Genomic DNA, 54,684 nt, shown 5'->3' with positions numbered 1-54,684 from the left:
CCGGAGCCGAGATCAAACCGGACGGTACGAAGGTGGCCAAGCTCACCGGCCGCATCCTCAGGGGCCCCGAGTTCCTGACCGTGTTCGACGGCCGCACCGGCGCGGCGCTCGACTCGGTTCCCTTCGCCGCCCCGCGCGCTCCGGACACCGACTCGCCCAGCGCCGAGCAGATGACCAAGCTCTGGGGCGATGGCTACGCCAACCGCTCCGACCGCTTCCTGGCGGGCACGGCCTATCTGGACGGCGAACATCCCAGCATCATCATGGGCCGCGGCTACTACGCCCGCACCACGATCAGCGCCTGGGACTTCAAGAACGGCAAGATCACCCAGCGCTGGCTGTTCGACAGTGCAGCGCCCGGCGTGCCCGAAGGCTTCGGCGGCCAGGGCAACCACCAGCTCTCGATCGGCGACGTCAACGGCGACGGCCGCGACGAGATCGTCTACGGCTCGATGGCGCTGGACGCCGACGGCAAGCCGCTGTGGACCGCCAAGCTCTATCACGGCGACGCTCTGCACCTGGGCGATCTGGATCCGGAACGTCCGGGCCTGGAGCGCTTCGGCGTCAACGAGAGCCCAAAGGCCAACGGCGGTATCGGCTCGGCAATGGTCGACGCCAAGACCGGCGAAGTTCTCTGGACCACCCCGACCGAAAGCGACACCGGCCGCGGCGTGGCCTTCGACATCGATCCCCGCTTCCCGGGCGCCGAAGCCTGGGCCAGCAACTCCAGCACGCTCTACACCGTCAAGGGCAAGCCGATCGAAGGCGTCAAGCATCCGCCGCAGATGAACTTCGGCGTCTGGTGGGACGGCGACGAACTGCGCGAGCTGCTCGACCGCAACAAGATCTTCAAGTGGGACTGGCTCAAGGGCGAGAGCAAGGTGCTGCTGAACGCCGAGGGCATGACTTCGAACAACGGCACCAAGGCCACCCCTACCCTGTCGGCCGACATCCTGGGCGACTGGCGCGAAGAGGTGATCCTGCGCTCGGAGGACAATACCTTCCTGCGCATCTACGTGACGCCCTACCCGACTGACCGCCGCCTGGTCACGCTGATGCACGATCCGGTCTATCGCGCCGGCATCGCCTGGCAGAACACCGCCTACAACCAGCCGCCGCACACCAGCTTCTACCTGGGCCACGGCATGAAGAACCCCGCGCGTCCGAACGTCGTCGCCGTGAAGGTGAAGCCATGAAAAACGTCCTGATCGGCCTGGCGACCGCCTTCGCCGTCGCCCTGCCCGCCCTCGCTCCCCCCGCCTTCGCCCAGGCGCCGGCCGCGCCGCCGCGCGAATGGATCGACAAGGACACCGGCCATCGCGTCGTGCGCCTGTCGGACGAGCCGGGCTCGAGCAGCCTCTACTTCAACTACAACGGCTACACGCCCCAGGGCGACAAGCTGGTCATCGCCACGCCCAAGGGCCTGAGCACGATCGAGCTGGCCACCCGCAAGCTGGCGCCGCTGGTCGAGGAGAACGGCAAGTTCCTGTTCGTCGGCCGCAAGACCCGCTCGGCCTACTACATCGTCACCGAGGGCCAAACCCGGGTGGTCAAGGCCGTCGACATCGACAGCAAGAAGGTCCGCGTCGTCGCCAGGTTCGACCGCGGCGACATCCAGACGATCAACGCCGACCAGACGCTCCTGGGCGGCGTGGTCGTGACCAAGCCCGAGATCGAGACCCGCCCCGACGGCATGCTCAAGCGCGACAACCGCTTCGACCAGGCCGACTACGCCGCCAATGGCCCGGACGGCAAGCCGCTGAGCTTCGCCGAGGCCAAGGAGGTGCGGCTGAACGAGCGGCTAGAGTCGAAGATCCCGATGGAGATGTTCGTCATCGACACCCGCACCGGCGAAAAGCGCGTGGTGCACGCGGCCACCGACTGGCTGAACCACCTGCAGTTCTCGCCGACCGACCCGAACCTGCTGATGTTCTGCCACGAGGGTCCCTGGCACAAGGTCGACCGGCTGTGGCTGCTGCGCACCGACCAGGCGAACGCCAAGCCGGTGAAGATCCACACGCGCACCATGAACATGGAGATCGCCGGCCACGAGTGGTTCAGCGCCGACGGCAAGACCGTCTGGTACGATCTGCAGACCCCGCGCGGCGAAGACTTCTGGGTCGCCGGCTACGAGATCGCGACCGGCAAGCGCACCTGGTACCATGTCGAGCGCAACGCCTGGTCGGTGCACTTCAACACCAGCCCGGACGGCAAGCTGTTCGCCGGCGACGGCGGCGACAGCGAGATGGTCGCCCACGCGCCGGATGGAAAGTGGCTGTACCTGATGCACCCGCGCGGCATTCCGGACGTCGCCGGCATCCACGCCGCCGACGCCGAACACCTGATCCGCCCCGGCGTCATCGACGCCGAGAAGCTGGTCAACATGAGCGGCCACGACTACCGGCTGGAGCCCAACGTCAACTTCACGCCCGACGGCAAGTGGCTGGTGTTCCGCTCCAACATGCACGGCGCCAACCACGTCTATGCGGTGGAGCTGGCGAAGGCGAAGTAGACATCGGGGGAATTAGCCCTCGTCCTTTGACAAGCTCGGGATGAGGGCTAGTTCCGGCCTTGCAGTAGATCCTCACCCTGAGCCTGTCGAAGGGCGGGGATTTCTCCCTTGAGCTCGGCTGCCGCCCTCTCCTCCCGCGCCCGCCACCTGGCCTTGAGCGTGTGGGAGGTCTCGCGAGACCCGTCGGGGCTCCACCCCGGCGGGCCGAGGAGATAGCCGAGAACCTCGCGCGGCGAACGGCTTCCGGCCAGGTCCTTCCCGATGCCGATCCACTCGTGGAAGACGTTGGTGAAGAGATTGAAGTTCGGCAGGTTCCGCACGATCCCGTAACGGCAGGGCTCGGCGTCGTCTTCGGCGATGAAGGTGCCGAACATCCGGTCCCAGATGATCAGGATCCCCGCATAGTTGGCGTCGAGGTAGCGCTGGTTGCGGGCGTGGTGCACCCGGTGGTGTGAAGGCGTGTTGAACACCGCCTCGAACCAGGCCGGCATGCGTCGCACCGCCTCGGTATGGATCCAGAACTGATAGACGAGGCTGATCCCCTTCTGGATCGCCACCATGGCCGGCGGAAAGCCCAGGAACGACAGCGGCAGCCACAGCAGCCAAGTCCCCGCCACGCCGCCCGTCCAGGTCTGCCGTAGAGCGGTCGTCAGGTTGTAGTGCGTGGAGCTGTGGTGGTTGACGTGGCTGGCCCACCAGAACCGCCGCTCGTGGCTGAGGCGATGGAACCAGTAATAGGTCAGGTCCTCGGCGAAAAAGAGCGCGACCCAGGCCCAGATCGCCGTCATCGGGATCGTAAGCAGCCGATGCTGGTAGATCCAAAGGCTGGCGGCGAACACCGCGCCGCCGGTCAGCAGCCCCGCGATCGTGCTGCCCAGTCCCATCATCAGCGAGGTCGCCGCGTCACGCGGTTCATAGTTGGCCCTGGCCTTGCCGAAACGGGCAAGCAGGACCTCCAGCACGATTGCGATTACGAAGAACGGGATCGCGAGCTGGACAGGATCGAAGGCGGGCTTCATGCGGCCGCCTCCAGCGGCGGCCAGCCGCGCTCGCCCAGGCGGATCCGCGGCGCGCCGTCGACGGAGGCCAGCCGCACTCGCCCCTCGACTGGACTGGCCGCCACGACCTCGCGCCAGGCCGCAGAGCGGGCCACGTAGCCGTCGCCCTTCCGCCAGAGCACCAGCGCCAGGTCGCCCGCATGGGCGACCACGGCAGCGCCGTCGCCGGCGATCCAGAGCGTCTCGGCCCGATGATCCGGAAACTCCTCGGCCAGCAGCGCTCGCGCCGCGACCTCGTCCAGCGGAGGCGACGGCCGGGCGATCCGCGCCCAGGCCGACAGTCCCACCAGCAGGGCCACGGCCAGCGCCGAGCCCAGAAATTGTATGAGCAGCGCGTTGTCCATCGCCGCCTCCTCCCCCGTTTTGGTCGAAGGTCTGGCCGACCAGCGATCACGTCAAGCGGCAGAACGGGGGTTTACGCGGCCGGATTCGCCGCTCAAGTTGCGAACCGCACGCATCACGCGGGGTAAGGGAAACGGGTATGTCTTTGATGTTCGAACCGCTGCGCAAATATGCGCAGTTCTCTGGACGGGCGCGTCGTTCGGAATACTGGCTCTTCGCGCTGTTCACCTTCGCCGTCAGCATCGCCATCACGATCCTGCGGATCGCCACGGGCGGCTTCGATAGCCTGGAGAATGGCAGCTTCGACGCGCTCAGCCTGGTGAACCTGGCCTTCTCGCTGGCGATGTTCATTCCCAGCCTCGCGGTCTCGTTCCGCCGCCTGCACGACACCGACCGCTCGGCCTGGTGGATCCTGATCGGCCTGATCCCGCTGATCGGCGCGATCGTGCTGCTGGTCTTCTACATCCTGCCCGGCACCACAGGCCCCAACAAGTTCGGCCCGGACCCGAAACAGACCCACACGGACGCCGCCGAAACCTTCGCCTGAGGCTTCGACGAGGCAAGCCAAAGCGCGCCGCCCTCGCAAGGAGAGCGGCGCGCTTTTTCTTTGGGCCTAGGCCTTAGAACTTGCGGGCGTAGCCCACCGACACGACGTTGGCGTCGTCGGCGTCGTTGTCGCGGAACTGCTGACGCGTGTAGTCGACGCGCACGCCGTTCTTGTCGTCGAACTTGTATTGGGCGCCGACGCCATAGTTGACGCTGTCGGCGTCGAACTTGTTCTCCACACCGGCCAGCTTCTGCTTGAACTGGGTGTTGCCGTAGCCGACGCGACCGATCAGGTCGATGTTCGGGGTCACCGGCAGGAAGCCGACGCCATAGACGGCGGCCGAGTGGGTCTGCTCGATGCTGGAGCGGACGCCGGCGCGGTCGATGTTGTCGTCCTTCACGCCGCCGGACAGTTCACCCTCGACGCCGAAGTGCGGGGTCAGCTTGGCGCCCAGGCGGCCCTGGATGGCGCCCGTGTCGGCGCCTTCGGCGCGCGAGCTGTTGTAACCGAGATTGCCGTAGATCTCCGGCGAGCTCGATTGAGCATGGGCCAGGACCGGAACAGCAGCGACCGACATGGCGGCCACGGCCGCAGACATGAGAACCTTCATTATTTTTACTCCTGGTACTGGGATTTCTTGTGCTCCCTCAGCCTCCTTTGGGTATTGGGGCAACGAGGCCCGTATTTGACCGCACCCTGACCTGTTTGGGGCCATTGCGTGACGTTTCAGACATTTGGACCGGTGATTATGGCCGCCCGCCGAAAGTTCCGCTGCGGCAGGTCGAATAGCCGCGGGCGATGCGGCGAAGACACGCCCTCCAGGGAGGTGACGGCGGCGCGGGGCGTGCTATTGATCGCGTCCAAACAGTGATCAGATCGGCGCGCCCATGTCGCGCGCCGGCCCATCGGGACCGCCGCCTTGCATCAAGCCGTCATCGCCGCCACGGGGCTCTACACCCCGCCGTTCAGCATCTCGAACGTAGAACTGGTCGACGCCTTCAACGCCTATGTCGAACGCTTCAACGCCGCCAACGCGGACGCCATCGCCGCCGGCGAAGTCACGGCGCTCGCCCCCTCCTCGCCGGAGTTCATCGAGAAAGCCTCGGGCATCAAGGCCCGCTACGTGATGAACAAGGACGGGATCATCGACCCCGAGGTCATGCGTCCGAATTTGCCCGAGCGCCCCAACGACCAGATCTCGATTCTGGCCGAGATGGCGGTGAAGGCCGCCGAACAGGCCATCGCCGCCTGGGGCAAGCCGGTCAGCGAGATCGGCGCGGTGATCTGCGCGGCCTCCAACATGCAGCGCGCCTATCCGGCCATGGCCATAGAGGTGCAGCAGGCCCTGGGCATCGAAGGTTTCGCCTTCGACATGAACGTGGCCTGCTCGTCGGCCACCTTCGGCATCAAGACCGCTGCCGACTTCATCGCCACCGGCAGCGCTAAGGCGGTGCTGATGGTCAATCCGGAGATCTGCTCGGGCCACCTGAACTTCAAGGACCGCGACAGCCACTTCATCTTCGGCGACGTGGCCACGGCCGTGATCCTGGAAGAGGCCTCGCAGGCGACGGGCGGCTGGGAGATCCTCGGCACGCGCCTGAAGACCCAGTTCTCCAACAACATCCGCAACAATTTCGGCTTCCTCAACAACGCCGCCCCGGAAGGCGTCGGCGCCAGGGACAAGCTGTTCGTGCAGGAAGGCCGCAAGGTGTTCCGCGAGGTGGTGCCGATGGTCAGCGAGATGATCGTCGAGCACGCAGGCGACATCGGCCTGGACGCCACGGCCCTGAAGCGCCTTTGGCTGCACCAGGCCAACATCAACATGAACGACCTGATCGCCCGCAAGGTGCTGGGCCGCGATCCCGAGGCCGGCGAGAACGTCATCATCCTCGACGAGTACGCCAACACCAGCTCGGCCGGCTCGATCATCGCCTTCCACAGCGCCAACGACGACTTCGCCGCTGGCGACACGGGCCTGATCTGCAGCTTCGGCGCCGGCTACTCGGCCGGCACGGTGTTCGTCAGGAAGCGCTAGCCGCGAGCCGCCCGGTCGGAGGCCATTCCCGAGAATGGCCTTCGCACCGCTTCATCCGGGCGAGGCCGAGGCTCGCATGCGCTCCAGCACCACGGCCACCGGCGCGCCGGCGCCCTGGGCCAACGTCCAGCCGTCGCGCGTCCGGCCGATGGCGTAGCAGCGGCGTGAGCCGCGCTCCTCGTCCAGGCACAGCTTTCCGCCGGCGACGGCGTAGCGCCCCTTCGACCAGCCGAAGTCGTGCCGCTCGAACCAGGTCCCGTCGGCCCTGAGCGCTATGCCGTCCATTCCCACGGGAAGGTTCGGGAACACCACAATGCGGTCGGCGAAAGCCGCCTTGGCCACGGCGTCGGGCGCCGCCTGCGAGACCGGCCCCGGATGCGCGGCCTTCCATTCCATGGCCCGCAGGATGCGGCGCCCCACGGCCGGATGGTCGTAGAAGATCACCTCCTCCAGGCGCCCGGGCGTGGCGGAGCGATACTCGACCGTCTTCACCAGCGCCTTGGCCAGGCCGTCCGGCTCGTCGAAGTGGACGAGGCTGTAGCGGTCGGCGTCGCTCTCGATGATGCGGATCAGGCTGTTTGTCACCGGCGTCGCCAGAAGCAGCAGCACGGCCAGCACCGCGCTCAGCACCGGCAGACCGGCAGGATCGGACAGCCCCCTGATCCCCTCGCCGCCCAGCAATCGAGACGCCGGCGCGAACAGCCTGTCGACGAGGAAGAAGGCCAGGATCGCCAGCAGGCTCGTCACGCCCACGATCCACAAGGCGTGCTGATGGGCGTAGTGGCCCATCTCGTGTCCGACGACGCCACGCACCTCGGCGATGTCCGCGCCCTTCTTGAACATCGTGTCGCTCATCGCCACCCGAGCCGAGCCGAACAGGCCCGAGACGTTGGCCGTGTAGGCGTTCGACTGCTTGGACCCGTCGTAGATGAAGATCTTGTCGGACGGCACGCCGACCTGACGCGCCATGGCGACGACCTCGTCACGAACCGGACCGGCCGGCGCGGGCGCATACTTGTTGAAGATCGGCTCGATGTAGGGCGGCCCAAGCAGCATGCCGATGGCGATGAAGATCGCGGTCAGTCCGCCGCCCCACAGCCACCAGGTGCGCGGCGCCTTGCGGATCAGGGCGTAGAGGAAGGCAAAGAACAGGCCGCCGATCAGGCCGGTGAGGACCAGCAGGATCGTGCTCTCCGTCAACCAGCCGATGAAGCTCTGGCTGGTCAGGCCGTACTGCCTGGGCCGCCACCAGTCGCTGTAGATGCTCCAGGGCAGCGACAGCACGGCGTCGAAGACGATGTAGAGCCCGCCGATCCAGTAGCTGACCAGCAGCGGTCGGTTTCGGCGTCCCTCGAACCTGCGCCGCAGCACCACGAGCACGCCGCTGCGCACGATCAGGAACGCGACCAGCAAGGCGACCAGCGCCCCCCACAACAGCAGCCAGTGCCCGCCGTGCGTATAGGCGAGCGCCTTGGCGTGCGCCTCTGGCGAAATCTGCGCCAGGTAGGCCGCCGTGGCCGCGGCCGGATCGAAGGTCTGAGCCATCCGTGCTTCCCCCGAAAAGCAAACCGTCGGCAGCAAGCCAGAGCGAACGGTCCGCGTCAGGTTAAATCGCCGTCAGGTCGTGTTCTGAGGCCGACGCAAGCGCCTTGACCCTGGCGGCGCCGGCGCAGCGGTATAGAACTGGACCGATGACCTTTGCTTCGAGGCCCGCCATGCGATTCCCCGCTCGCCGTGACATCCTGCTCGGCCTGGGAGCCGGCAGCGCGCTGACCCTGGCCGGCTGCGGCGGCAAGGACGCGGCCGGCGGCCAGGGCGGCGCGGCCCGCGTGGAAGCGACCAAGACCCTGCGTATTGGCCTGGAAGGCACCTATCCGCCGTTCAACTTCCAGGGTCCCGACGGCCAGTTGACCGGCTTCGACGTCGAGTTCGGCAGGGCCCTGGCCGACCAGATGAAGGTGAAGCCGCAGTTCGTCGCCGCGCCGTTCGCCGGCCTGCTGGGCGCACTGGAATCGGGCCGCACCGATGTCGTCATCAACCAGATCACCATCACGCCCGAACGGGCGGCCAAATATGATTTTTCCAAGCCCTACACGGTCTCGGGCATCCTGATCATCGTTCCCAAGGGCAAGGCGGGTATCGCCGGTCCGGCCGACCTCGCCGGCAAGAAGGTCGGCGTCGGCCTGGGCACCCACTACGAGCAGTGGCTGCGCCAGAACCAGCCCAAGGCCGAGGTCCGCACCTACGACGACGACCCGACCAAGTACCAGGACCTGCGGGCCGGCCGCATCGACGCGGTGCTGAACGACCGTCTGGTCGCCGCCGATTTCCTCAAGACCGCGCCAGACCTGATCGCCGCCGGCCCGCCCTTCGCCCCGCAGAGCCAGGGCGTGGTGATGAAGCGCGATCCGGCGCTGAAGGTGCTGGTCGACGAGGCCATCGACGCCCTGCGCGCCGACGGACGCCTGGCCGCCATTTCGCAGAAGTGGTTCGGCCTGGACGTGACGCGCTAGGCCATGACCGCCGCCGAGCTCATCGCCCAATCGGCGCCGCTGCTGCTGAAGGGGGCCGTCTACACCGTCCTGCTCAGTGTGATCGGCATGAGCCTGGGCCTGCTTCTGGGCTTTGGCCTGGCCTTGATGCGCCTATCGCGCTCGCCGCTCCTGCGCTGGCCGGCGGCGATCTATGTCTCGGCGTTCCGAGGCACGCCGCTCCTGGTGCAGCTGTTCCTGATCTATTACGGCCTGCCCCAGTTCGGCGTCGAGCTGCCGCCGCTGGCGGCGGCCGGCATCGGCTTTTCCCTGAACGTGGCCGCATACGCCGGCGAGATCCTGCGCAGCGCCATCGCCGCGGTCGACAAGGGCCAATGGGAAGCCGCCGCCGTGCTGGGCCTGACGCGCGGCCAGGCCATGCGCCGGATCATCCTGCCCCAGGCCGCCCGCACCGCCGTGGCGCCGCTGTCCAACAGCTTCATCAGCCTGGTGAAGGACACCTCGCTGGCCGCGACCATCCAGGTGCCCGAACTGTTCCGCCAGGCCCAGCTGATCACCGCCCGGACGTACGAGATCTTCGCCATGTATCTCAGCGCCGCGGCCATCTACTGGATCGTCTCCAGCCTGCTGGCTTTGGGCCAGGGCTGGCTGGAACGCCGCGCGGAGGCCCGCCGATGAGCGCCATCGAGGCCAAGGGCCTATCCAAGCGCTTTGGCGACACGGCGGTGCTGAACGGCGTCGACCTGACGGTCGCGCCCGGCGAGGTGGTGGCCGTCATCGGTCCAAGCGGCTCGGGCAAGAGCACCCTGCTGCGCTGCCTGGCGGGCCTGGAGGCGCTGAACGGCGGGACCCTGTCGATCGCCGGCGTCGCGTCCGGCGGCAAGGTCCCCCTGGCCCGCGCCCTGCAGGGCCGGGTCGGGTTCGTGTTCCAGAACTTCAACCTGTTCCCGCACAAGACCGCGGTGGAGAACGTCGCCGAGGCGCCGATCGTCGTGCGCGGCGATCCGCCCGCCAAGGCCCGGGAACGGGCCCTGGAGCTGCTGACCAAGGTGGGGCTGGCCCATCGCGCCGACGCCTATCCCGGCGCCCTCTCCGGCGGCCAGCAGCAGCGCTGCGCCATCGCCCGGGCCCTGGCCATGGATCCGGAGGTCATTCTGTTCGACGAACCGACCTCGGCGCTCGATCCCGAACTCGTGGGCGAGGTGCTGGCGGTCATTCGCGACCTGGCGGCCGAGAAGCGCACCATGGTCATCGTCACCCACCAGATGGACTTCGCCCGCGAGGTCGCCGACCGGACGATCTTCATGGACGAGGGCGCGATCCTGGAGGAAGGCCCGTCGGCGACCCTGTTCGCCGAACCCCGCGAAGAACGAACACAAAGGTTTCTCAGCAAATTGCGAAGCTTGCAGCCATAATTTAGCCTCTGGCGCCCCGCACCCCTCCCGGGCTACGCCGCGTGTGTCTAGAGGCGAGGATTCGTGAAACCCTATATCGACCTGAAAGGCGCTTCGGGCGCCGTCTATCGCTACAAGCTGGCCGAGGATCGCGACCCGCGCACCACGATCGCCGGCAACTACCTCTATGTGAACGCCGAAGGCGTCGTGGTGTTCGCCGGCGAGGCCAACAATCTGCACGACTCGACCCGCGGCTTCGCCGAGGCGGCCGAGAAACACAGCGCCGAGCACCTCTACATCCGCCTGAACGTCTCTGGCGCCGCGCGCGCCGACGAACTGGCCGACCTGCTGGCCGAGCTGTCGCCGGTGGGCAACCCCGCGCAAGCGGAAGACTGATCGCGTCAGGCCTCGGCGAAGAACTCGCCGAGCCTTGCGACCACTTCGGCTTGCGGCGACAGGATCGCTTGCAGGTGGTCGCCCGACGTCGACAGGAACGGCAGGTCGTTGGCCGCCGCGAAGGCCTGGGACGGTGCGTGATAGGGATCCGCCGTCCCGTCCCACAACAGCACCGGAACGCCTGCGCCCAGCACCGCCTGCGCCGCGCCGTCCAGCACGTTCAGCGCCTCGAAGCAGGCTTGCATGGCCGGCAGGACCTCCGGCGTCACCCAGCTGACCAGCACCGGCGCGACCTGCTGGCTGAAACCCCAGAAGATGTCGAACCGGATCGGCCCGGCCGGTCCCTTGGGCACGCCGCCTGACAGGTCCCAGCCGCCGATCGTCAGCGAGGCTAAGCGTTGGGGGTAGTGCTTGGCCACGCCCACCGCCATCCAGCCGCCCATCGAGTAGCCGACCATGTGCGCCTTTTCCGCGCCCAAAGCATCGAGCACGGCCACGATGTCGCCCGCCCGCTGGTCCTGGGCGTAGAGGTCTGGATCGGCCGGCTTGTCGCTGAGGCCATGGCCCAGGGAGTCGATGCAGGCCACGGTGAAGCGCTTGCTCAGGGCGGCGACGAAGCCGTTGGCGCGCCAGCTTTCGGCGTCCATGAACAGGCCGTGCTGCAGCACCACCAGCGGTCCCTGCCCCTCCACCGTATAGTGGATCTTCTGGCCGCGATGGGTGGCGAAGGGCATGGGCGAGTCTCCGGTAAGCGAGGCCGTTAGTCAGTCCGGTCCACAAATTCGCGCAAGGCGAACGGGACGAGAACACCTTGCCTTGGCTATCCTTCCGCCGATGCGTCCCGAGTCGCTCTTTCCCCTGTTCGCCGCGATCTCGACCCTCAAGGGGGTCGGGCCCCGCGTCGCGCCCCTGGTCGAGAAGCTGGCCGGGCCGATCGTGCGCGACGTGCTGTTCACGCCGCCGCAAAGCCTGATCCGCCGCACAGCGACCACGGCCGCCTTGGCCCAGGACGGCCAGGTCCAGACCTTCGTCGTCACCATCGACGCGCACCTGCCGCCGCAGCGCTCGGGCCAGCCCTGGCGGATCCGCGGCTGGGACGAGACGGGCTTCGTCACCTTGGTCTGGTTCAAGGGCCACGGCCCGCACCTGGAGCGCCAGCATCCGGCCGGAACGCGACGGGCCGTCAGCGGCAAGGTCGAGCGCTTCGGCTCCGAGATCCAGGTCGCCCATCCCGACTACATGCTCGAGGCCGAGCGGATCGACGAGATCCCGCCGATCGAGCCGGTCTATCCGGCCACGGCGGGCCTGCCCTCGCGCACCTTCCGCAGGTTCGCCCAAGAGGCCCTGTCGCGCGCCCAGGACCTGCCCGAATGGCAGGATGCGGCCTGGATGGCCCGCGAGGGCCTGCCGCCCTGGCGTGAGGCCTTCGAGCGCCTGCACGGGCCCGAAGGCGAGATCGACATGTCGCCGATGTCGGCGGCGCGCCGGCGGCTGGCCTATGACGAGCTACTGGCCCACCAGTTGGCCCTGGCCCAGCGCAAGGCCGGCAAGCGCGCCCAGCCTGGGCCGCGCATCGTCTCCGGCCCCTTGGCCGAGGCGGCCGAGAAGGCCCTGCCCTTCCGCCTGACCGGCGCCCAGGTGCGGGCCCTGTCGGAGGTGCGCGGGGACCTGGCCCATGGCGAGCGGATGAGCCGCCTGCTGCAAGGCGACGTCGGCTCGGGCAAGACGGTGGTGGCCATGCTGGCCATGGCCGACGCGGCCGGCGCCGGCTTCCAGTCGGCCCTTATGGCCCCGACCGAAATCCTGGCCCGCCAGCACTACGAGACCCTGGCCCCGCCGCTCGAGGCGCAAGGCCTCGCCGTCGTGCTGCTGACCGGCCGCGACAAGGGCGGCGCCCGCGCCGCCAAGCTGCAGAAGCTGGCCGACGGCTCGGCGGCCGTGGCGGTGGGCACCCACGCCCTGTTCCAGGACGACGTGGCCTTCCAGAACCTGGCCCTGACCATCATCGACGAGCAGCACCGGTTCGGCGTCAACGAGCGCCGGCGGCTGCAGGAGAAGGGCGAAGGGGTGCACCTCCTGGCCATGTCGGCCACCCCGATCCCGCGGACGCTGGAACTGACCGTGTTCGGCGACCTGGACGTCTCGCGTATCGACGAGAAGCCGCCGGGCCGCACGCCCGTGGCCACGCGCGCCGCGCCGACGCCGCGCGTGCCCGAGATCGTCGATCGCCTGCGCTCGGCCATCGAGGGCGGCGCGCAGGCGTTCTGGATCTGCCCGCTGGTCTCGGAGTCCGAGAAGGTCGACCTGCGCGCCGCCGAGGACCGTGCCGCCGACCTGCGGAAGATCCTGGGGCCGCGTGTTGGTTTGGTGCATGGCCAGATGCCCGCCGCCGAGAAGGACGCCGTCATGCAGGCCTTCGTCGACGGCGAGGTCGGGGTGCTGGTGGCCACCACGGTGGTCGAGGTGGGCGTCAACGTGCCCAACGCCAGCATCATGGTCATCGAGCACGCCGACCGCTTCGGCCTGGCGCAGCTGCACCAGCTTCGCGGGAGAGTGGGTCGCGGGATGCGCGAAAGCTCCTGCGTGCTGCTCTACGACCCGCCGCTGTCGGAAGTCGCCCAGCAGCGGCTGGACATCCTGCGGCGCTCCGACGACGGCTTCGAGATCGCCGAGAAGGACCTGGAACTGCGCGGCGGCGGCGATCCGCTGGGCCTCAAGCAGAGCGGCTTCCCGGCCTACCGCCTGGCCGACCCGGTGGCCCATCGCGACCTGATCGCGGTGGCCGCCGACGACGCCCGCCTGATCCTGGCCCGGGATCCGGCCCTGACCTCGCCGCGTGGCGAGGCGGTTCGGACGTTGCAGGCGCTGTTCGACTGGAAGCCGGCGTCCGGGCTGAACGACGCGGGGTGAGGCTTCGGCCGAGATGCTCCCCCTGAAGGGGGAGCTGTCGCGGAGCGACTGAGGGGGAAGAAGTTGCTGGCTTCGGGGCCGCACTGACCCCTCCTCCGCCCCATCGGGCCACCTCCCCCTTCAGGGGCTGGAACACGCAAACGAAAAACGGCGGGCCCTTTGGGACCCGCCGTTCTCGTTTCAGCTTGCGTCGCCGGCGGTTAGGCCGAGGCGGCGCCGCCCTTCTTTTCCGCGTAGATCAGCAGCGGCTGGGCCCGGCCTTCGACGACCTCGGCGTTGACCACCACTTCCTCGACGCCCTCGTAGTTGGGCAGTTCGAACATGGTCTCCAGCAGGATGCCTTCCATGATCGAGCGCAGGCCGCGGGCGCCGGTCTTGCGGGCGATGGCCTTCTTGGCGACCTGGTGCAGGGCGTCCTCGGTGAAGGTCAGGCCGATGTTCTCCATCTCGAACAGGCGCTGGTACTGCTTGACGAAGGCGTTCTTCGGCTCGGTCAGGATCTTCACCAGGGCGGCCTCGTCGAGGTCTTCCAGGGTGGCGATCACCGGCAGACGGCCGATGAATTCCGGGATCAGGCCGAAGCGCTGCAGGTCGTCGGGCTCGACGCCGCGCAGGATCTCGCCGGTGCGACGGTCTTCCGGATCGGCGACCTTGGCGCCGAAGCCGATCGACTTGGCCGAGCCGCGCGCCGAGATGATCCGCTCGAGACCGGCGAAGGCGCCGCCGCAGATGAACAGGATGTTCGTCGTGTCGACCTGCAGGAACTCCTGCTGCGGATGCTTGCGCCCGCCCTGCGGCGGCACGGAGGCGACGGTGCCTTCCATGATCTTCAGCAGGGCCTGCTGCACGCCTTCGCCCGACACGTCGCGGGTGATCGACGGGTTGTCGGACTTGCGGCTGATCTTGTCGATTTCGTCGATGTAGACGATGCCGCGCTGGGCGCGCTCGACGTTGTAGTCGGCGGCTTGCAGCAGCTTGAGCACGATGTTCTCGACGTCTTCACCCACGTAACCGGCTTCGGTCAGGGTGGTGGCGTCGGCCATCGTGAACGGCACGTCGATGATTCGAGCCAGCGTCTGGGCCAGGAGGGTCTTACCCGTACCGGTCGGACCGACCAGCAGGATGTTCGACTTGGCCAGCTCCACGTCGTTGTTCTTCGAGGCGTGGTTCAGGCGCTTGTAGTGGTTGTGCACCGCGACCGCGAGCACCTTCTTGGCGTGACCTTGGCCGATCACGTAGTCGTCCAAGACTTCGCAGATCTCGCGCGGCGTCGGAACGCCGTCCTTGGACTTCACGAAGGCGATCTTGTGCTCTTCACGGATGATATCCATGCAAAGCTCGACGCATTCATCGCAGATGAACACGGTGGGTCCGGCGATGAGCTTGCGCACTTCATGTTGGCTCTTTCCGCAGAAAGAACAATACAGGGTGCTCTTGGCGTCGCCGCTGGCGGCTTTCGTCATGGTCGCTTCTCACGCTAGGGCGGATACGGCGAAAGCCGCTACCGCCGACTCCCAACGCGTATCCCGCCACCGAAGCAACAGGATACCCAACGGGAGTTGTCTAATCCTTGACATTCCCCGATCCGAACGCGCGGCACAAGCCTTGGAGCCCGTTTCCGGCGCCAAGTTCGTGGATGTTTCGGTTCTGACCATGGGATTCCATCCCTAGATGGGACGACTGTAGGCCAAAGCAAGCGATCAGTGGGCTGCGGAACATCGCCGCAGGCTCTAATCTTTCTGCAAGCGACCGGAATCGTGCTGCAAGCGGCGCCGCAAAAAGGAGTTCGCCCGGTGGGCGGAGACGAGATGTCCGAGATTCACGAGGCGTCGGAAGACGCTCACGCCCCGACGCACACCGAAGCCAGCCCGCCGCTGGTGGCCTTCGACTTCGACGGCACGCTGACGGTGCGCGACAGCTTCACCGCCTTCCTGAAGTGGCGGGTCAGCGGCGGCCGCTGGACAATGGGCATGATCCGCCTGGCGCCGGCCGCCCTCTCCTACCTGTTCCACCGCGATCGCGGCCGCATCAAGGCCGCGGCGATCCGCGAGTTCCTCAAGGGCGTGCCGCAGGAGCGGCTGGAGGCCCAGGCGCGCACCTTCGCCGAGACCCACGCCCAGAGCCTGTTCCGCCCCGACGCCCTGGCGGTGTGGCGGCGCTGGCGCGCGCAGGGCGCCCGGATGGTGATCGTCACCGCTTCACCCGACACGGTGGTCGCCCCGTTCGCCCGCGGCATCGGCGCCGACCTGCTGATCGGCACCAAGCTGGCCTACGACCTGAACGGCAAGGTGACCGGCGGGCTTTCGGGCCCCAACTGCCGAGGACCTGAGAAGGTGGTGCGCCTGCGCGAGACCTTCGGCGAGCGCGTGAAGCTGGCCGCCGCCTATGGCGACACCTCGGGCGACACCGAGATGCTGGCCATCGCCCAGGAGCGCGGCTACCGCATCTTCAAGGGCAAGCCGGTCTAGAACCGAGATCCTCCCCCTGAAGGGGAAGGGTTTTATTCGACGCTGGCGCCAGCCGACGCCAGACCCGGCGCCTGGGTGCTGACCGACAGGCTGCCGATCGCCGAATAGGCCTGGTCGAAGACGGCGCGCTGGTCGTCGTCCAGCGCCTTGTAGAGCCGCGTCATCGCCTTGACCCGACGTTGTTCCACGACCAGCTGCTCGCGCTGAAGGGCTAGGCCCGCACGGGCCTGGGCCAGGGGCGTCTCGTCCTCCGGCGCAGCCACGGCCAGCACCACGCCGGCCGGGCGGGCGCTGGAAGCCAGGATGAAGTCGCGCCAGCGGTCCTGCTGGGACGGCGTCAGGGCCAGGTTCTGGCGCAGCGTCGCCAGCCCCGCCGTCACGCCGTCCTGCAGCAGGCGATCGGAGACGATCTGCTGCACCTGCTCGGGGCTGACGCCGACACGCATGGTGGCGATGCCGTGGCGGGGCGCGGGATCAGAGAAGCCCTGGGCGTTGGCGGCCGCGCCGGCCAGGCTCAGGAAGGCCGCGAGGGCCGAAAGCAGCGAAAGGCGGCGGCGGGCGGTCATGGCCAGGCTCCGAGGCTCGAGGATCGTCATGCGATCCTTGTCGCCGCCCGGCCCGGCCGATCTGGGGCCTGTTTGTTTCGCCTGCTCGCCCGACGTGGCGAAAGCGGGACCATTGAGACAGCAAAGAAAAAGCCGCCGACCTTAAGGTCGGCGGCTTCGTCTCGCGAGCTCAGCGACGCTTACGCGCCGGCTTCCGAGGTTTCACGGTTCTCGTTGATCTGGTCGATCAGGCCCCAGGCCTTGGCTTCCTCGGCGCTCATGAAGTTGTCGCGATCCAGGTCGCGCTCGACCTCTTCATAGGTCCGGCCGCAGTGCTTGACGTAGATCTCGTTCAGGCGACGCTTGGTCTTCGAGATGTCCTCGGCGTGACGCATGATGTCCGAGGCCTGGCCGCGGAAACCGCCCGACGGCTGGTGGACCATGATGCGGGCGTTCGGCAGGGCGATGCGCTGACCGGGCGCGCCGGCGCACAGCAGCAGGCTGCCCATCGAAGCCGCCATGCCCATGCACACCGTCGTCACCGGGCTCTTGATGTATTGCATGGTGTCGTAGATCGCCAGGCCCGACGTCACCACGCCGCCCGGCGAGTTGATATACATGGCGATTTCCTTCTTGGGGTTCTCGGACTCCAGGAAGAGCAACTGGGCGCAGATCAGCGAGGCCATGCCGTCCTCGACCGGACCGGTGAGGAAGATGATCCGCTCCTTCAGAAGGCGCGAGAAGATGTCGAAGGCGCGCTCGCCGCGGCTGGTCTGCTCGACCACCATCGGAACCAGGTTCATCGCCGTCTCGACCGGATCGTACATCATGTGGGGTTCGCCCTTCTCGAAATGTCTTTGCGGGCGCGAATCAGCGTCGCGCCAGCGCACCTGACGCATATCGCGTGGCGCTTAACAGGTTGCAAGGCGCCGCCCCCCAACGAAAATGCGCAAAGGAAAGGCGCGGACCTTGCGATCCGCGCCTCCCGTTCGTTTCCCGAAGGAACGACAGCTTAGCCGCCGTAGCCTTCCGGCAGGTCGTCTTCTTCAAGGAGCTCTTCCTTGGAGACTTCCTTTTCCTCGACCTTGGCCTTGGCGAAGATCAGGTCGACGACCTTGTCTTCGTAGATCGGGGCGCGCAGCGAGGCCTGCAGGTCGGCGCGCTGGCGGTACATGTCGAACACCTGCTGGGCTTGGGCGCCGTACTGGCGGGCTTCGCGGACGATCGCTTCGTTCAGTTCCTGGTCGGTGACGACGACGTCGTTCTTGCGGCCGATCTCGGCGAGCACCAGACCCAGGCGCACGCGGCGCTCGGCGATCTTCTTGTATTCGTCCTGCAGCTGCTCTTCGGTCTTGTCGGCGTCTTCCGGCGGCAGGCCGCCTTGGGTCTTGTCGGCCTGGACCTGTTGCCAGATGCCGGCGAACTCGGCTTCCACCATGCGCGGCGGCAGGGCGAAGTCGTGCTTGCTGTCCAGCACGTCCAGCAGGGCGCGCTTGAGCTTGAAGCGCGAGCTGTTGGTGTAGCGGCCTTCCAGGTTCGACTTCAGCAGGTCCTTCAGGGCGGCCAGATCGGCCAGGCCCAGGCGCTTGGCCAGTTCGTCGTCGGCTTCGGCGTCGACCGGAGCGCGGACTTCCTTCACGGTGGTGGCGAACTCGGCGTCCTTACCGGCCAGTTCGGCGGCCTGGTACTCTTCCGGGAACTTCACCTTCACGGTGACCACGTCTTCCGGCTTGGCGCCGACCAGTTGCTCTTCGAAGCCCGGGATGAACTGGCCCGAACCGAGCACCAGCTCGGCGTCGTTGGCGGTGCCGCCGGCGAAGGCGACGCCGTCGATGGTGCCGACGAAGTCGATCAGCAGTTGGTCGCCGTCCTTGGCCTTCAGGCTCTTGCCCTTGCGCGGCTCATAGGTGCGGGCCTGCTTGGCCAGCTCGGCCAGGGCCTCTTCGACTTCCGAATCCTCGATCTTGTAGACCGGCTTGACCAGCTCGATGGTCGACGGATCGATCGGCTCGAATTCCGGCATGATCTCGACGGCCAGTTCGAAGGCCAGATCCTCGCCGCCGGCGATGACCTTGTCCATGTCGGACGTCGGCTTCAGATCGGGCTGGCCGGCCGGACGCAGCTTGTTGTCGTCCAGGATCTTCTGGGTGGTCTCGTTGAGCGCCTGCTCGATGACTTCACCCATCAGGCCCTTGCCATACAGGCGACGCACGTGCGCGGCCGGCACCTTGCCCGGGCGGAAGCCCTTGACGTTCATCTGCGGGGCGACTTCGGCGATACGAGCCTCGAGACGCGTGGCCAGCTCACTCGCGGGCACCGTAACGCCGTAAACCCGGCTGAGGCCTTCGCCCGACTTTTCAACGATCTGCATCGACATTCTTAGCTTCTCGGATCCGGGCGCCCGCGCCCGTCGTCCGCCCCAGGGGTCAAAAAATCATAGCCGCCCACGTCACCGGGGCGGCGAAAGAGCGCCCTTATGTCACGACACTTCGCGTCGATCAAAGGGTATGGCGTCGCCGCGCGCAAAACGCTGCGCGCGGCGACATGGTGCGGATGAGAGGACTCGAACCTCCACGCCTCTCGGCGCTGGAACCTAAATCCAGTGCGTCTACCAGTTCCGCCACATCCGCGTGGGGGCGAGCCTTAGCCGTCGTCGCAAGAGATTTGAAGTGGCCGCGAAGATTTTTCGTAGACTTGAGGAACCGCGCTCGGGCGACGTCGTTTTCTCCGTGTCCCGTCGAGCGTAACGCCACGGGACATTGACCGGCCCGAGCCTTGCCCCCCCGACTGACGCTCGGGCCGGTTTTCCCTCTCCCTACGGATCAGGCTCGGCGCGCCATTCGGTCACGCTTGAACTTTGGTGGATTCGCACGCAACCATTGCCCATCAGCGACGGTTAACTGCGCCATGGCGTAGGAGAACAGCGTATGCGGACGATCGAGGTCAACCAGACCGACGGCGGTTGGGAAGTCACCTGCGACCATCAGGTGGTGTTCACCGATTCCCTCGAGCAGCGATCGTTCCAGGCCGCCCTCGACTACGGCAGCCGGCTGTTCGACGAGGGTGTCCGCGCCGAGATCGTGCTGCACCGCCTGGAAGCCTGAGCAGCCCCCTCCTCGCCTGTCCGCCCCGCGAGCGCGACGCTGCGTCCCCTTGCGGCCGCGCGGCGTCACCTTTAAAGCCAAGCCTGCATCAAGAGTTGGGCTCGCCCAACGCCAACCTGCTTCCCGAGCAAGGTGGCGCCCCGTCGGGGGGATGCGGCCGCGACGGCAACGAAACGGGTGAGCCCTAGAGCCGTCGCGAGTCTTGGTTTTTCGACGGACGGACGCTGCCCATGCCCATCAAGATTCCCGACGACCTGCCGGCCCGCGCCTCGCTGGAAGCCGAAGGCCTGTCGCTGATGGCCGACACCGACGCCGCCCGCCAGGACATCCGGCCGCTGCGCATCGGCCTGCTGAACCTGATGCCCGACAAGCCCAGCACCGAGCGCCAGTTCGCGCGCCTGCTGGGCGCCAGCCCCCTGCAGATCGAACTGTCGCTGATCCAGCTGTCCAGTCACTCGCCCAAGACCACCTCGGCCGAGCACATGCTGGCTTTCTATCGCACCTGGGAAGAGGTGCGGCACGAGCGCTTCGACGGCCTGATCGTCACCGGCGCGCCGGTCGAGACCCTGCCGTTCGAGGAGGTCAGCTACTGGGACGAGCTGTCGCGCATCTTCGACTGGAGCGAAACCCACGTGCATGCGGGCCTTGCCGTCTGCTGGGGCGCCCAGGCGGGCGTGAAGCACTTCCACGGCGTGCCCAAGCACGTGCTGGCCGACAAGCGCTCGGGCGTGTTCCCCCACGCCAATCTGGCCCCGGCCTCGCCCTACCTGCGAGGCCTGGCCGACGAGATCGACATTCCGGTGTCGCGCTGGACCGAGGTGCGCCCGGAAGACCTGCCGGCCGACGGCGGCCTGCGGGTGCTGCTCGATTCGGAGGAGTCGGGCCTGTGCCTGCTGGAGGACGCCCGCCGCCGCTGGCTCTACATGTTCAACCACCCGGAGTACGAGACCGGCACCCTGGCGGCCGAGTATGCCCGCGACCGGCTGATCGATCCCGCCACGCCGCCGCCGGCGCACTACTTTCCGGGCAATGATCCCAGCCGCCCGCCGCGCAACCGCTGGCGCAGCCACGCCCACCTGCTGATCGGCAACTGGCTGAACGAGGTCTACCAGACCACGCCGTTCGAACTGGAGACGATCGGAGCGGCGTAAGGACACCTCTCCCTATGGGAGAGGTTTTTCACGGGTGTCCCACAACCGCTTCAGCACCGCCGGCGCCAGCCCCGGCAAATCCTCGGCGATCAGTCCCGGGCCATGCAGCCCAGCGCATTCGGCATGGATCCAGGCGCCGGCGCAGGCGGCGTCGAAGCTGTCCATGCCTTGCGCCGCGAGCCCTGCGATGAAGCCCGCCAACACGTCGCCCGAACCGGCGGTGGCCAGCCAGGGGGAGCCGTTGAGGTTCACCGCCGTGCGGCCGTCCGGCGCGGCGATCACCGTATCGGGCCCTTTAAGCAGCACGATCGCCCCGGCCTGGCGCGCAGCCTCCCGCGCAGCGGCGATGCGTTCGGGCGAAGCCTTCAGCAGACCCGGAAACAGCCGCTCGAACTCGCCCGCATGCGGGGTCAGCACGTCGTCGCGATCGAGACGCGCGAAAAGCTCGTCGGGCGCGTGGGCGAAGCTGGTCAGGGCGTCGGCGTCGACCACCAGGGCAGCCCCGGTGCCGGCCAGGGCGGTCAGGTTGCGGGCTGTCGCCTCCCCCACGCCCGCGGCGGGACCGATCACGGCGGCGGCCGCCCGCTCGGCCAGAACGGCAAGATCGGCTTCGGTTTCGAAAGGAGCCAACATCACCGCTTCCAGGTGGGCGGCGTTGACCGCCAACGCTCCCGGCGGCGACAGCAGAGTGACGACGCCCGCCCCGATCCTCAGACCCGCCCGCGCCGCCAGTCGCGCCGCGCCCGTGCTCCAGGCCTCGCCGCTGACCACCACCATCCGGCCGCGCGCGTGCTTGTGCGCATTGTTCAACGGCCAGGGGAACCGCGCCCCCCACAGGGCCGGATCGTTCTCGACCAGCGCGCCCGCGCCGGTCTCTGAAAGGCCGATATCGACCACGTCGACCTCGCCGCAGGCCGCGCGGCCTTGGGCCAGCACATGGGCCGGCTTGCGACGGTGGAAGGTGACGGTCAGCGTCGCGGCGAAGGCCGCGCCGCCCAGCGGAGCGCCGGTGTCGCCATGCACGCCGCTGGGCGTATCGACGGCGACGATGCGCGAGGCCAGCCCTTCGGCCGCGCGCGCTAGGTCCTCGGCGGCGCCTTCCAGCGGTCGCGACAGGCCCGCACCAAACAGGGCGTCGACATAGAGCTCAGCCGGCGAGACGGCCGGGTTCAGCGGATGGACCTCGCCGCGCCAGCGCTCGGCCGCCCAGCGGCAGGAGGCGGAGGCCGGCGGCGCCAAGGCCTCGACCCGCACCGGCCAGCCACGCCGCTTGAGGTGGCGGGCGATGACGTAGCCGTCGCCGCCGTTGTCGCCGGGGCCGCACCAGATCACCACCGGGCGGCGCGACCAGCGCGCGCGGATCGCCTCGGCCGCCCCCTTGCCGGCCCGCTCCATCAGCGTGGTCGCCGGCGTTCCAGCCGCCACCGCCGCCGCATCGGCCGCCTTCATCTCGTCGACGGTCATGATCTGGCGAGGCGACACGTATGGCTCCATCAAAGAACGCCGGTGGAGGCTTCCCTGCCTTTCTCGACCAGCCGCAGGCGGTTGTCGACGACTTCGAAGACGGTGACACTCGTGTGGTCGGGCCGGAAGGCCATCACCGCTTCGGTTCCCTCCGCAGCCGCCACCGCGGCGTTGAGCGCGACGAAATGACTGAAGACGGCGCATCCCTCGCATCGCGCCAAGGCCCCGGCGACTTCCCCCGTCCAGACCAGGTAGTCGCGGTCACCCCTGATATCGGCCCAGTCGCCGGCGAAGGCCTGCTTCAGCCAGGCCGGACGGTTTTCGGGCGGCAAGGCGGCCGGCGTCGGGATCTCGCCCACGGCCAGCTCGATCTCGACCGGCACGCCCAGCATCTGCGCCAGCGGCGCGGCGGTCTCACGGCAGCGTCGCAGCGGCGAGGAGACCACCCGCGTCGGCCGTTCCCCCTCCGGCAGGGCGGCAAGAATGGCGGCCACCGCCCTCGCCTGCTCCTGGCCCGTCTCGTCGAGCCCCGGATCGTCGTCGTGACCGCCCCAGGTGGCGGCCGGCTTGCCGTGGCGAATGACGTGGACGCGGCCCATCAGGCGGCGTCCGGCGTGAAGAGGTTGCGGATCCCGTCGGGGTGAGGCCCGACCGTCCCGGTGCGCCCGACGCCCTCGCGGCTTTCCAAATCCGCCAGGGTCGCCGGATCGTCCGGCGTGTTGGCCACGAACCGCGCGCCGTCCTGCGAGCGCCCGATGACGATGCCCATGCGCGGCCCCTGGCGGGCGTGGACGACGGTATAGGTCTCGATGGTCGCGCGGCCCTCCGGCGCCTCGACGATCGGCGGATGCGGCAGGGCGTCGATCTCCTTCTGGATCACGGCCGGATCCTCGCGCCGCCATTCGCCCTCCACCGGACGCGTTGAATAGACGCCGACCGACTGCTTGGTCAGGAACCAGCCGTTGGCGGTCGACAGACCGTAGGCGCCGGGCCGCGCGCGCAGCCGCTCGATCAGCCGCGCCACGGCGTGGAGACTGTAGTTGTTTCCCGGCCCGCCGAAATACGGCAGCCCGCCGGTGACGGTGAGACCGCGCGGATCGTCCAGCGCCAGGCCCAGCTCCTCGGCGGCGACCTGCACCGCCGATGGGAAGCAGGAATAGAGGTCGATCAGATCGAGATCTGCCAGGCCGACGCCCGCCATCTCCAACGCCCGCTTGCCGGTGAGACGGATGGCGGGGCTGGAATGGAAATCCTGTCGCTGTAGCGGGTACCAGAGGTCGGCGGCGTCGGCGCAGCCATGCAGGAAAACCCAGCGGTCCTGCGGCACGCCCAGTTCACGGGCCATGCCGACGCTGGCGACCAGCACGGCGGCCGACTGGTCGACCTCCATGATGGCGTTCAGGTACTTGGGGTACGGGTAGCCGACCATGCGGTTGCGCTCGGTCACCGTGACCAGTTCCTCAGCACTGCGCTCGACGGGGAACCAGGCCTCTGGATCGGCGGCGGCCACCTTGGTGAACGGCGAGAACAGCGCGCCCAGCCGCGCCTGGTGGTCGGCAAGGCTGCGTCCGTCGCGGGCTCGCAGGGCGTTCTCGAACAGCGGGTAGGTGTTGACCGGATAGCCCAGGCCGTGGACGGCCTCCTGCTTCGTCACCCCGGGACGCGGATCGCCGATGCGCGCGGGTTTGCTGTCGATGTCGTCGGCCCAGCCATCGAAGCCCAGGCCGTTCTTCATCCGCTTCATCAGCGAGCCGAGAAACTCGGCGCCCGCGACCAGCCCCAGCCGCGACTCGCCGCGGGCGATGCCCTCGGCCAGGATGTTGATCGCCTGCTGGGGGCTGTTGCCTCCGGTCTCGGTGTAGACCGACCAGGCCGGCGCCGCGTCGATCGCCCGCGCCAGGCTGGCCGGCGGATCCGACAGGCGGGGAAGCGGCAGTTTCGAAAGACCGCCCGGAGCGTCGATGCTGAACGCTACGACCGCCAGAGCGTCCAATTGCGCAAGAACCGGCCCCTGCAGCCCCGCGTCAGCGACAGCCCGTTTCGCCGCAATCTTCAGCAATTCCAGCGGCGAAGGCGAATTTTCAGCAGGACCGCGAAATGTGAACTGGCCCGCACCGATCAAAACCGGTGTCTCGTCGCGCATGTTCACCCCCGTTCAAACGATCGTTTTTGCAATCCTAGGCGGCTATCAGGGCGCGACAAGGCCGTTTCCGGCCGCAATTCCGAAATGCATATTTTTCGATCAAACGTCGCTCAAGATTCACTCATATGCCTGAATGCACGTTCGAACCGCGACAATCGCGGGAACCCCGGCTTGTAGCGCTCCGGGCGGCGTGATCCTTGCCGCTCAAAGTCAGAGGCCATGCGCCATCGGGCGCGGAAGAGACCGATGAAAAAGATCGAAGCCGTCATCAAGCCGTTCAAGCTGGATGAGGTCAAAGAGGCGCTCCAGGACATGGGCGTCCAAGGGATGACCGTTCTGGAAGCCAAGGGCTACGGACGCCAGAAGGGCCACACCGAGCTCTATCGCGGCGCCGAGTACGTCGTGGACTTCCTGCCCAAGATCAAGGTCGAGGTTGTCGTCGAGGACAGCCAGCTCGAGCCCGCGCTCGAGGCGATCACCAACGCCGCCCGCACGGGCCGCATCGGCGACGGCAAGATCTTCGTCTCGGAGATCACCGAAGTCGTCCGCATCCGGACCGGCGAAACCGGTCCGTCCGCCGTCTAGCCCACGGCCTCCTCCTCTCAGACTTTCTCGCTCAAAGGGGATATCAATGAGCACCGCCAAGGAAATCCTGGACCTGATCAAGGAAAAGGACGTGAAGTACGTCGACGTCCGCTTCACGGACGTTCGCGGCAAGCTGCAGCACGTCACCTTCGACATCGACCTGGTCGACGACGAATTCCTGAACGACGGCACCATGTTCGACGGCTCGTCGATCGCCGGCTGGAAGGCCATCAACGAGTCGGACATGAAGCTGCGTCCGGACCTGACCTCGGCCATCATCGACCCGTTCTACCAGCAGACCACCCTGGCGCTGTTCTGCGACGTCGTGAACCCGGACGACGGCACCCCCTACAACCGTGACCCGCGCTCGATCGCCAAGGCCGCGCTGAACTACGTCAAGTCGGCCGGCGTGGGCGACACCGTCTACTTCGGCCCGGAAGCCGAGTTCTTCATCTTCGACGACGTGCGCTGGTCGACCGCGCCGCACGACACCGGCTACTCGTACGACTCCACCGAACTGCCGGTGAACTCGGGCAAGGCCTATCCGGAAGGCAACATGGGCCACCGCCCGGGCCCCAAGGGCGGCTACTTCCCGGTGAACCCGGTCGACTCGGCCCAGGACCTGCGCGGCGAAATGCTGGCCGTCATGGGCGAGCTCGGCATGAAGCCGGAAAAGCACCACCACGAAGTGGCCCCGGCCCAGCACGAACTCGGCCTGAAGTTCGACACCATGGTCACCATGGCCGATCGCATGCAGCTCTATAAGTACGTGATCCACAACGTGGCCCACGCTTACGGCAAGACCGCCACCTTCATGGCCAAGCCGATGTTCGGCGACAACGGCTCGGGCATGCACGTGCACCAGTCGATCTGGCAGGACGGCAAGCCGCTGTTCGCCGGCGACAAGTACGCCGGCCTGAGCCAAGAATGCCTGTGGTACATCGGCGGCATCATCAAGCACGCCAAGGCCATCAACGCCTTCTCGAACTCGACCACCAACAGCTACAAGCGCCTGGTGCCGGGCTACGAAGCCCCGGTGAAGCTGGCCTACAGCTCGCGCAACCGTTCGGCCTCGATCCGCATCCCGCACGTCGACTCGCCCAAGGCCAAGCGCATCGAAGCCCGCTTCCCGGATCCGATGGGCAACCCCTACCTGACCTTCGTCGCTCTGCTGATGGCCGGCCTGGACGGCATCATCAACAAGATCGATCCGGGCGCGGCCGCCGACAAGAACCTCTACGACCTGCCGCCCCGCGAGCAGAAGAAGATCCCGGAAGTCTGCGGCAGCCTGCGCGAAGCCCTGGAAAGCCTGGACAAGGACCGCGCCTTCCTGAAGGCCGGCGGCGTCATGGACGACGACTTCATCGACAGCTACATCGAGCTGAAGATGGAAGAAGTGATGCGTCTGCAACTGCACCCGCACCCGGTCGAATTCGAGATGTATTACAAGTGCTAAGCCTTACGGCCTAAAGCACTTTGGGATCGGCCCGGGGCGCAAGCTCCGGGCCTTTTCTTTTGGAGAACCGCCGATGATCCGCACCAGCTGCCACTGCGGCGCCGTGGGCTTCGAGATCGACGCCGCGCCGGCGGAAGTGACCGAGTGCAACTGCACGATCTGCCGCCGCTACGGAGTGCTGTGGGCCTACTATCCGCTGGGCGCCGTGCGCCGCGCCGAGAGCGGGCCGACCGACACCTACGAGTGGGACGACCGCTCGATCGCCTTCCACCGCTGTCGGACCTGCGGCTGCGTCACCCACTGGAGCTCGAACGATCCAGGACGCGACAAGATCGGGATCAACGCCCGGCTGATGGAGCCGCAAGTGCTGGCGGCAGCGCGGGTGCGGCGCCTGGACGGGGCGGTGACAGAGCGTTACGTGGACTGAGGAGCATCTGGCTCCCCAGTCCCGTTGTTCAGATCAGGCGTCGGCCAGATCACGCGTCGGCTTGGGCGATCCCGTCACGGAACTCGTCGGCGGGAACGAACGAAGCGCCCTCCTCGTCCAGCACCCACGCGCCCTTGAAGGCGGCATGGGCCGGATCGAGATCCTCGTCGAGCAGGTCGCCCTCGTAGAGGCTGACATTGGTGTAGTCGAAATCCAGCGACAGCTGGCTGGCGAGATCGAGCATCTCGTCCGCCATCCGGCGGGCGTAACCCAGGGCTTCGCTCTCGTTGGAGAACTCGTCCGTCAGGGTGTTCACCTCCGCTGAATCGCTGCCTTGGGTCGCGCTGGTGGTGACGATGGTAAAGGCGGGCATTGGTCATCTCTCGAAGGTGTTGAACCACCCTCCTAATCCCATTCGCCAGGAAGAGCGGCCATATTTTGAGAGACCTTTCGCCGCGGGCGACCGCCGGCAAGACCCGTCCCGGCCTCACGCGCCCCCGCGGGCGTCCTTTCTTGCGGTGCGATAGGTCTTCTGGGCCTTGCCCAGGCGACGACGTTCGGCGTCCTTGAACGCCCGGGCCGCCTTGTCCTCGACCGCAGCCAGCTCCTGGGCGAGCTTGCGGAAGTGCTCCCAGCGCTTGGGGTCCAGGTCCCCGCTCAGTATGGCGCCCTGCACCGCGCAGCCGGGTTCGTTGGCATGGCCGCAGTCGCCGAACTTGCAGGCTTGCGCCAGGCGCTCGATGTCGTCGAACACCTGGTTCACGCCCTCGTCGGCCTCCACCAGCCCCACCTCCCGGACGCCGGGCGTGTCGATGATCAGTCCGCCGCCGGGCAGCATGGCCAGCTCGCGATGGCTGGTGGTGTGGCGGCCACGGTCGTCGGCCTCGCGGATCGCCTGGGTGGCCATTCGCCGCTCGCCCAGCAGGGTGTTGACCAGGGTGGACTTGCCAACACCGGACGAGCCGATCAGGACACAGGTTTCGCCGGCCGCCAGGTGGGCCAGCAAGGCGTCAAGGCCCCGCCCCTCGCGGGCGGAGACGGTCACGACCGGACAACCGACCGCCAGGGCCTCGACCTCGGCGGCGAGAGAGTCGGCCTCGGCGCAGATGTCCGACTTCGTCAGCACGACCACCGGGCGCGCGCCGCTCTGCCAGGCGGCGGCCAGGTAGCGCTCGATCCTGCGCGGATTGAGGTCTCCGTTCATCGAGGTGACGATGAAGGCCAGATCGACATTGGCCGCGACCACCTGAGGGGTCTGCACGCTGTCGGCGGCCCGGCGAACCAGGGCGGTGCGGCGCGGCAGGACGGCCTGAATGACAGCAGTGCGTTCGGCCAGGTTCATCGACAACGCCACCCAGTCGCCGACCGCCGGATGGCCAGCCTCCTGGGCTTCGTGGCGCAGACGGCCGGAAAGCTTGGCGCGCACCTCGCCCTCGGCCGTAGCCACCAGATAGCCGTTGCGCTGCTGGACGACCACGCGACCAGCCGCATAGCCGGCGCGCTCGTGAGGCTTGAAAGCCTCGGCCAGCAGGTCAGACCATCCGTATTGCTCGATCAAGTTGGGTTCCATAGGCCAGCGATCCGTCGCCGCACCGCCTAGCAGCAAAACGGCACGCGCCGGAAGCCGGATCGCGACGGGTCGGAGAATACGACCGTTCGAGCTGGAGACCTACAGCCCCACCCCGCCCACCGGCGTGGTCTCGAAGCGGTGGCCGAAGCCGGCGATGATCGGCCTGGCCTTTGCGATGGCGGCCTGCACCGAAGGCAGCTTCAGCGAGGCGGCGTGGCTTTCCTTGTCGGTCCAGACCTCGGTGATCCAGATCGCGTCGGCGTCGGTCGGGTCGAGCGCCAGAATGTAGGACAGGCAGCCCGGCATGGCCTCGGTTCCCTCCTTCAGGATCGCGACCAGGTCGTCGCGCTTGCCGGGGGCGGCCTTCATCTGGCCGATCAGTCCGTACATCGTCTTGTCTCCAGCAACGGCGAGCGACGGCGCGATCGCCGCCGCCACGCCGCCGATCATGGCCTGCCTGCGGTCCATTCCTGTCAGGAGGCCTTGCACTCGCCCTCGTGGGCGACGCTGACACCCTGGCCCGCCGCGCTGCAGGCGTTGCCGTAGGTCTTGCCGTCGCAGCCGCAGACGGGGCGGTAGTCCATGGTGCAGACCTGCGGGCGCGGACGGCAGATCCCCGAGGCGTCGGCGACCGTCTTGCAGGCGCCGACCGGCATCACGCAGGACAGGCCCTCGCCACACTGGAAGCCGGCGATGCCGCCGCACATGCCGCCTTCGGCCACGGGCGCACGCGACATCGGCGGCGGCGAGCCCGTGGAAGGCCCGGCGGGCTGGCCCGCGCAGGCGCTGATCAGAAGGGCGGCCACAAGGCCGAGCCAGGGACGCAAGCTCATGAGGTTCCTCCCGCGCGGATTCGACCGCAGGTCGCGATCCTCGCACGAAGCACGCGCGACAGACAAACGCCGCAATCGGGGAAAAATGGGGCGCCGTGCTGCTTGATCGGGGGTCTGAATTGGTCTGTCCTCGCGGCCTCTTCGAGAGTCGGGGAATATTGATGACACGATGGGGTACGACGGCCGCGGCCGTCAGTCTGCTTGCGCTGGGCCTTTCGGCCTGCGCTACGACCGGAACGACAGCCAAGCCGCAGGCGTCCGCCAAGCCCGCCGAAAAGGCTGAGGCCAAGCCGCTGCCCAAGGGCCTTGATGGCGAGGCCTCGTCGGGCTTCCCGTCGACCTACGCGCCCCTGCCCTCGCGCCCGACCGCCTTCGTCGGCGCCACGGTGCTGACCGCGACGGGCCAGCAGATCGACAACGGCGTGGTCGTCGTGCAGGACGGCAAGATCGTCGCCGTCGGCGGCCCCGAGACCGCCATCCCGGCCGGCGTGACCACCATCGACGCCAAGGGCAAGTGGATCACCCCCGGCATCATCGACTCCCACAGCCACCTGGGCGTCTATCCCTCGCCCGGCGTGTCGGCCAAGTCGGACGGCAACGAGGCCACCGATCCCAACACCGCCCAGGTCTGGGCCGAGCACTCGGTGTGGCCGCAGGATCCGGGCTTCAACCGCGCCCGCGCCGGCGGGGTGACCACCCTTCAGATCCTTCCCGGCAGCGCCAACCTGTTCGGCGGCCGCTCGGTGACGCTGAAGAACGTGCCCTCGACCACCATGCAGGGCATGAAGTTCCCGGGCGCGCCCTACGGCCTGAAGATGGCCTGCGGCGAGAACCCCAAGCGCGTCTATGGCTCCAAGAACCGCACGCCCTCGACGGCGATGGGCAACGTCTTCGGCTATCGCAAGGCCTGGATCGACGCGGCCGACTACGCTCGCAAGTGGGACGACTACCGCGCTAAGAAGGAAAAGGGCGAGAAGGCCGACGCGCCCAAGCGCGACCTGCAGCTGGAAACCCTGGCCGGCGTGCTCAAGGGCGATATCCTGGTGCAGAACCACTGCTATCGCGGCGACGAGATGGCCGTGATGATCGATGTGGCCAAGGAATTCGGCTACAAGATCACCATGTTCCACCACGCGGTGGAGAGCTACAAGGTCGCCCCCTTGCTGGCCAAGGAAGGCATCTGCTCGGCCACCTGGGCCTCGTGGACCGGCTTCAAGATGGAAAGCCTGGACGGCGTCGACTCCAACGCCGCCATGGTCTGGAAGGCCGGCGCCTGCGTCGTGATCCACTCCGACGACCCGATCATGACCCAGCGCCTCAACCAGGAGGCCGCCGTCGCCATGACGGCGGGCAACAAGATCGGCTACGGCATCACCCGCGCCGAGGCCATCAAGTGGATCACGGCCAATCCGGCGAAGGCCATGGGCATCGCCGACAAGACCGGCAGCCTGGAAGCGGGCAAGGCCGGCGACATCGTGGTCTGGAGCAGCGATCCGTTCAGCGTCTACGCCAAGGCCGAGCAGGTCTATATCGACGGCGCCCTGACCTACGACCGCAACGACAAGCGCTATCAGCCCAAGTCCGACTTCGAGCTCGGCCAACCCGGCCAGGGAGCGTTCAACTGATGATCCGGTCCATTCTTCTCGCCGGCGCGGCCCTGACCGCCGTCATCGCCGCTCCCGCCGCCGCCCAGACCTTCGCCATCGTCAACGCCCGCATCGAGCCGGTGTCGAGCGCGGCGATCCCGTCGGGCGCGATCCTTGTCCAGAACGGCAAGATCGCCGCCGTCGGCGCCAATGTCGCCGTGCCGGCCGGCGTGACCACCATCGACGCCAAGGGCGGGGTCGTGACCCCGGGCCTGGTGGCGCCGTCGTCCAACATCAGCGCCTCGGAGATCGGCGGCGTGCGCGAAACGCGCGACGACGGCACAGGCAACGCTCTGTCGGCGGGCTTCGACATCGCCTACGGCGTCAACCCGGCCTCGCCGATGATCGGCCTGGCCCGCGACGGCGGCGTCACCGCCTCGGCCGTCACCCCGGTGCTGTCGGGAGTCGGCGGCGGCAGCCACGAGCACGCCGACGACGGCGTGGTCGAGGAGATGACCGCCGGCAAGGACGGCGGCGGCGATCCCCCGCTGTTCGGCGGCCAGGCCGCCTTCGTGCGGCTGAAGGCCGGCGAGGCCGACATCGTCTCGAAGTCGAAGACCGCCGTGACCCTGTCGCTGGGCGAGGCCGGGGCCCGCGCGGCCGGCGGCTCGCGCGGCGCCTCGATCGTGCTGGTCAAATCGGCCCTGCAGGACGCTCGCGCCTTCGCGAAGAACCGCGCCGCCTTCGAACAGGGCGCCACGCGCGACTACGGCCTCTCGCGTCTCGACCTCGAGGCCCTGGTTCCGGTCGTGCAGGGCAAGACCCCGCTCTTGATCCGCGCCCACCGCGCCTCCGACATCCGCCTGGCCCTCAAGCTGGCGGCCGAGGAGAAGGTCAGGATCGTACTGGAAGGCGCCGAGGAAGGCTGGCTGGTGGCCGGCGAGATCGCCAAGGCCGGCGTGCCGGTGATCGTCGACACCCAGGCCGACCTGCCCGACAGCTTCGAGACCCTGGGCTCGCGGCTCGACAACGCCGCCCGCCTGAACGCGGCCGGCGTGACCGTCGCCATCAACGGCGCGCGCGACTTCAACAACCTGCGGCAGGAGCGCCTGAACGCGGGCCTGGCCGTCGCCAATGGCCTGCCCTACCCAGCCGCCCTGGCGGCGATCACCCTGACCCCGGCCAGGATCTGGGGCATGGCCGACCAGATCGGCTCGCTGGACGTCGGCAAGACCGCCGACCTCGTGCTGTGGACAGGCGACCCGCTGGAAACCACCACCTGGGCCGAAAAGGTGTTCATCGGCGGCGTCGAGCAGCCCGCCGACAGCCGCCAGAGCCAGCTGCGCGACCGCTACGCGGCGGGCGACAACGGCCTGCCCCCGGCCTACCGATAAGACGACCGGACGGCCCGCTTCCCACCGGAGGCGGGCCGTCGCTTTTCGAGGGAAGAGATGGAAGCCGCCACCATCGTCATCCGTCCCTATCGGACCGACGATGCGCCCCACATGGCGCAGCTCTACTACGAGGCCGTTCACGGGCTCGGGAGACGCGCATACTCCGCAGCCCAGGCGGCCGCCTGGGCCCCCGCACCACTTAAGCCGCTCGACGTGCTGAACCGCGCCGCCGACGGCCGCACGACCTTCGTCGCCGTCGACGCCAGCGACAATGCCATCGCCTATGTCGACCTGGAGGCCGACGGCCATGTCGACCACCTCTATTGCCATCCCGATTTCGCCGGCCAGGGCGTGGCTTCCCGCCTGCTGGAGACGGTGATCCAGCAAGCCGTGGAGCAAGGCCTCGCCGCCCTCTACGTCGAAGCCAGCGAGCTGGCCCGGCCGGTGTTCGAGCGCCATGGCTTCACCGTGACGGCGCGGCGCGACTTCGAGGTGCGCGGCGTTCCGATCCACTACTACGCCATGCGACGCGAACTGGCCTGAGCCGCCGGCGCCTCATCGCCCAGCTAGACCTAGGTCTAGCCGGCGCCTCCCTATGCCTTCGCGCGGCAAACCGATGGATGGATACCGCTCCAGCCGCCTCGCGCCGAAAGTGCTGACGTCGCCCGGCGGCCCCATCCGGCGCCACGGGTAAGCTTTCGACGCAAGGAGACGGCAATGTCGGACATCATCATCACGGACAAGCAACTGTCGGCCTCGGCCTATACGGCGATCATCAACGCGCCGATCGAGACGATCGACATCGCCGACTGGCTGTTCACCCTGCCGGAGGCCGAATACCAGCGCTGCTGCGCGCCCGACCACATCTCGGCCGGCGCCACCTTCACCGACGACGGTCGGCGCATGTCGATCAATGTCGAGATGATCGGCCAGACCCTGATGGTGCAGCACTATGTGGCCGAGGTCGCCAGCCCGACCCTGTGCAGGATGGTGTCGACTTCGGACGCCTTCACGCCCAACGGCCGCACGCGCGTGCAGGTGATCTGGACCCTGAGCGCCCGGAAGATCGACGAAGCGACCTGCGAATACACCAACAGCGTGGTCGCCCACCCCACCCAGGAATTCCTCGACTTCATCGACAAGCATGGCATGCCGTTCGAGGACGCCGCCGACGCCCGTCAGCGCGACGGCGGCGACCACAACAGCCGCGAAACCCCGCTGTTCGCCGCCAGCATCGAACGCCGCGCCCTGGCCCGCATGGCGGCCAAGGCGGCCTGAGAGCAAACAGCGCCCAAGACGAAAACCTCGCCCTTCGACAAACTCAGGGTGAGGTTTTCGAACGACCAGGCAACGGTCCTCATCCTGAGCCTGTCGAAGGACGAGGACCGCGCACGGAGCCTGAAAGCCCCTCAGGGCCAGACGTTGTTGGACGTCACGCTGTCGCCGCCCGTCGGGACCTGGCAGTCGTTGAAGCTGATCGCCACCGACTGGCCCCAGTTGGTCGAGTCCGCCTGGACCTGGAAGTGCAGGTGCGGTCCCGAGGTGCGCCCCGTATTGCCCGAGGTGGCGATCGGCTGGCCGCGCTGGACGACGTCGCCGACGTTCACCAGCACGCCGTTCTGCTGGATGTGGAAGTACCAGCTGGTGAAGCCGCCCGGATGACGGATGCGCACGGCGTTGCCCCAGTTCTGCAAGCTGCCGCCCGGGAACGGCGTGTTGCTGGGCGTGGTGGGGGCGTTGGGATTGTAGGTCGTGCTCTGGCTTTCCTGTAGCCACTCGACCGTGCCGCCACGCACCGCCCGGATTTGCGTGCCTGCCGGCATCGAGAAGTCGAAGGCGAAGGCCTGGCTGCCGTTGTGCGAGCCGCCGGGATTGTTGTTGCCTTGGCCGACATTGCGCGTGTCGCCCGCCTTCCACGGATAGCGATAGGCGCCGACGGCGCTGTCCTGCTGTTCGATGAATTCCATGCGCAGGCCGCGACCGAAATAGGCGGCGTCCTCGGTCTTGAAGTCGACCGGGCAGCGGCGGTGGCTCCACCACTGGGTTCCCGTTCCCGGCCTCCAGACGGCGGCATAGGCGTCGCCATCGACCGACAGCGCCGCCAGCCGCAGGCCCTGGTTGAAATAGGTCTGGTCCTGGGTCTCGACCTGGGCGCCGGTCATGCCCGAGCGCCACCACTGCGCGCCGCTCCCCGGACGCCAGACCGCGGTGTAGCGGCCGCCGTCGACTTCCAGCAGGGTGATGCGCAGGCCGTTGTCGAAATGGGTCTGATCCTGCGCCTTCATCTGATCGACGGTCATGCCGGTGCGCCACCACTGGGCGCCCGAGCCGGGCCGCCACACGGCGGTGAACCGGCCGCCGTCCAGCTCCAGGGCCGTCAGGCGAAGGCCCTGGTTGAAGTAGGTGGTGTCCTGGGCCTTCAGCTCGTCCAGCGTCATGCCTGAGCGCCACCATTGGGCCCCGGTCCCCGGCCGCCAGACGGCGGCGAAACGACCATCCTTCACCGACAGCGAATGGATGCGCAGGCCGTTGTCGAAGTGGGTTTTGTCCTGAGCCTTGAACTGGTCCAGACTCATTCCCGAACGCCACCACTGGGCGCCGCTGCCGGGACGCCAGGCGGCCGCATAGCCGGTGTCGGCCAAGGCCAAGCCGGGCGCAGTCACGGCCAACAGGCCGGCGCACAGCGCCGGCGCAAGGATCGCACGCATCAAACCCTCCCATTCGGGCGCGTCTCTACGGAGCGCCGCTCGAAAGCCGGATACCGATGAAAGCTTGGAACCGTGCGCCGATCGCCGGTCAGGCCCGACGCCGCGCACGACAAGCTTAGGCGCGCCGGCCTCCTCCAGGAAGGGCGTATGGGCCTTGCCGGACAGGCAAGGCCCACGAGGCGTCAGGTCGCCCAGGTGATCTTCACGATCGAGGGGCGATCGCTGTTGTAGGAAACCGTGTGCTGCTCGCGGCGGCTGGCGGTGATGGCCAGCTTGTAGGTGTCGCCGGTCTGGTCGGTGAAGGCCAGGTTGATGCTGCCCGAGAAGATCCCCGACGGCCCCTGGGCGTCGACCTGCACCTGATAGCTGTAGATGCCGGCGTTCGACACCAGCCGGATGCCGTAGACCTTGCCCTCGCTGTTGCCGATGATGCACGAGCTGAGGTCGGTGCTGCCGTTGATCGAGACGGCCGAGCCCACCGGCAGAAGCCCGTTGGCCGTGCCGCTGGTGTCGCCGCAGTCGGTGGTGGTGAATTCGGCGGTCCCCGCCTGCGCAGTGGCAGTCGTCATGACGCTTCTCCCTCTTCCGATGGACCGGCCGCCGCTCGGGCCGGTGGAAAGGAGCATTCACTCAACCGCAGGCGATATCAACGAAAATACACGTGAAGATTGTCACATTCGTGCATGCACACTGAAGCTGCAACCCGATCCACAAGCAGCGCTTTCCTTGGGGGCGAGCTCGGGTCATACGGGGCGAGACACCCGAATCGCCGCAAAATCATCCGATGTCTTCCAAAGACCCCAACTCGCTGTTCTCGCTGTTCGACGACGACGCCCTGGCGCCGCCGAGCGCCCCGCCCTTGCCCGCCCGCGAACCGCATCCGCAGCCCAAGCCTCAGCCGCCGCCGCCTCCGCCTCCCGGCAAGGTCGAGGCCGCGCCGGCCGCTGCTCCCTCGTCGGGCGGCTACGACGCCAGTTCGATCGAGGTGCTCGAAGGGCTCGAGCCCGTGCGCATGCGTCCGGGCATGTATATCGGCGGCACCGACGAACGGGCCTTGCACCACCTGTTCGCCGAAGTGCTCGACAACTCGATGGACGAAGCCGTGGCCGGCTTCGCCAAGTCGATCGAGGTCAAGCTCGACGCCGACGGCTACCTGTCGGTCAAGGACGACGGCCGCGGCATGCCCGTAGACCCGCACCCCAAGCATCCGGGCAAGTCGGCGCTGGAAGTGATCATGACCGTCCTGCACGCGGGCGGTAAGTTCAGCGGCAAGGCCTACGAGACCTCGGGCGGCCTGCACGGCGTCGGCGCCAGCGTCGTCAACGCCCTGTCGGAACTGGTAGAGGTGACGGTCTGGCGCGACGGCTTCGAGCACCGCCAGAGCTTCGCCCGCGGCAAGCCGCTGGGCCCGGTCGAGAAGATCCAGCCCAGCCGCAAGCGCGGCACCATGGTGCGCTTTAAGCCCGACGAGCAGATCTTCGGCGAGGGCTGCGCCTTCAAGCCGGCGCGCCTGTACCGGATGACCCGGTCCAAGGCCTATCTGTTCCGCGGCGTGCAGATCAAATGGTCTTGCGCCCCCGAGCGCATCCACGACCAGACCCCGCCCGAGGCGGTGTTCCACTTCCCCAACGGCCTGGCCGACTTCCTGGCCGAGCGCACCAAGGGGCTGGAGACGGTCACCCCGACCAGCTTCTCGGGCCGCATAGAGCGCGAGGGCGAGGCCGGCGCGGTCGAATGGGCGGTGACCTGGACGCCGCGCGGCTTCGGCGAGCACGACGGCTTCATGCAGTCGTACTGCAATACCGTGCCGACCCCCGAGGGCGGCACGCACGAAAGCGGCTTCCGCGCCGCCCTGACGCGGGGCCTGAAGGCCTATGCCGATCTGAAGGGCGAGAAGCGCGGCACGATCATCACCGCCGACGACGTGGTGGCCCAGGCCGGCGCGCTGATCTCGGTGTTCATCAAGAACCCCGAGTTCCAGGGCCAGACCAAGGAAAAGCTGTCGACGACCGAGGCCCAGCGCTTCGTCGAGAACGCCCTGCGCGACCCGTTCGACCACTGGCTGACCGGCAGCCCCAAGGCCGCCCAGGCCCTGCTGGAGTTCGTGATCGACCGGGCCGAAGAGCGCCTGAAGCGCCGCAAGGACAAGGAAGTCTCTCGCGCGTCGGCAACCCGCAAGCTGCGCCTGCCGGGCAAGCTGGCCGACTGCGCCGGCGGCGCGGTCGACGGCGCGGAACTCTTCATCGTCGAAGGCGACTCGGCCGGCGGGTCGGCCAAGCAGGCCCGTAACCGCAAGAACCAGGCGATCCTGCCCCTGCGCGGCAAGATCCTGAACGTGGCCTCGGCCTCGGGCGAGAAGTTCACGGCCAACAAGGAACTGTCCGACCTGATGCTGGCCCTCGGGGCCCAGGGCGGCAACAAGTACCGTGAAGAAGATCTGCGCTACGAGCGGATCATCATCATGACCGACGCCGACGTCGACGGCGCCCACATCGCCTCGCTGCTGATCACCTTCTTCTACCGGACCATGCCGGACCTGATCCGCGCAGGCCGCCTGTACCTGGCCCTGCCGCCGCTCTACCGCATCAGCCACGGCGGCAAGACCGAGTACGCGCGCGACGACGCCCACAAGGACGAGCTCCTGGCCACCATGTTCAAGGGCAAGAAGCCCGAGATCGGCCGCTTCAAGGGCCTGGGCGAGATGATGGCCGCCCAGCTGAAGGAAACCACGATGGACCCGGCAGTCCGCACCCTGGCGCGCGTGACCCTGCCGCGCCACGAGGAGACCGTCGAGGACCTGGTCGAAACCCTGATGGGCCGTAAACCCGAGTTGCGCTTCAAGTTCATCCAGGACAACGCGGCCTTCGCTGCCGACGACCTGGATCTGTAGCCGCTTCGCGGCCCCCTCAGTCGCTCCGCGACAGCTCCCCCAAAGGGGGAGCATTTGCTCGAAAAGATCCTCCCCCTCTGGGGGAGGTGCCCCGGAGGGCCGGAGGGGGGCGGCGTCAGCCGATCAGCGCCCGAGCCGCCGCCCGCGCCGCCTCGGTGACTTCCGCGCCCGACAGCATGCGGGCGATCTCTTCCTCGCGCTCGGCGGGCGACAGCGGCTCGACCTTGGTGCGGGTCGAGGTGTCGTCGCCCGACTTGGAGATCCGCCAGTGGGCGTCGCCGCGCGCGGCGACCTGGGCCGAGTGGGTCACCACCAGCACCTGGGCGTTGGCCGCCAGGCGCTTCAGGCGCAGGCCGACGGCGTCGGCCACGGCCCCTCCGACACCCTGGTCGACCTCGTCGAAGATCATCAGCGGCTGGGGACCGCCGCCCTTCCCCGCCAGCGCCGCCTTCAGGGCCAGGGCGAAGCGGGCCAGTTCGCCGCCCGAGGCGATGGCCTCCATCGGGCCGAACGGCGCGCCGGGATTGGTCGAGATTTCGAAGGCGATGCGATCCAGGCCCGACGGACCGGCCTTCTCCTCGTCCAGAGGCTCCAGGGCGACGCGGAAACGGGCCTTCTCCAGCTTCAGCGGGCCAAGCTCGGCCTCGACGGCCTTGGCCAGCCGGTCGCCGGCGGCGCGGCGCTCGGTCGACAGCGCCTGGGCGGCGTAGAGATAGGCCTCGCGGGCCTCGGCGGCCTGCGCTTCCGCGGCGACCAAGGCCTCGGCCGAGGTCTCGACGGCCTGCAGGCGGGCGGCGAACTCGGCGCGGACGGCCGGCAGGTCCTCGACCAGCACGTTCAGCTTGCGGGCCATGCCGCGCAGGGCGAACAGGCGCTCCTCGGCCTTCTCCAGGCGGTCGGGCTCGAACTCGAAGCTGTCGGCGGCCGCGTCGATGGCGGCGCTGGCCTCCTGGGCCTCGACCAGCGCCCGGTCGACAGCGTCGCAGGCGGCGGCCAGGCGGGTCATGGCCGGACCGTCCGCCGGCGCGCCGGCGTTGGCGGCCCTATCCCGCGCTCGCTCAAGAGCGCGGAAGGCCTGGGCCAGCTTGCCCGACAGATTGTCTCCACCCAGGGCGTCCTGGGCCGACGCGATGTCGGCCAGCGCCTTCTCGGCCGAGCCCAGCAGGGCCCGTTCCTCGGCCAGGGCGGTCTCCTCGCCGTCGCGCGGATCGAGCCGGTCGAGTTCGGACAGGCGGAGCGTCAGTTCCTCGGTCTCGGCCGCGGCGCGGTCGGAAAGGGCCTTCAGCTCGGCGGCGGTCTCGCGGGCGGCGCGCCAGCCGCTCCAGGCGGACGAAACGGCGCCGACGCTGACCTGGCCGTAGGCGTCCAGCAGAGTGCGGTGGGTGCGCGGATCCAGCAGGCCGACCGTCTCGTGCTGACCGTGCACCTCAAGCAGCAGCGCGCCCAGATCCTTCAGCACGCCGACGCTGGTGGCCTGGTCGTTGACGAAGGCCCGGCTGCGGCCATCGGGCGACAACTGGCGGCGCAGGACGAGGTCCTCGTCGCGGGCGTAGTCCAGGCCCTTGTCGTCGAGATAGGCAAAGGCGGGGTGATCGGGCGCCAGGGCGAAGATGGCGGTGGCGCTGGCTTGGCCGGCGGCTCCGCGGCGCACCAGGCCGGCGTCGGCGCGCGCGCCGGTGGCCAGGCCCAGGGCGTCGAGAATGATCGACTTGCCCGCCCCGGTCTCGCCGGTCAGCGCGGTCAGGCCCGGCCCGATGGCCAGGTCGAGGCTCTCGATGAGCACCACGTCGCGGATGGAGAGACCGATCAGCATGGCCGGAAGGATCACCGGGAATCGGGCTTTTTCAAAGAGGAAGCGGTAGGCGTTTGAGAACAAAAGAAAAACGGGCCGTTTTGCAACGGCCCGCTTTCGCTTACATCCCGAGAACGCCCATCAGGCCGCCCTTTTTCTTCTTCTCGCCAGGAGGGGCCAGCGCGCCACCCTTCTCGCGATTGAGGGTGCGGTCGATCAGGTTGCGCTTGTTGCCGGCCTTCAGCGGCTCGACGGCCGGCTTCAGGCCCGCGTCGTTCAGCAGCTTGTAGGCGTCGGCGTACCAGCGGTCGCCCGGGAAGTTGTAACCCAGCACCGCGCCGTTACGCTTGGCTTCCTCGGTCAGGCCCAGGGTCATGTAGGCCTCGACCAGGCGGTAGAGCGCCTCGGGCGTGTGCGAGGTGGTCTGGTGACGGTCGACCACGGTCTTGAAGCGGCCGATGGCGGCCAGGGTCTTGCCGTCCCGCAGGTACCAGCGACCGATGGCCAGCTCCTTGCCGGCCAGCTGGTCGTTGACCATGTCGATCTTCAGGCGGGCGTCCTGGGCGTATTCGCTGTTCGGGTAGCGCTGGACGACGTCACGCAGCGCGGCGAGCGCCTGCTCGGTGGCGGCCTGGTCGCGATACACGTCGACGATCTGCTCGAAGTAGCAGATGGCCTTCAGGTAATAGGCGTACGAGGCCGACGGGTTGCCCGGATAGAGCGAGATGAAGCGGTCGGCGTCGCCGATGGCGTCGGCGTACTGGTTGCCCTGATAGTGGGCGTAGCCGGTCATCAGGATCGAGCGGCGCGACCATTCCGAATAGGGGTGCTGGCGCTCGACTTCGCGGAAGTAGTCGACGGCCTCGTTCCAGTTGCCGCGGTCCAGGCGATTGGCGCCGGTGGAATACAGCAACTCGACCGGACGCTCCTCATAGGCCAGCGTCGGCTTCTTGGGCTTGCCCGCGCAGGCGGTCACCGACAGAGCGGCGAGCACGGCCACGATGGAGACGGCCGAACGTCCCGAGATTTTGCGAAGCACGGACTCTCTCACCCTCGAAGCAACCTTGCGCGCCCCCGCGCCGAACCAAGGCTTCTACACCACGTCGATGCGGGCGCAAACGAAAGCCGAGCGGCGGGAGCGATCCCCCGTTTTGATCAGACCGCTTCGGCCAGCTCCGGCGCATAAGCGCGCCAGCGCCAAGCGCGCGGTTGCTCCATCAACGCACGAACAGCGGCGTTATTGAGGCCGTGTCCGGCGAGAATTCCTTCGAACCTGCCAAGGATCGGAGCGCCGACGACATAAAGGTCGCCGACGGCGTCCAGGGCCTTGTGGCGCACGAATTCGTCCGAGCGGCGCAGGCCCTCGGGGTTGAGCACGCGGTCGCCGTCGATGACCACGGCGTTCTCCATCGAGCCGCCGCGGGCCAGGCCGATGTCGCGCAGGGCCTCGACCTCGCGCAGGAAGCCGAAGGTGCGGCAGTTCGACAGCTCCTTGCGGAAGCTTTCCTCGTCAATCTCGAGATCGACGCGCTGGCGGCCGATGGCCTTGCTGGCGAAGGCGATCTCGAAGGCCACCTCGAAGGATTCGGCCGGCGTCAGGGTCGCGCGCTTGTCGCCCTCGACCACCTCGATCGGCGAGAGAATCTCGATGTAGCGGCGCGCGGCTTCCTGGCGGCGACGGCCGGCGCGGTCGAGAATCTGCACGAAGGGCTCGGACGAACCGTCCATGATCGGCACTTCCGGGCCGTCCAGCTCGACGACGCAGTTGTCGACCGACAGGGCCGCCAGGGCGGCCATCAGATGCTCGATGGTCGAGACGCGCACGTCGGCGGCGTTGGCGATGACGGTGCCCAGCTGGGTCTGCACCACGGCGTCGCCGCGAACCGGAACGCGATTGTCGCGATCCTGGACGTCGGTGCGCACGAAGACGATCCCGCTGTCGGGCGCGGCGGGGCGCACGGCGACGCGCACGTGCGCGCCCGTGTGCAGGCCGATCCCTGCGAAGATCACCGGTCCAGCGACCGTGTGCTGATGATAAGGCGAAACCGACACGAGAAACCTTTGTAAACTTGGGAGCGGCTCTGCGGCCGCCTATTCGTCCCCATTTACCGTCTACGAGCTTCGCCGCGGCGCAGCAACGCAAGTCCTGTTTCGGATTGTTACCTTCATAAGTCGTTGTCCGATATGGCATTTTGGACACGCGAAGGGCCAAATTCCGCCACCTTCACTAACGGCGCCGCAGCATACGCAAAGCCTTGCCCTTCGGGCTGGCCTTGCCCGCACGGCCCCGCTAGGCTCGCGCCGCTTTTTGGCATCCTTGCCGCCTGGACTCGACTTCCATGACCAAGACCTTGCGCCTCGCCGCTTCCGCCTTCGCCCTTTCGCTGGCCGCCTTCGCGGTCGTCCCGGCCGTCGCCCAGGCGGAAGGTCGCGGCTTCACCGCCAAGGACATGGTCACGCTCGACCGCGTCAGCGAGCCCAAGGTGTCGCCGGACGGTCGCCAGGTGATCTACCTGGTGCGGACGATGGATCTTCCGGCCAACAAGGCCTCGTTCTCGCTGTGGGTCGCCGACCTGAAAGCCAGGATCGCCCCGCGTCGCCTGGCGGTGTCGGACGGCGGCGTCTCCAGCGCCCGCTGGTCGGCCGACGGCAAGAGCATCTACTTCCTGTCGGGCCGCGCCGGCTCCGACCAGGTGTTCCGCACGGACGCCTCGGGCGAGACCGCCGTCCAGGTGACCAAGGCCCCGTTCGACGTCGGCGCCTTCAAGGTGTCGGCCGACGGCAAGACCGTGGTGGTCAGCCAGGCCGTCTTCCCCGACTGCCCTACCCTGGCCTGCACCCAGGAGCGCCTGGACCAGAAGAAGGCTCAGAAGACGACCGGCGTCGTCTACGACAAGCTGTTCATCCGTCACTGGGACACCTGGAACGACGGCACGAAGAACCACCTCTACGCCTACGGCCTGGACGCTTCGGGCGTTGCGGCGGGCGAGCCCGTGGCCCTGATGGCCGGCTTCGACGGCGATTCCCCGACCAAGCCGTTCGGCGGCGACGAGGACTTCACCATCAGCCCCGACGGCAAGACGGTGGTGTTCTCGGCCAAGATCGCCGGCCGCGACGAGCCCTGGCAGACCAACTACGACCTGTGGTCGGTTCCGGTCGACGGCTCGGCCAAGCCGGCCAACCTGACCGAGGACAACAAGGCCTGGGACGCCCAGCCGACCTTCTCGCCGGACGGCAAGACGCAGGCCTGGCTGGCCATGAAGCGACCGGGCTTCGAGGCCGACCGCTTCGGCGTCATGGTCCGCGAGAACGGCAAGGTGCGTGAAGTGGCCCCGACCTGGGACCATTCGGCCCAGTCGATCACCTTCAGCGCCGACGGCAAGACCATCTACACGACCGCCGAGGACGTGGGTCAGACCAAGCTCTTCGCCATCGACGTCAAGACCGGCAAGGCCACGGCGCTGACCGGAGAAGGCCACGTCGGCGCGTTCAGCGCCGCCGGCGGCTCGACCGTGATCGCCCAGGACAACCTCAAGACCCCGGCCCAGCTCTACGCCCTGGCCCCGAAAGGCGCCCCGATCCAGCTGACCGGCCTCAACGCCGACAAGCTGCAGGGCATCGCCATGGGCGAGGCCGAGCAGTTCAGCTTCAAGGGCTGGAACGACGAGACCGTGCACGGCTATCTCGTCAAGCCGGCCAACTTCGATCCGTCGAAGAAGTATCCGGTGGCCTTCCTGATCCACGGCGGCCCGCAGGGCTCGTTCGGCAACCTCTTCCACTACCGCTGGAACGCCCAGACCTACGCCGGCGCCGGCTACGCCGTGGTGATGATCGATTTCCACGGCTCGACCGGCTACGGCCAAGCCTTCACCGACGCCATCAGCCAGCACTGGGGCGACCGCCCGCTGGAGGACCTGCAGAAGGGCTGGGACTTCGCCACCAAGAAGTACGGCTTCCTCGACCAGGACCGCGCCTGCGCCCTGGGCGGTTCCTACGGCGGCTTCATGATCAACTGGATCGCCAGCCAGTGGAAGGAGCCGTGGAAGTGCCTGGTGAACCACGACGGCATCTTCGACAGCCGCTTCATGGGCTACTCGACCGAAGAGCTGTGGTTCAGCGAATGGGAGAACGGCGGCGCGCCCTGGCAGCCGAACACCACCTATTCGAAGTTCAACCCGGCCGATCATGTGGCCGAGTGGACCGTGCCTACCCTCGTGGTCCAGGGCCAGAACGACTTCCGCGTGCCGCTCGAGGAAGGCATCGCCACCTTCACGGCCCTGCAGCGCAAGGGCGTGCCGAGCAAGTTCCTTTACTTCCCCAACGAGAACCACTGGGTGCTGAAGGCCCAGAACTCGGTCCAGTGGCACGACGAGGTGCTGGGCTGGCTGAACCAGTGGACGGGGAAATAACGATGACTGCGCCTTCCCCTTGATGGGGGAAGGGAGCCCGAGACTGGATCAAATCCGGCCCGTCGCGACCGACCAGGTCAGGCGGGCCTTTTTTTCGAGCTCGCTCATCTCGCGCCCCTTCGCCTGGCGCGCCGCCAGGGCGGCCGGGGCCACGGCCGGGAAGGACGCGATCGGCAGGGCCTTGAGCTCGGCGGCGGCGGCCTTGCGCTGCTGCGCCACGCGGGTCTCGACATCGGCGGCGGTCCAGGCCAGCGGCAGGCGCGAGCGGCCGGCCAGCTTCAGTCGCCACAGGCCCGCCAGGCCATAGGCGCGCGCGGCGGCGCGGACGGCGGCGGGATCGGCCGATGCGTCCAGGCGGCGGGCCATCAGGCCGGCCAGGGCGCCGGCGGTGGCGTCCAGATAGGCCAGCACTGCGGCCTCGTCGGCCAACGGGGCCTCTTCCAGATCGGCCAGACGGGCCTCGGCCACCGCCGCCAGGGCCAGGGGATCGACGCCGCAGACGGCCAGGGCCTCGACGGCCGGATGCTTGCGCGGCGGCTTGCCCGCGGCCAGCTCCTCCATCGCCTCGCGCCACCAGGTCAGGCGGATCTCGCCCATCAGCGCGCTGGTGACACCGCCGGCCACGCGGGCCAGTTCGTAATTGAAGGCGACCAGGGCCACGACATCGGTCCGCGCTCCAGGGTCGGAGACGAAGCGGCTGGCCAGCCAGCGATCGTTGTCCATGCGGCGGACCAGATCGTCGAGACCGGAATCGTAGGGATTTTCGGGAGCGGCGGACATGGCGCGGCTTATGCCCCCGCCTCGCTCGAAGAGAAAGGCCCGCCATACCGACGGGCCAACCGCTCAAAGAAAAAGGCCCGCCGGTTGGCGGGCCTTCGTCGCGATCCGGCGGGCGGATCAGTTGAACAGCGTCTGGTACATCGTCATCGTCACCAGCATCGGAATGCTGAGCAGCATGTTGATGCGCGAGAACAGCATGGCGGTCGTGGCCGCCTTGGCCTTGGTCGCGTCGTCGGCCGGGACAAGGCCGAGAGCCCGCTTCTGGTTCGGCCAGATCAGGCCCCAGACGTTGAAGAACATCACGGTGGCCAGCCACATGCCCATGCCGATGAAGGTGAAGCCCATGTCGACGCCGCGCTGGTAGCCCTGCCAGGCCCCCAGGGTGATGGCCTCCATCAGGTAGCCGCGGCTGAAGGCCACGATCATGCCCATGATCCAGGTGGCCAGGGCCGACCAGCGGAACCAGAACAGCGCCTCGGGGGCGATATACTTGCTGACCGCCGGCTTCAGCTCGGCCGGAATGGTCGGCATCACCCGCATCTGCACGAAGTTGAAGTAGTAGAGCAGCCCGATCCACAGGATGCCGAACAGCACGTGCAGCCAGCGGAACACCGCCTGCCAGTAGGCGCCGTGGAAGCCGTTGGGGCTGTGCCCGAAGCCGAACACCATCACGAGGGCCAGCACGAGGCTGACGATGATGGTGCTGCGGAAGTTGGTGAGAATCCCAGTCAATTCAGCCCCCTGAGCCGTGTCTTGGGACGCAGGATAGGCGTTGCGGGAGAGTCGGGGAAGCGACCCCTCAGTCGCTCCGCGACAGCTCCCCCAGAGGGGGAGCCTCTTGGCGCATCAGATCCTCCCCCTCTGGGGGAGGTGGCCCGAAGGGCCGGAGGGGGCTCAGACCGCGATCAGCGCGGCGGCCATGCGTCGGCCCTCGCTGGCCAGGACGTTGTAGGTGCGGGCGGCGGCCTCGGTGCTCATGAACTCGAGGCCCAGGCCTGCGGCCTTCAGCGCGTCGCGCACGGGACGCGGCGGCAGGGCGTTGGCCAGACCCATGCCCAGCAGCACGAACTCGACCGCGCCGCCGGCCGCGAAGACCGGGGCGAAGGCCTCGGGCGTCAACTCCGCCAGGCTGGCGACGGCCCAGTCCTGCGGCTGGTCGTCGATGACCAGCAGCGAACCGGGCCGCCAGACGCCGGAGACCCGAAAGCCGCCGCCGCCCCAGGCGTCGATCGACGGGGGCTGGCGCGGGGTCAGCGGCTGGCTCACGGCTGGCTGGCCGCGCCGAGCTTGATCGGCTTGGCGTCTTCGTCGCCGCGCTTGACGCCCCAGACCAGGATCAGGGGCAGAGCGATGTAGATCGACGAATAGGTGCCGATGGCGATGCCGAACACCATGGTGAAGACCAGCGGGAACAGCACCGGACCGCCGAAGATCATCGTGCCGCCCAGCGCCAGCAGCGCGGTAGAACCGGTGATGATCGTCCGCGACAGACGCTCGTTCTCCGACAGGTCGATGATCTCGCGCAGCGGCGTGGTCTTGTATTTGCGCAGGTTTTCCTTGAGGCGGTCGAAGGTGATGACCTTTTCGTTCATCGAGTAGCCGATGACCGTCAGCAGGGCCGCGACCGAGGTCATGGAGAACTCGATCTGCATCACCGACAGGATGCCCAGGGTCAGGATGATGTCGTGGAACACGGCCACGACGGCGCCGACGGCGAACTGCCACTGGAAGCGGAACCAGATGTAGCCGAGCATCAGCAGCAGGGCGATGCCCAGGGCCTTGAAGCCGCCCATCAACAGTTCGCCCGAGACCTTGGCGCCGATGACGGTCGGCGCCGGCATGGTCATGCCGGGAAACTTGGCGACGATCTCGGTCTTGATCCGGTTGGCCTCGACGTTGGCGTTTTCGCCTTCGGTCGGCAGGAAGCGGATCATCGCCGAGTTGGGCGAACCGAAGCCCTGGACCTGGACGTCATGCGCGCCGGTGCCCCGGGCCACCTTGCGCAGTTCGTCGAGGTCGATGGCCGTGGGCATGCGGGCTTCCAGGGCGACGCCGCCCTTGAAGTCGATGCCCAGGTTCAGCCCCTGGGTGAAGAACGACACGCCCGACCCGAGGATCAGGATGAGCGAGAAGACGGCGGCGACCGGAGCCCAGCGCACGAAGCGGTAGTGGGTCGAGCGCGGGATCAGGCGAATGAGGGGCCAAGCAGCCATGAGCTTTGATCCTTACGCGATCGGCAGCTTCTTCGGCTTGGCGGTCTTGAACCACCAGCCGATGAGCACTTGAGTGATGATGATGGCGGTGAACAGCGAGGTGAACACGCCGATCGCCAGGGTCCAGGCGAAGCCCTTCACGGGGCCCGAGCCGAAGCTGAACATGATGCCGGCCGAGATCAGGCTGGTGATGTTGGCGTCGAGGATCGACACCAGCGCCAGCTTGTAGCCGGTGTCGGCCGCCGACATCGGCGACCTCCCGGCCGCGGCCTCGTCGCGCATCCGCTCGTAGATCAGCACGTTGGCGTCGACGGCGACGGCGAGCGTGAGGATCAGGCCGGCGATGCCCGGGAAGGTCAGGGTCGCCTGGGAGAACGACATGATGCCGACGATCAGCAGCACGTTGGCGATCAGGGCGATGGCCGCGAACACGCCGAACAGGCCGTAGGCCAGGATGATGAAGACGAACATCGCCGCAGCCCCGATGGCCAGCGAGATGGCGCCGGCCTTAACGGCGTCCGCGCCCAGTTCGGCGCCGACGGTGCGTTGCTCTTCGATGTTCAGCTGGGCCGGCAGTGCGCCCGAACGCAGCAGCAGCGACAGTTCGCTGGCGCTTTCGACGGTGAAGTTGCCGGTGATCTGGCCCGAACCGCCGAGGATCGGCGTCTGGATGGTCGGCGCCGAGATGACCTTGTTGTCGAGGACGATGGCGAAGCGCTTGCCGAGATTGCGCGAGGTCGCATCGCCGAACTTGCGGGCGCCCGAACCGTTGAAGCGGAACGAGACGACCGGACGGCCGCTCTGGCCGTCGAACGCCTGCTGAGCGTCGACCAGTTCCTCGCCCGAGACGACGGCGCGCTTCTTCAGGGCGTAGGCCGGGGCGTAGCCGTCGCCGCTGGGCACCACCACCGTGCCGGGAGGCACGCGGCCCGAGGCCATCTCTTCCTGGGTGACGGTCTCGTCGACCATCTGGAAGGTCAACTTGGCGGTCTTGCCGATGACGGCCTTCAGGCGCTCGGGATCGCTTTCACCGGCGGCCTGGATGACGATGCGGTCCGCGCCCTGGCGGGTGATCGTCGGTTCCTTGGTGCCCAGGCTGTCGATACGGCGACGGATGGTCTCGATCGACTGGTCGACAGCCTTGGAGGCGTCGGCGCGGGCGGCTTCGGCCGAAAGGCTCAGCTCGATCCGCTGGTCGGGCCTGGTCGAGACGTTGACGTCGGTGCCCACGCCGCTGGCCAGCGGATTGCCCAGCTTGCGCAGTTCGGCGACGGCGGCGTTGACCTTGGAGGCGTCGTCGATGCGCACGCCGATCACGCCGTTGGTCACGGCCAGGCCGTTGAAGTCGATTCCCGCGGTGCGCAGGGTGTTGCGGGCGTCCTCGACCAGGTTGTCGAGGCGTTCCTTGCGCAGTTGGGCGGTGTCGACCTCATAAAGGAGGTAGGACCCGCCCTGGAGGTCGAGGCCAAGGTTCAGCTTCTGCTTGGGAACCCATCCCGGCAGGGCGTCTAGCGTCTTCTGCGGCAGAAGATTCGGCAGGGTGAAGACGATGCCGAAGATCACCGACAGGGTGACCAGGATAATCTTCCAGCGGGATAGGCTCAGCATGGACTACGAGGCTCTCGACGACGCCAGGGGCGCCAGGGCGGGCTTGATACGAACTAGACTTAAGCTCAGTTCTTCGGATCGTTGGCCGGGGCCGGTTCGCCCTTGGCCGTGACTTCGGTAATCATGCCCTTGCGGACCTTCACCGTGACGCCTTGAGCGATCTCGACGCCAACTTCCTTTTCTTCCACCCGCACGATCTTGCCGATCACGCCGCTGGACAGAACGACACTGTCGCCGCGCTTGATGTTGTTCAGGGTCGCGAGGTGTTCCTTTTGGCGCTTCTGCTGAGGACGGATCAGCATGAAGTAGAACAGCACGACCATGAGGATGATCGGCGCGATGCCGATGAGCTGCTGCTCCAGGCCACCAGAGGGGTTCATAACGTCTCCACGAATTTCTGCGGGCGGAGCGCCTGAAATAGGGTCCCCGCCAAGTCGGCGGAAGCTATGCGTTCACCTCCTCTTTTGCAATGAGGGCGCGAGAGCGTTAGGAGCGTGGCCATGACCGAAGCCGCCCTGCCCCTGCTCGCCCGCATCGCCGACGCCCTGGATCGCCTGGCGCCGCCTGCCCCCGTCGCCCCCAGCTTCGACGGCGCGCGCCTCTTCCGGCACGAACCGGTCTCGGGCGCCTTCCTGCCCGCGCCCGACTACGCCATGGACATCGAGCTCCTGGTCGGCATCGAGCGCCAGAAGGACCGCTTCATCCAGAACCTGCGCCGGTTCGCCACCGGCCTGCCCTGCAACCACGTCCTGCTGTGGGGCGTACGCGGCACGGGCAAGAGCTCGCTGACCAAGTCGGCCTTCATGGCCCTGGCTGCCGAATATTCCGACCTGAAGCTTGTCGAGGTCGACCGCGACGAGGTCGCCGCCCTGCCCCCGCTGTTCGACGCCCTGCGCGCGCGGTCCGAGCGCTTCGTGGTGCTGTGCGACGACCTGTCGTTCGAGGACGGCGCGGCGGCGGCCAAGGCCTTGAAGTCGGCGCTGGAGGGCGGCGTCGCCGGTCCGCCCGAGAACGTGCTGTTCGTCTCGACCTCGAACCGCCGCCACCTGATGCCGCGTGATCACGCCGAGAGCCAGGGCGCCATCGCCTCGGCCGAGAACGCCGAAGAAGAGATGAGCGTCTCCGATCGCTTCGGCCTGTGGATCGGCTTCCCGCCCATGGACCAGCCGACCTACCTGGCGGCGATCAACACCTATGCCGAGCGCTTCGGCCTGCAGGTCGAGAACCTGGAACGCCGGGCCTTGCAGTGGTCGCAGCTGCGCGGCGCCCGTTCGGGCCGCGTGGCGTGGCAATTTGTCCGCGACCTCGCCGGCGAACTGGGCGTACGCTTGCCCGGATAACAATATCCGGGGGGAAACGTGGCCGACGGCAAGCCGTGGTTCAGGGTCAAGCGTCATGGCTATGGCGCGGGCCCGCCCTGCAGTTGGGAAGGCTGGGCCGTCGTCGCCCTCTATATCGGCCTGCTGCTGGCCTCGGCCGTTCTCTACGGCAAGGACCATCCGCGCCTCGTCGGCGTGTTCGTCGTCGTCATGACGCTGGTCGTGATGCTGCTCGCCCGCTGGAAAAGCGACGCGCCCTGGCGGTGGCGCGACGGCGAGGAGGACTAGGCCGGGTCGCCGGAAGTCGCAGGCGGGGTCTTCTTCTCGGTCAGGGCCACCAGCGCCACGCCGACCATGGTGGCGCCGCCGCCGATGACCAGTTGCAGCGACAGCGCGTCGCCCATGAACAGCACGCCGATCGTGCACGAGACCAGCGGCGTCAGCAGGAAATAGGGCGTCACCCGCCCCGGCTCGCGCCGCTGCACCAGCCAGAACAGCAAAGCGCTGGCGCCGATCGTCGACACGACCCCGGCGAACACCACGCAGGCCCAGGCCAGCGGCGGCGCGGACGAGACCTTGGCCACGACGTCGTCCTCGAAGGCGAAGGACATGGCGATCAGGATCGGCGCGGCGACGAAGGCGGTCAGGCCCTGCACCTTCAGCGGCTTCACGCCCGGCGTCTTGCGCACCAGCACCGTGGCCACGGCCCAGATGGCGGCGGCGGTGACGCCCAGGACGATGGCCGGCAAGTCGGCCGCGCCGTGCGGGTCGAGGCTCATCCAAGCCACGCCGGCGAAGGCGACGCCCAGGCCGACGACGGCGGGAACCCGCATGGTCTCGCCCAGCATGCGCCAGGCGAACAGCGCCGTGAACGGGATCCAAAGCTGCGTGGCCACCACCAGCGGGCTCAGTGACTTGGCCATGCCGAAGGCGATGTAGATCAGGGCGAAGTGGATCGGCCCCGACAGCAGCACGATCGTCAGCAGCCGCTTCCAGTCCGGAAACGGCGGCCGCACGAACGGAAACAGGAAAGCCAGGGCCAGGGCGAAGCGCAGGCCGCCCACCATCATCGGCGGCAGGGCGGCCGTGGCGTACTTGGCCGCGGCGTTGTTCAGCCCCCAGGTCAGGATGATCGCCAGGATCGCCAAGCGCTCTATCGTCGTCAGGGGGCCGGTGGACGCGGACATGGGGCCGCTTGGATCAGACCCCGCCCGATCCTTCAACCCCGCCGGCGCCGATGACCTCGCGAATGGCCGACAGAAGGATGTCGAGGTCCGCCCCCGGCGTCGTATAGGCCGGCGTCAGATAGACTACCTTGCCCATCGGCCGTATCCACGCGCCCTTCTCGGCGAAGGCCTGGCACAGCGCGCCGACGGCCACCGGCGAGGCGAACTCCACCACGCCGATCGCGCCCAGCACCCGCACGTCGACGACGCCCGGCGCGGTGCGGCAAGGCTCCAGGCCTTCCTTCAGGGCCGCCGAGACCCGGGCCACGTCGGCCTTCCAGCTTCCGGCCTCGAACAGATCGAGCGAGGCGTTGGCGGCGGCGCAGGCCAGGGCGTTGCCCATGTAGGTGGGGCCGTGCATCAGGGCCGCGCCGGCGTCATCGGACCAGAAGGCCTCGAACACCTTGCGCGAGGCCACGGCGGCCGACAGCGGCAGGGTGCCGCCGGTCAGGGCCTTCGACAGGGTGACGATATCGGGCTCGATCCCGGCGGCCTGCATGGCGAAGAGCTCGCCGGTCCGGCCAAAGCCGGTGAAGATCTCGTCGAAGATCAGCAGCACGCCGTGCTTGTCGGCCAGTCGGCGCAGGCGCCGCAGGACCTCCGGATCATGGAACAGCATGCCGCCGGCGCCCTGCACCAGCGGCTCGGTCAGCATGGCGGCGATCTCCCCGCCCCGCTGCGCCAGCAGAGTGTCGAGCGCGGCTTCGGAGGCGTCGTCCACCGGCAGGTCGGCGATGACCTGGGCCGGCATGACGCCCGAGAACAGGCTGTGCATCCCCTCCTCCGGGTCGCAGACCGTCATCGTCGCCAGGGTGTCCCCGTGATAGCCGCCGCGGAACGACAGGAAGCGCGTTCGGCCCGTCTCGCCGCGATTGATGTGGAACTGCAGCGCCATCTTCATGGCGATCTCGACCGAGACCGAACCGGACTCGGCGAAGAACACGTGATCCAGTTCGCCCGGCAAAATCGCCGCCAGCCGCGCGGCCAGCTGATAGGCCGGCGCGTGCGCCAGGCCGCCGAACATCACGTGAGGCATGGCCTCCAACTGCTCACGCACGGCGGCGGCGATGTGCGGATGGTTGTAGCCGTGCACCGCCGTCCACCAGCTGGCGATGCCGTCGACCAGTTCGCGCCCGTCCTCCAGCACGATCCGCGAGCCGTGGGTGCGCACGACCGGAAGCGGCGCCGGGGCCGTCTTCATCTGGCAGTAGGGCCGCCACACGTGCTTGGCGCCTTCAGCGAGCCAGTCGGGAGTGGTCATGGCGATCCTTTCGTTGCGCCGGAGGGGCCGCTTGCCTAGAGCGTCCCCGCTCCCGAGCAAATCGGAATCTGGGCAAACAGGAATCGGAATGCACAGTCTGGACGCCTTCGCGAGCGGCAAGCTCGCAGCCCTGGAGGCCATGAGCCTGCGCCGCCGCCTCAAGCCCACCCGTCGGCTGCCCGGCGCGGTCGTCGAGCGCGACGGCAAGCGCCTGCTGTCGTTCTCCTGCAACGACTATCTGGGCCTGTCGCAGCACCCGGCCGTCATCGCCGCCGCCCAGGCCGCCGTGGTCGCACATGGCGCCGGCTCGGGCGCCTCGCGCCTGGTCACCGGCGACAATCCTCTGATCGAGGAACTCGAGACGCGCCTGGCTCGCCTGAAGGGAACAGAAGCCTGCGTGGTGTTCGGCTCGGGCTACCTGGCCAACACCGGGGTGATCCCCACCTTCGCCGGCAAGCAGGACGTGGTCTTCATCGACGAGCTGGCCCACGCCTGTATCTGGGCCGGCGCTCAGCTGTCCGGCGCCAAGGTCGTCAGCTTCCCGCATAACGACAGCGACGCCTTGGCCGAGCTGCTGGCCGAGCACCGGTCGAGCTTCCGCCACGCCATCGTCGCCACCGACGGGGTGTTCTCGATGGACGGCGACGTCGCCCCGCTCGACTGGCTGTCGGCGGTCTGCGAGGCCAACGACGCCTGGCTGCTGGTCGACGACGCCCACGGCGTGGGCGTGCTGGGCGACGGCAAGGGCACGGCCGCCCTGTTTCCCGAGGCCGTGATCCCGCTGCAGATGGGCACGCTGTCCAAGGCGCTGGGCTCTTACGGCGGCTATCTGTGCGGCTCGCAAAGCGTGGTCGACTTCCTCAAGACCCGCGCCCGCACGGTCGTCTACACCACCGGCCTGCCGCCGGCCTCCGCCGCCGCCGCCATCGCCGCGCTCGACCTGATCGAGGCCGACCCTGCCTTCGCCGCCGCCCCACTGCGCAAGGCGCGCCTGTTCACGCAGGCGGCCGGCCTACCCCGGGCCGAGAGCCCGATCGTGCCGGTGGTGATCGGCGAGGCGGACGCGGCCCTGGCCGCCTCCGCCGCCCTGGAGGCAGAGGGTTTCCTGGTGGTCGCCATCCGCCCGCCGACCGTACCCGCCGGCACCGCCCGCCTGCGCCTGGCCTTCAGCGCCGAGCACCCGGACGACGAGGTCCTGCGCCTCGCCGCTCTGGTCCGCCCCTACGTGGAGGCGAGCCGATGAGCGCCCTGTTCATCGCCGGAACCGGCACCGACATCGGCAAGACCCACGTCGCCTGCGCCCTCATCCGGGCCCTGAAGGCCAAGGGCGTGGCGGTGGACGCCTTCAAGCCAGTGGTCAGCGGCTTCGATCCCTCAAATCCGAGCGCCAGCGACCCCGCGCGCCTGGCCGACGCCCTGGGCGACCCGACCGCCCTGCCCCGCATCTCGCCGCGCCGCTATCTGGCGCCGCTCGCCCCGAACCTGGCCGCGCGTCTCGAAGGCGATGTGCTGCGGATCGCCGACCTGGTCGCCGACTGCCGCGGGGCCCTGGCCGGCGGCCACGACCTGATGCTGGTGGAAGGCGCCGGCGGGGTGATGTCGCCGCTGACCGACGAGGCGACCAATCTCGACCTGATCGCGGATCTTGATCTGCCCGTCCTGCTGATCGCCGGCTCCTATCTCGGCACGATCAGCCACGTACTGACCGCCCTGGTCGCCCTGCGGGCCCGGGGCGTCACCGTGGCCGCCATCGTCATGAGCGAGAGCCTGGATGCGCCCGACCTCGTCCAGACCGCCGAGGCTCTGGCCGCCTTCGAGCGCGACACGCCGATCTTCCTTGCGCCCCGTAACGAACATTGGGACGCAAGTGAGCTGGCCGACCATCTGGCGAAGGGGCTCTGACGCATGCGCGTGGCGATGATCGGCCTGGGTGACATCGCCCGCAAAGCCTACCTGCCGGTGCTGGGAACCCGCGCCGACGTGCAACTGGCCTTCGTCACCCGCAGCACCGCCACGCTCGACGAGTTGGGCGCCGCCTGGCGGGTCGACCGCCTGCACACAGACCT

At 68.1% G+C, this 54,684-nt stretch carries 55 protein-coding genes, 1 tRNA gene and 1 riboswitch (2 of these 57 only partly in view); of the genes, 26 read left to right on the top strand and 30 right to left on the bottom strand.

Annotated features, from left to right (window positions below; all coding sequences use genetic code 11):
• Together ACODR1_RS12725 and ACODR1_RS12720 are read left to right on the top strand one after the other, a co-directional pair.
• A protein-coding gene (locus ACODR1_RS12725) for a rhamnogalacturonan lyase (protein WP_488880772.1) crosses the window boundary here: on the top strand, window positions 1-1,196 show its 3' portion. 769 nt of this gene lie to the left of the window's left edge; 1,196 of the gene's 1,965 nt are visible here — the last part of the coding sequence; its start codon lies beyond the left edge, outside the window; its stop codon occupies window positions 1,194-1,196.
• Window positions 1,193-2,512 carry an oligogalacturonate lyase family protein gene (locus ACODR1_RS12720; protein WP_488880771.1) on the top strand — a complete coding sequence of 440 codons (1,320 nt, stop codon included), beginning with the start codon at window positions 1,193-1,195 and terminating at the stop codon, window positions 2,510-2,512. Before ACODR1_RS12725 ends, ACODR1_RS12720 begins: the two co-directional genes overlap by 4 nt.
• Before the next feature lie 47 nt (window positions 2,513-2,559).
• Here the strand turns inward: ACODR1_RS12720 and ACODR1_RS12715 are convergent, their stop codons facing one another.
• The gene (locus ACODR1_RS12715) at window positions 2,560-3,531 is read right to left on the bottom strand and encodes a sterol desaturase family protein (protein ID WP_488880770.1); all 972 of its coding nucleotides are present in this window, start codon (window positions 3,529-3,531) and stop codon (window positions 2,560-2,562) included.
• Window positions 3,528-3,914: a hypothetical protein gene (locus ACODR1_RS12710; RefSeq protein ID WP_488880769.1), complete on the bottom strand. Its 387-nt coding sequence runs from the start codon at window positions 3,912-3,914 to the stop codon at window positions 3,528-3,530. Before ACODR1_RS12710 ends, ACODR1_RS12715 begins: the two co-directional genes overlap by 4 nt.
• Before the next feature lie 137 nt (window positions 3,915-4,051).
• Between ACODR1_RS12710 and ACODR1_RS12705 the strand changes: the two genes are divergently transcribed.
• On the top strand, window positions 4,052-4,459 hold the full coding sequence (locus ACODR1_RS12705; RefSeq protein ID WP_488880768.1) for a DUF805 domain-containing protein: 408 nt from the start codon (window positions 4,052-4,054) through the stop codon (window positions 4,457-4,459).
• A gap of 73 nt (window positions 4,460-4,532) precedes the next feature.
• On the opposite strand, the gene ACODR1_RS12700 is transcribed toward ACODR1_RS12705, so the two are convergent.
• Window positions 4,533-5,069, bottom strand: coding sequence for a porin family protein (locus ACODR1_RS12700; RefSeq protein ID WP_101717738.1), 537 nt, complete (start codon window positions 5,067-5,069; stop codon window positions 4,533-4,535).
• 309 nt (window positions 5,070-5,378) lie between these two features.
• Here ACODR1_RS12700 and ACODR1_RS12695 point away from each other — a divergent pair, with 309 nt between their 5' ends.
• Window positions 5,379-6,494, top strand: a complete 1,116-nt coding sequence (locus tag ACODR1_RS12695; protein WP_488880767.1) for a beta-ketoacyl-ACP synthase III — start codon at window positions 5,379-5,381, stop codon at window positions 6,492-6,494.
• 51 nt (window positions 6,495-6,545) lie between these two features.
• On the opposite strand, the gene ACODR1_RS12690 is transcribed toward ACODR1_RS12695, so the two are convergent.
• Window positions 6,546-8,039 carry a M48 family metalloprotease gene (locus tag ACODR1_RS12690; RefSeq protein WP_488880766.1) on the bottom strand — a complete coding sequence of 498 codons (1,494 nt, stop codon included), beginning with the start codon at window positions 8,037-8,039 and terminating at the stop codon, window positions 6,546-6,548.
• 170 nt (window positions 8,040-8,209) lie between these two features.
• Between ACODR1_RS12690 and tcyJ the strand changes: the two genes are divergently transcribed.
• The 4 genes from tcyJ to ACODR1_RS12670 all read left to right on the top strand — a co-directional run bounded on the left by tcyJ (window position 8,210) and on the right by ACODR1_RS12670 (window position 10,776).
• Window positions 8,210-9,007 (top strand): cystine ABC transporter substrate-binding protein, encoded by a 798-nt coding sequence (tcyJ, locus tag ACODR1_RS12685; RefSeq protein ID WP_488880765.1) that lies wholly within the window; start codon window positions 8,210-8,212, stop codon window positions 9,005-9,007.
• 3 nt (window positions 9,008-9,010) lie between these two features.
• Window positions 9,011-9,664 (top strand): cystine ABC transporter permease, encoded by a 654-nt coding sequence (tcyL, locus tag ACODR1_RS12680; RefSeq protein ID WP_488880764.1) that lies wholly within the window; start codon window positions 9,011-9,013, stop codon window positions 9,662-9,664.
• Window positions 9,661-10,401 (top strand): amino acid ABC transporter ATP-binding protein, encoded by a 741-nt coding sequence (locus ACODR1_RS12675; protein ID WP_488880763.1) that lies wholly within the window; start codon window positions 9,661-9,663, stop codon window positions 10,399-10,401. Before tcyL ends, ACODR1_RS12675 begins: the two co-directional genes overlap by 4 nt.
• 63 nt (window positions 10,402-10,464) lie before the next feature.
• The gene (locus ACODR1_RS12670) at window positions 10,465-10,776 is read left to right on the top strand and encodes a hypothetical protein (RefSeq protein ID WP_488880762.1); all 312 of its coding nucleotides are present in this window, start codon (window positions 10,465-10,467) and stop codon (window positions 10,774-10,776) included.
• 5 nt (window positions 10,777-10,781) lie between these two features.
• On the opposite strand, the gene ACODR1_RS12665 is transcribed toward ACODR1_RS12670, so the two are convergent.
• On the bottom strand, window positions 10,782-11,510 hold the full coding sequence (locus tag ACODR1_RS12665) for an alpha/beta fold hydrolase (RefSeq protein ID WP_488880761.1): 729 nt from the start codon (window positions 11,508-11,510) through the stop codon (window positions 10,782-10,784).
• A gap of 100 nt (window positions 11,511-11,610) precedes the next feature.
• Here ACODR1_RS12665 and recG point away from each other — a divergent pair, with 100 nt between their 5' ends.
• Window positions 11,611-13,686 (top strand): ATP-dependent DNA helicase RecG, encoded by a 2,076-nt coding sequence (gene recG, locus ACODR1_RS12660; protein WP_488880810.1) that lies wholly within the window; start codon window positions 11,611-11,613, stop codon window positions 13,684-13,686.
• Window positions 13,687-13,886: 200 nt separating this feature from the next.
• On the opposite strand, the gene clpX is transcribed toward recG, so the two are convergent.
• The gene (gene clpX / locus ACODR1_RS12655; RefSeq protein ID WP_101715701.1) at window positions 13,887-15,149 is read right to left on the bottom strand and encodes an ATP-dependent Clp protease ATP-binding subunit ClpX; all 1,263 of its coding nucleotides are present in this window, start codon (window positions 15,147-15,149) and stop codon (window positions 13,887-13,889) included.
• Window positions 15,150-15,494: 345 nt separating this feature from the next.
• On the opposite strand from clpX, the gene ACODR1_RS12650 reads away from it, so the two are divergent.
• Window positions 15,495-16,154: an HAD-IB family hydrolase gene (locus ACODR1_RS12650; RefSeq protein WP_101717729.1), complete on the top strand. Its 660-nt coding sequence runs from the start codon at window positions 15,495-15,497 to the stop codon at window positions 16,152-16,154.
• A 32-nt stretch (window positions 16,155-16,186) separates the two neighbouring features.
• Here the strand turns inward: ACODR1_RS12650 and ACODR1_RS12645 are convergent, their stop codons facing one another.
• From ACODR1_RS12645 to ACODR1_RS12630, 4 genes are all read right to left on the bottom strand, one after another.
• Complete coding sequence (locus tag ACODR1_RS12645; RefSeq protein ID WP_488880760.1) at window positions 16,187-16,720, bottom strand: Spy/CpxP family protein refolding chaperone; 534 nt, start codon at window positions 16,718-16,720, stop codon at window positions 16,187-16,189.
• Between the two features lie 179 nt (window positions 16,721-16,899).
• Window positions 16,900-17,529 (bottom strand): ATP-dependent Clp protease proteolytic subunit, encoded by a 630-nt coding sequence (locus ACODR1_RS12640; protein ID WP_109101415.1) that lies wholly within the window; start codon window positions 17,527-17,529, stop codon window positions 16,900-16,902.
• Window positions 17,530-17,711: 182 nt separating this feature from the next.
• Window positions 17,712-19,070: a trigger factor gene (tig, locus tag ACODR1_RS12635; RefSeq protein ID WP_488880809.1), complete on the bottom strand. Its 1,359-nt coding sequence runs from the start codon at window positions 19,068-19,070 to the stop codon at window positions 17,712-17,714.
• Between the two features lie 174 nt (window positions 19,071-19,244).
• Window positions 19,245-19,329 (bottom strand) — tRNA-Leu (locus ACODR1_RS12630).
• Window positions 19,330-19,626: 297 nt separating this feature from the next.
• Here ACODR1_RS12630 and ACODR1_RS12625 point away from each other — a divergent pair.
• On the top strand, window positions 19,627-19,803 hold the full coding sequence (locus tag ACODR1_RS12625; RefSeq protein ID WP_165799284.1) for a hypothetical protein: 177 nt from the start codon (window positions 19,627-19,629) through the stop codon (window positions 19,801-19,803).
• Window positions 19,804-19,883: 80 nt separating this feature from the next.
• Window positions 19,884-19,986: riboswitch (SAM-I-IV-variant riboswitch) on the top strand.
• A 47-nt stretch (window positions 19,987-20,033) separates the two neighbouring features.
• Window positions 20,034-20,954 (top strand): homoserine O-succinyltransferase, encoded by a 921-nt coding sequence (locus tag ACODR1_RS12620; protein WP_488880759.1) that lies wholly within the window; start codon window positions 20,034-20,036, stop codon window positions 20,952-20,954.
• Window positions 20,955-20,966: 12 nt separating this feature from the next.
• Here ACODR1_RS12620 and ACODR1_RS12615 read toward each other — a convergent pair whose 3' ends face one another.
• Genes ACODR1_RS12615 through ACODR1_RS12605 form a run of 3 tightly spaced genes read right to left on the bottom strand, consistent with a single transcriptional unit; the run spans window position 20,967 to window position 24,561 of the window.
• Complete coding sequence (locus tag ACODR1_RS12615) at window positions 20,967-22,418, bottom strand: NAD(P)H-hydrate dehydratase (RefSeq protein ID WP_488880808.1); 1,452 nt, start codon at window positions 22,416-22,418, stop codon at window positions 20,967-20,969.
• A gap of 29 nt (window positions 22,419-22,447) precedes the next feature.
• Window positions 22,448-23,017: a histidine phosphatase family protein gene (locus ACODR1_RS12610; RefSeq protein ID WP_488880758.1), complete on the bottom strand. Its 570-nt coding sequence runs from the start codon at window positions 23,015-23,017 to the stop codon at window positions 22,448-22,450.
• Window positions 23,017-24,561 carry an acetyl-CoA acetyltransferase gene (locus ACODR1_RS12605; RefSeq protein WP_488880757.1) on the bottom strand — a complete coding sequence of 515 codons (1,545 nt, stop codon included), beginning with the start codon at window positions 24,559-24,561 and terminating at the stop codon, window positions 23,017-23,019. The genes ACODR1_RS12610 and ACODR1_RS12605 overlap by 1 nt, the downstream gene beginning before the upstream one ends.
• A gap of 246 nt (window positions 24,562-24,807) precedes the next feature.
• Between ACODR1_RS12605 and ACODR1_RS12600 the strand changes: the two genes are divergently transcribed.
• From ACODR1_RS12600 to ACODR1_RS12590, 3 genes are all read left to right on the top strand, one after another.
• The gene (locus ACODR1_RS12600) at window positions 24,808-25,146 is read left to right on the top strand and encodes a P-II family nitrogen regulator (protein WP_035089775.1); all 339 of its coding nucleotides are present in this window, start codon (window positions 24,808-24,810) and stop codon (window positions 25,144-25,146) included.
• A gap of 46 nt (window positions 25,147-25,192) precedes the next feature.
• The gene (glnA, locus tag ACODR1_RS12595) at window positions 25,193-26,602 is read left to right on the top strand and encodes a type I glutamate--ammonia ligase (RefSeq protein ID WP_488880756.1); all 1,410 of its coding nucleotides are present in this window, start codon (window positions 25,193-25,195) and stop codon (window positions 26,600-26,602) included.
• A 73-nt stretch (window positions 26,603-26,675) separates the two neighbouring features.
• Complete coding sequence (locus ACODR1_RS12590) at window positions 26,676-27,029, top strand: GFA family protein (protein ID WP_488880755.1); 354 nt, start codon at window positions 26,676-26,678, stop codon at window positions 27,027-27,029.
• A gap of 49 nt (window positions 27,030-27,078) precedes the next feature.
• Here ACODR1_RS12590 and ACODR1_RS12585 read toward each other — a convergent pair whose 3' ends face one another.
• The 4 genes from ACODR1_RS12585 to ACODR1_RS12570 all read right to left on the bottom strand — a co-directional run bounded on the left by ACODR1_RS12585 (window position 27,079) and on the right by ACODR1_RS12570 (window position 29,432).
• On the bottom strand, window positions 27,079-27,402 hold the full coding sequence (locus ACODR1_RS12585; RefSeq protein ID WP_488880754.1) for a hypothetical protein: 324 nt from the start codon (window positions 27,400-27,402) through the stop codon (window positions 27,079-27,081).
• 114 nt (window positions 27,403-27,516) lie between these two features.
• Window positions 27,517-28,599 carry a ribosome small subunit-dependent GTPase A gene (rsgA, locus tag ACODR1_RS12580; protein WP_488880753.1) on the bottom strand — a complete coding sequence of 361 codons (1,083 nt, stop codon included), beginning with the start codon at window positions 28,597-28,599 and terminating at the stop codon, window positions 27,517-27,519.
• Between the two features lie 99 nt (window positions 28,600-28,698).
• Entirely contained in the window at window positions 28,699-29,067 is a 369-nt protein-coding gene (locus ACODR1_RS12575; protein ID WP_488880752.1) for a putative quinol monooxygenase, read from the bottom strand.
• A gap of 5 nt (window positions 29,068-29,072) precedes the next feature.
• On the bottom strand, window positions 29,073-29,432 hold the full coding sequence (locus tag ACODR1_RS12570) for a Kazal-type serine protease inhibitor family protein (protein ID WP_488880751.1): 360 nt from the start codon (window positions 29,430-29,432) through the stop codon (window positions 29,073-29,075).
• Between the two features lie 161 nt (window positions 29,433-29,593).
• Here ACODR1_RS12570 and ACODR1_RS12565 point away from each other — a divergent pair, with 161 nt between their 5' ends.
• The 4 genes from ACODR1_RS12565 to ACODR1_RS12550 all read left to right on the top strand — a co-directional run bounded on the left by ACODR1_RS12565 (window position 29,594) and on the right by ACODR1_RS12550 (window position 33,690).
• Window positions 29,594-31,057, top strand: coding sequence for an amidohydrolase (locus tag ACODR1_RS12565; protein ID WP_488880750.1), 1,464 nt, complete (start codon window positions 29,594-29,596; stop codon window positions 31,055-31,057).
• The gene (locus tag ACODR1_RS12560) at window positions 31,057-32,412 is read left to right on the top strand and encodes an amidohydrolase family protein (RefSeq protein WP_488880749.1); all 1,356 of its coding nucleotides are present in this window, start codon (window positions 31,057-31,059) and stop codon (window positions 32,410-32,412) included. Before ACODR1_RS12565 ends, ACODR1_RS12560 begins: the two co-directional genes overlap by 1 nt.
• 57 nt (window positions 32,413-32,469) lie before the next feature.
• Window positions 32,470-32,955 carry a GNAT family N-acetyltransferase gene (locus ACODR1_RS12555; protein ID WP_488880748.1) on the top strand — a complete coding sequence of 162 codons (486 nt, stop codon included), beginning with the start codon at window positions 32,470-32,472 and terminating at the stop codon, window positions 32,953-32,955.
• Between the two features lie 174 nt (window positions 32,956-33,129).
• Entirely contained in the window at window positions 33,130-33,690 is a 561-nt protein-coding gene (locus ACODR1_RS12550) for a hypothetical protein (RefSeq protein ID WP_488880747.1), read from the top strand.
• A gap of 131 nt (window positions 33,691-33,821) precedes the next feature.
• Here the strand turns inward: ACODR1_RS12550 and ACODR1_RS12545 are convergent, their stop codons facing one another.
• On the bottom strand, window positions 33,822-35,120 hold the full coding sequence (locus ACODR1_RS12545) for a M23 family metallopeptidase (RefSeq protein WP_488880746.1): 1,299 nt from the start codon (window positions 35,118-35,120) through the stop codon (window positions 33,822-33,824).
• A gap of 182 nt (window positions 35,121-35,302) precedes the next feature.
• Window positions 35,303-35,689 carry a hypothetical protein gene (locus ACODR1_RS12540; RefSeq protein WP_116491523.1) on the bottom strand — a complete coding sequence of 129 codons (387 nt, stop codon included), beginning with the start codon at window positions 35,687-35,689 and terminating at the stop codon, window positions 35,303-35,305.
• Between the two features lie 215 nt (window positions 35,690-35,904).
• Between ACODR1_RS12540 and parE the strand changes: the two genes are divergently transcribed.
• Window positions 35,905-38,010: a DNA topoisomerase IV subunit B gene (gene parE / locus ACODR1_RS12535; protein ID WP_488880745.1), complete on the top strand. Its 2,106-nt coding sequence runs from the start codon at window positions 35,905-35,907 to the stop codon at window positions 38,008-38,010.
• A 115-nt stretch (window positions 38,011-38,125) separates the two neighbouring features.
• On the opposite strand, the gene recN is transcribed toward parE, so the two are convergent.
• The 3 genes from recN to lpxC form a co-directional block, all read right to left on the bottom strand.
• Entirely contained in the window at window positions 38,126-39,823 is a 1,698-nt protein-coding gene (recN, locus tag ACODR1_RS12530) for a DNA repair protein RecN (RefSeq protein WP_488880807.1), read from the bottom strand.
• A 100-nt stretch (window positions 39,824-39,923) separates the two neighbouring features.
• On the bottom strand, window positions 39,924-40,853 hold the full coding sequence (locus ACODR1_RS12525) for an outer membrane protein assembly factor BamD (RefSeq protein ID WP_116491525.1): 930 nt from the start codon (window positions 40,851-40,853) through the stop codon (window positions 39,924-39,926).
• A gap of 104 nt (window positions 40,854-40,957) precedes the next feature.
• The gene (gene lpxC / locus ACODR1_RS12520) at window positions 40,958-41,854 is read right to left on the bottom strand and encodes a UDP-3-O-acyl-N-acetylglucosamine deacetylase (protein ID WP_488880744.1); all 897 of its coding nucleotides are present in this window, start codon (window positions 41,852-41,854) and stop codon (window positions 40,958-40,960) included.
• Window positions 41,855-42,141: 287 nt separating this feature from the next.
• On the opposite strand from lpxC, the gene ACODR1_RS12515 reads away from it, so the two are divergent.
• Entirely contained in the window at window positions 42,142-44,211 is a 2,070-nt protein-coding gene (locus ACODR1_RS12515; protein WP_488880743.1) for a prolyl oligopeptidase family serine peptidase, read from the top strand.
• A gap of 48 nt (window positions 44,212-44,259) precedes the next feature.
• Here the strand turns inward: ACODR1_RS12515 and ACODR1_RS12510 are convergent, their stop codons facing one another.
• The 6 genes from ACODR1_RS12510 to yajC form a co-directional block, all read right to left on the bottom strand.
• Window positions 44,260-44,991 carry a squalene/phytoene synthase family protein gene (locus ACODR1_RS12510; RefSeq protein ID WP_488880742.1) on the bottom strand — a complete coding sequence of 244 codons (732 nt, stop codon included), beginning with the start codon at window positions 44,989-44,991 and terminating at the stop codon, window positions 44,260-44,262.
• Between the two features lie 117 nt (window positions 44,992-45,108).
• Window positions 45,109-45,723 carry a urate hydroxylase PuuD gene (locus ACODR1_RS12505; protein WP_488880741.1) on the bottom strand — a complete coding sequence of 205 codons (615 nt, stop codon included), beginning with the start codon at window positions 45,721-45,723 and terminating at the stop codon, window positions 45,109-45,111.
• A 162-nt stretch (window positions 45,724-45,885) separates the two neighbouring features.
• Window positions 45,886-46,245 (bottom strand): Mth938-like domain-containing protein, encoded by a 360-nt coding sequence (locus ACODR1_RS12500; protein WP_488880806.1) that lies wholly within the window; start codon window positions 46,243-46,245, stop codon window positions 45,886-45,888.
• A gap of 8 nt (window positions 46,246-46,253) precedes the next feature.
• Window positions 46,254-47,204: a protein translocase subunit SecF gene (gene secF / locus ACODR1_RS12495; protein ID WP_488880740.1), complete on the bottom strand. Its 951-nt coding sequence runs from the start codon at window positions 47,202-47,204 to the stop codon at window positions 46,254-46,256.
• A gap of 12 nt (window positions 47,205-47,216) precedes the next feature.
• Window positions 47,217-48,812 (bottom strand): protein translocase subunit SecD, encoded by a 1,596-nt coding sequence (gene secD, locus ACODR1_RS12490; RefSeq protein ID WP_488880739.1) that lies wholly within the window; start codon window positions 48,810-48,812, stop codon window positions 47,217-47,219.
• Window positions 48,813-48,877: 65 nt separating this feature from the next.
• The gene (gene yajC / locus ACODR1_RS12485) at window positions 48,878-49,192 is read right to left on the bottom strand and encodes a preprotein translocase subunit YajC (protein ID WP_488880738.1); all 315 of its coding nucleotides are present in this window, start codon (window positions 49,190-49,192) and stop codon (window positions 48,878-48,880) included.
• Between the two features lie 120 nt (window positions 49,193-49,312).
• Here yajC and ACODR1_RS12480 point away from each other — a divergent pair, with 120 nt between their 5' ends.
• Window positions 49,313-50,152 (top strand): ATP-binding protein, encoded by an 840-nt coding sequence (locus ACODR1_RS12480; RefSeq protein ID WP_488880737.1) that lies wholly within the window; start codon window positions 49,313-49,315, stop codon window positions 50,150-50,152.
• 18 nt (window positions 50,153-50,170) lie between these two features.
• Window positions 50,171-50,419, top strand: coding sequence for a hypothetical protein (locus ACODR1_RS12475; RefSeq protein WP_488880736.1), 249 nt, complete (start codon window positions 50,171-50,173; stop codon window positions 50,417-50,419).
• Here ACODR1_RS12475 and ACODR1_RS12470 read toward each other — a convergent pair.
• Window positions 50,416-51,318 (bottom strand): DMT family transporter, encoded by a 903-nt coding sequence (locus tag ACODR1_RS12470; protein ID WP_488880735.1) that lies wholly within the window; start codon window positions 51,316-51,318, stop codon window positions 50,416-50,418. The genes ACODR1_RS12475 and ACODR1_RS12470 overlap by 4 nt on opposite strands.
• A 13-nt stretch (window positions 51,319-51,331) precedes the next feature.
• Window positions 51,332-52,618: an adenosylmethionine--8-amino-7-oxononanoate transaminase gene (locus ACODR1_RS12465; RefSeq protein WP_488880734.1), complete on the bottom strand. Its 1,287-nt coding sequence runs from the start codon at window positions 52,616-52,618 to the stop codon at window positions 51,332-51,334.
• Window positions 52,619-52,706: 88 nt separating this feature from the next.
• Between ACODR1_RS12465 and bioF the strand changes: the two genes are divergently transcribed.
• The 3 genes in view from bioF to ACODR1_RS12450 are tightly spaced (at most 3 nt apart) and all read left to right on the top strand, a layout consistent with a single transcriptional unit that may run on beyond the window.
• The gene (gene bioF, locus ACODR1_RS12460) at window positions 52,707-53,861 is read left to right on the top strand and encodes an 8-amino-7-oxononanoate synthase (protein ID WP_488880733.1); all 1,155 of its coding nucleotides are present in this window, start codon (window positions 52,707-52,709) and stop codon (window positions 53,859-53,861) included.
• Window positions 53,858-54,520, top strand: coding sequence for a dethiobiotin synthase (gene bioD, locus ACODR1_RS12455; RefSeq protein WP_488880732.1), 663 nt, complete (start codon window positions 53,858-53,860; stop codon window positions 54,518-54,520). Before bioF ends, bioD begins: the two co-directional genes overlap by 4 nt.
• A gap of 3 nt (window positions 54,521-54,523) precedes the next feature.
• Window positions 54,524-54,684: the 5' portion of a Gfo/Idh/MocA family protein gene (locus ACODR1_RS12450; protein ID WP_488880731.1), read on the top strand. Its footprint extends 727 nt past the window's final position; the window shows 161 of its 888 coding nt (coding positions 1-161); the start codon lies at window positions 54,524-54,526; its stop codon lies beyond the right edge, outside the window.

This window comes from Caulobacter sp. FG7 (genome assembly GCF_057808875.1).
The sequence above is the reverse complement of the archived record's forward strand: the minus strand, read 5'-3'. Positions and strand labels throughout refer to the sequence as shown.

Coding starts and splice junctions, on each gene's coding strand:
- ACODR1_RS12470 (WP_488880735.1), bottom strand. CDS start 51,318: ATGTCCGCGTCCACCGGCCCCCTGACGACGATAGAGCGCTTGGCGATC.
- ACODR1_RS12510 (WP_488880742.1), bottom strand. CDS start 44,991: ATGTCCGCCGCTCCCGAAAATCCCTACGATTCCGGTCTCGACGATCTG.
- ACODR1_RS12665 (WP_488880761.1), bottom strand. CDS start 11,510: ATGCCCTTCGCCACCCATCGCGGCCAGAAGATCCACTATACGGTGGAG.
- ACODR1_RS12555 (WP_488880748.1), top strand. CDS start 32,470: ATGGAAGCCGCCACCATCGTCATCCGTCCCTATCGGACCGACGATGCG.
- ACODR1_RS12465 (WP_488880734.1), bottom strand. CDS start 52,618: ATGACCACTCCCGACTGGCTCGCTGAAGGCGCCAAGCACGTGTGGCGG.
- ACODR1_RS12600 (WP_035089775.1), top strand. CDS start 24,808: ATGAAAAAGATCGAAGCCGTCATCAAGCCGTTCAAGCTGGATGAGGTC.
- ACODR1_RS12565 (WP_488880750.1), top strand. CDS start 29,594: ATGACACGATGGGGTACGACGGCCGCGGCCGTCAGTCTGCTTGCGCTG.
- ACODR1_RS12515 (WP_488880743.1), top strand. CDS start 42,142: ATGACCAAGACCTTGCGCCTCGCCGCTTCCGCCTTCGCCCTTTCGCTG.
- glnA (WP_488880756.1), top strand. CDS start 25,193: ATGAGCACCGCCAAGGAAATCCTGGACCTGATCAAGGAAAAGGACGTG.
- ACODR1_RS12615 (WP_488880808.1), bottom strand. CDS start 22,418: ATGACCGTCGACGAGATGAAGGCGGCCGATGCGGCGGCGGTGGCGGCT.
- ACODR1_RS12480 (WP_488880737.1), top strand. CDS start 49,313: ATGACCGAAGCCGCCCTGCCCCTGCTCGCCCGCATCGCCGACGCCCTG.
- clpX (WP_101715701.1), bottom strand. CDS start 15,149: ATGACGAAAGCCGCCAGCGGCGACGCCAAGAGCACCCTGTATTGTTCT.
- recG (WP_488880810.1), top strand. CDS start 11,611: ATGCGTCCCGAGTCGCTCTTTCCCCTGTTCGCCGCGATCTCGACCCTC.
- ACODR1_RS12575 (WP_488880752.1), bottom strand. CDS start 29,067: ATGGACCGCAGGCAGGCCATGATCGGCGGCGTGGCGGCGGCGATCGCG.
- ACODR1_RS12560 (WP_488880749.1), top strand. CDS start 31,057: ATGATCCGGTCCATTCTTCTCGCCGGCGCGGCCCTGACCGCCGTCATC.
- bioF (WP_488880733.1), top strand. CDS start 52,707: ATGCACAGTCTGGACGCCTTCGCGAGCGGCAAGCTCGCAGCCCTGGAG.
- ACODR1_RS12705 (WP_488880768.1), top strand. CDS start 4,052: ATGTCTTTGATGTTCGAACCGCTGCGCAAATATGCGCAGTTCTCTGGA.
- ACODR1_RS12650 (WP_101717729.1), top strand. CDS start 15,495: ATGTCCGAGATTCACGAGGCGTCGGAAGACGCTCACGCCCCGACGCAC.
- rsgA (WP_488880753.1), bottom strand. CDS start 28,599: ATGGAACCCAACTTGATCGAGCAATACGGATGGTCTGACCTGCTGGCC.
- secD (WP_488880739.1), bottom strand. CDS start 48,812: ATGCTGAGCCTATCCCGCTGGAAGATTATCCTGGTCACCCTGTCGGTG.
- parE (WP_488880745.1), top strand. CDS start 35,905: ATGTCTTCCAAAGACCCCAACTCGCTGTTCTCGCTGTTCGACGACGAC.
- ACODR1_RS12585 (WP_488880754.1), bottom strand. CDS start 27,402: ATGCCCGCCTTTACCATCGTCACCACCAGCGCGACCCAAGGCAGCGAT.
- tcyJ (WP_488880765.1), top strand. CDS start 8,210: ATGCGATTCCCCGCTCGCCGTGACATCCTGCTCGGCCTGGGAGCCGGC.
- ACODR1_RS12620 (WP_488880759.1), top strand. CDS start 20,034: ATGCCCATCAAGATTCCCGACGACCTGCCGGCCCGCGCCTCGCTGGAA.
- tcyL (WP_488880764.1), top strand. CDS start 9,011: ATGACCGCCGCCGAGCTCATCGCCCAATCGGCGCCGCTGCTGCTGAAG.
- tig (WP_488880809.1), bottom strand. CDS start 19,070: ATGCAGATCGTTGAAAAGTCGGGCGAAGGCCTCAGCCGGGTTTACGGC.
- ACODR1_RS12690 (WP_488880766.1), bottom strand. CDS start 8,039: ATGGCTCAGACCTTCGATCCGGCCGCGGCCACGGCGGCCTACCTGGCG.
- ACODR1_RS12545 (WP_488880746.1), bottom strand. CDS start 35,120: ATGCGTGCGATCCTTGCGCCGGCGCTGTGCGCCGGCCTGTTGGCCGTG.
- ACODR1_RS12640 (WP_109101415.1), bottom strand. CDS start 17,529: ATGATGTACGATCCGGTCGAGACGGCGATGAACCTGGTTCCGATGGTG.
- ACODR1_RS12590 (WP_488880755.1), top strand. CDS start 26,676: ATGATCCGCACCAGCTGCCACTGCGGCGCCGTGGGCTTCGAGATCGAC.
- ACODR1_RS12540 (WP_116491523.1), bottom strand. CDS start 35,689: ATGACGACTGCCACTGCGCAGGCGGGGACCGCCGAATTCACCACCACC.
- yajC (WP_488880738.1), bottom strand. CDS start 49,192: ATGAACCCCTCTGGTGGCCTGGAGCAGCAGCTCATCGGCATCGCGCCG.
- ACODR1_RS12645 (WP_488880760.1), bottom strand. CDS start 16,720: ATGACCGCCCGCCGCCGCCTTTCGCTGCTTTCGGCCCTCGCGGCCTTC.
- secF (WP_488880740.1), bottom strand. CDS start 47,204: ATGGCTGCTTGGCCCCTCATTCGCCTGATCCCGCGCTCGACCCACTAC.
- ACODR1_RS12715 (WP_488880770.1), bottom strand. CDS start 3,531: ATGAAGCCCGCCTTCGATCCTGTCCAGCTCGCGATCCCGTTCTTCGTA.
- ACODR1_RS12550 (WP_488880747.1), top strand. CDS start 33,130: ATGTCGGACATCATCATCACGGACAAGCAACTGTCGGCCTCGGCCTAT.
- ACODR1_RS12605 (WP_488880757.1), bottom strand. CDS start 24,561: ATGCGCGACGAGACACCGGTTTTGATCGGTGCGGGCCAGTTCACATTT.
- ACODR1_RS12710 (WP_488880769.1), bottom strand. CDS start 3,914: ATGGACAACGCGCTGCTCATACAATTTCTGGGCTCGGCGCTGGCCGTG.
- ACODR1_RS12625 (WP_165799284.1), top strand. CDS start 19,627: ATGCGGACGATCGAGGTCAACCAGACCGACGGCGGTTGGGAAGTCACC.
- ACODR1_RS12720 (WP_488880771.1), top strand. CDS start 1,193: ATGAAAAACGTCCTGATCGGCCTGGCGACCGCCTTCGCCGTCGCCCTG.
- ACODR1_RS12675 (WP_488880763.1), top strand. CDS start 9,661: ATGAGCGCCATCGAGGCCAAGGGCCTATCCAAGCGCTTTGGCGACACG.
- ACODR1_RS12610 (WP_488880758.1), bottom strand. CDS start 23,017: ATGGGCCGCGTCCACGTCATTCGCCACGGCAAGCCGGCCGCCACCTGG.
- bioD (WP_488880732.1), top strand. CDS start 53,858: ATGAGCGCCCTGTTCATCGCCGGAACCGGCACCGACATCGGCAAGACC.
- recN (WP_488880807.1), bottom strand. CDS start 39,823: ATGCTGATCGGTCTCTCCATCCGCGACGTGGTGCTCATCGAGAGCCTC.
- ACODR1_RS12570 (WP_488880751.1), bottom strand. CDS start 29,432: ATGAGCTTGCGTCCCTGGCTCGGCCTTGTGGCCGCCCTTCTGATCAGC.
- ACODR1_RS12700 (WP_101717738.1), bottom strand. CDS start 5,069: ATGAAGGTTCTCATGTCTGCGGCCGTGGCCGCCATGTCGGTCGCTGCT.